The sequence below is a fragment of the Streptomyces sp. NPDC088157 genome (genome assembly GCF_044741545.1).
Classification (GTDB): domain Bacteria; phylum Actinomycetota; class Actinomycetes; order Streptomycetales; family Streptomycetaceae; genus Streptomyces.
Genome location: NZ_JBIUSU010000003.1, coordinates 969,600 through 1,023,342 on the forward strand (window position 1 = coordinate 969,600; position 53,743 = coordinate 1,023,342).

Here is a 53,743-nt window from a genome sequence, read left to right on the forward strand (position 1 = left end):
CACCTCTTCGGCTCACGGCGGTCAGCCGTTTCTCGCGCCCTACGTCGCCGCGAAGGCCGGACTGATCGGCCTCACCCGCAACGCGGCGCACGCGCACCGCTTCGACCGGGTCCGGATCAACGGCCTCAACATCGGCTGGACGGCCACCGAGGGCGAGGACGCGACGCAGAGGGCTTTCCACGGCGCCGGGGACGACTGGCGCGAGCAGGCCGCCGCACGGCTGCCGATGGGCAGGCTGGGCCGGCCGGACGAGATCGCCGACTTCGTGGTGTTCCTGCTGTCCGAGCGGTCGGGCGTGGTCACCGGATCAGTGATCGACTGGGACCAGAACGTCCTGGGCGGCCTGGACTGAACACATCAACCCCACCCAGGCATCCGGAGCCCGCGTTTCGAGCCCGTCCGGCGATCGAGGACGAGCCCGAAGGGCGACGGGGCCCGGGACAGAGCCCCGGCAACAGACAGCAACCAAAAACCACCAGGAAAGCAGCGGAGCGCATGCGCATCGGAATCCTCGGCCTCGGCCGCATCGGCGCCTTCCACGCCGAGACCCTCTCCGGACTCGACGCCGTGGCGTCGCTCGTCGTGGCCGACCCGTTCGCGGAGGCCGCCAAGAACGCCGCCGAGCGGTTCGGCGCCGAGGTCGCCGACTCCCCCGAGGCGGTACTGGCCGCCGGGGTGGACGGCATCGTGATCGCGGCGGCGACGGACGCCCACCCGGGCCTGATCCTGGCCGCTGTAGAGGCGGGCATCCCCGTCTTCTGCGAGAAGCCCGTCGCGAAGACGATGAGCGAGGGCGTCGAGGTGCTCAGGGCGGTCCAGGGCAGTGCCGTGCCGATCCAGATCGGCTACAACCGCCGCTTCGACGCGGGGTTCGTCGCCGCGCGGACGGCCGTGCGGGCGGGCGAGCTGGGCAAGCTGCACACGGTCCGCTCCACGACGCTCGACCCGGCCCCGCCGCCGGCCGCGTACGTCGCCGCCTCCGGGGGCATCTTCCGGGACTGTTCCGTGCACGACTTCGACATCATCCGCTGGGTCACCGGCCGTGAGGTGACGGAGGTGTACGCGGTCGGCGGCAACCGGGGCGCCGACTACATCAAGGAGGCGGGCGACGCCGACACCACCGGCGCGATCCTCACCCTGGACGACGGCACGATCGCGGTAGTCTCCAACTCCCGCCACAACGCCCGGGGTTACGACGTCCGGATGGAGATCCACGGCTTCACGGACTCGATCGCCGTGGGCTTGGAGGACAAGCTGCCGCTGCGGTCGGTGGAGCCCGGGGTCACCTTCCCGGCCGGTACCCCGCACGACTTCTTCATGGACCGCTTCACCGCCGCCTACCGCGCCGAGCTCACCGCGTTCACCGAGGTCGTGGCCGGCGCCCGGACCTCGCCCTGCACGATCGAGGACGCTCTGGAGGCGGGCTGGATCGCGGAGGCGTGCACGCTGTCCCTGCACGAGCACCGGCCGGTGACGATCGCCGAGGTCCGGGCCTCCTGAACCGACGGACCCCTGAGCCCGCGGCCCTGGTGAACCGCGGGCCTGCCGAACCCGGGGGCGAGGGGCGGCCGGGGGGAGTGTTCCCCGGCCGCCCGTGGTCCCCGGCCGCCCCCACCGGTTCACAGACCGTAGCGGACCGCGAACTCGTCGGGGTCGTAGGCGTCCCGCGCCGGGTCCCGGGGGGTGGCCGGCCGCTCCTCCACCATGTCCTGCGGGCGCACCCGCTCGGGCAGGGCGCCGAACCGGGCCCGGCGCCCGGCCTCCGCGGTGCCGGCCTGCTCTTCTTCCTGCATCTCACCCTCCCCGTCCACGACTGCACACACCCTGCATCTGTCTGAACGTCCTCACCTCGCCGCTGGTTCCGCCGGCAGGTCGAAGACGTGGTCCGGGGAGATGATCTTGGTGATGGCGTCGCCCAACAGGGTGCTGGGTTCCTCGTTCCTGTAGTTGATGTCGGTGTTCAGCACGACCACGAGGGTCGCCCGCGCCGACGGCAGGTAGATGGTCAGGGACTCGTAGCCGGGCAGCGAGCCGTTGTGGCCGATCCAGCCCTGCACGTTGAAGATGCCGAGACCGTATCCGGCGCCCGGAATGGGGGTCGCCGGTGTGATCAGGCGCTGCTTCTGGGTGGCGGGGCTGATCATCCGCCCGCCGTCGGGGAGCACCCCCGTGGCCACGGTGCGCGCCCACACCCGCAGGTCCGCCAGCCGGGAGATCATCGCGCCGGCCGCCCAGCCCCAGGACGGGTTCCAGTCGGCGCTGTCCTCGACCTTCCCGGTGGCGGTCTGGTTCGTGTAGCCCTGGGAGTGCGGGGTCGGGAACTCGTTGCCGGTCGGGAACAGGGTGTGTTCCAGACCGGCGGGGTCCAGGATGTGCTCCTGGACGTAGTCGTCGAGATGCCGGCCGCTCAACTGCTCGACGACCAGACCGAGCAGGATCAGGTTGGTGTTGCAGTAGGAGAACTGCTCACCCGGCGGGAACAGCACGGGGTGCTTGAAGGAGTAGTCGAGCAGCTGCTGCGGGGTGAACGGCCGTTGCGGGTCGGAGGTAAGCGCCTTGAAAAAGTCCTCGTCCGCCGAGTAGTTGAACAGTCCGCTGCGCATGCCGGCCAGCTGACGCAGGGTGATCCTGTCGCCGTTCGGCACGCCGTCGATGTACTCGCCGATCGTGTCGTCGAGGCCGATCTTCCCCTCGTCGACCAACTGGAGGACGGCGGTGACGGTGAACGTCTTGGTCTCGCTGCCGATGCGCATGTAGAGGCCGGGGTCCATCCCCCGGCCGGTGCTCTTGTCGGCGACGCCGAAGGACTTCACGTACTCGCCCTTGCCGGGCGTCCAGATGCCGACGCTCACGCCGGGGATGCCCGCCTGCCCCATGACCCGCTGTACGGCCTCGTCGACCTGCTGCCGTACGGCCGGGGTGAGTTCGACGACGCCGTCCCCGGAGGAGGACGGCGAGGGCGGTTCGGTGCCGGTGGTGACCGCGGCTGCCGAGGCCGGCAGGGCCGTCGCCGCCCCGCCCACGGCCGGCACCACCAGGACCCCCACCGTGGCGGCCACCGCCATCCCCCTGCGCAGTCGAAGGTACGGATGTGTCATGGGCTCGCTCCCGTATGAGGAGGTTCCGCCGCAGGCCACAGCCGCACCATGGGGCACGGGCCGCATGCGGCCCATCACCCTCACCATACGAGCGCGGGCGCGCCGTCGCCTGTCGGCGACGGCGCGACGCGCCTGGTGACCCGGTCCCCGGGTCAGGCCCCGCAGGAGCGCGGGAAGTTCCGGGAGCGCACCGCGACGGGCAGCCGCCGGTCCGGCTCGCACGGGTACGTGTCCTGCTCCAGAATCGCGAACGGCTCGACGCCGAGCCGCCGCGCCGCGATCAGGACCGGCTCCGACGCCGGCACTCCGGACGGTGGTTCGCACATCGCCCCGCGCCGCACCGCCGGACCGAACGGCACCTCGATCCCGACCGCGTCGGCCAGGACGGCCGGGTCGACGTCGGAGGCCGAGCCGACGCGGGTGCGGTCGAGGGCCCGCGCCATGTCAGGGTGTCCTCTCGCCCGGGGTCGCCACGGGCGCGGTGAGGTCCTTCTCCTCCGGGAGCTCGTCGACGTCCACGCCCCGCACCTGCGCCAACTCGTGTTTGAGGGCCGCGAGTTCGGTGCCGCCGGCCATGTGGTTGGTGAGTTCTTCGAGGCTGACCTGGTCGCGGGCGGCGGAGAGCTCCATGGTGCCCAGACGCAGGACGCTGAAGTGGTCGCCGACCATGTAGGCGTGGTGGGGGTTGTGGGTGATGAAGATGACGCCGAGGCCGCGGTCGCGGGCGGCGGCGATGTACTTCAGCACGACGCCGGACTGCTTCACGCCGAGGGCGGCGGTGGGCTCGTCCAGGATGAGGACGCGGGCGCCGAAATGGACGGCGCGGGCGATGGCGACGCACTGACGCTGGCCGCCGGAGAGGGTGCCGATGGGCTGTTCGAGGTCGTCGAGGACGATGCCCATGTTGCGCAGTTCCTCGTCGGCGGTCCTCTTCATCTTCTCGATGTCGAGCCGGCGCACGGGCCAGGGGCCCTTGGTCAGCTCGGAGCCGAGGAAGAAGTTGCGCCACACCGGCATCAGGGGCACGGTGGCGAGATCCTGGTAGACCGTCGCGATGCCGCGGTCGAGGGCCTCACGCGGCGTGCTGAAGCGCACGCCCTGGCCGTCGACGAGGAACTCGCCCTCGGTGTGCTGGTGCAGCCCCGAGACGATCTTGATGAGGGTGGACTTGCCGGCGCCGTTGTCGCCGAGGACACAGGTCACCCGGCCGGGCTGGACGATGAGGTCCACCCCGTGCAGGGCACGGATGTTGCCGTAGGACTTGCCCGCGTTGCGCAGTTCGACGAGCGGGCTGTCCCCGCCCTCGGGAACGGTGTCCGCGAGGATGGCGCCGTGCGTGCCGGTTCCGTCGGTGGTCATTGAGGTCACCTCCGGGTGGCCGTGCGCTGGACCCACAGATTGATGAGGACGGCGCCCAGGAGCATGACGCCGAGGAAGGCCTTGAACCAGTCGGGGTTCCAGCCGGCGTAGACGATGCCCTGCTGCACCATGCCGAACATGAACGCGCCGAAGACCGGGCCGATCGCCGAGCCGGCGCCGCCGGTCAGCAGGCAGCCGCCGATGACGGCCGCGGAGATGTAGATCAGCTCCTGGCCCACGCCCTCGCCGGACTGCACGGTGTTGAAGGTGAACAACTGGTGCATCCCGACGAACCAGGCGCCGAAACCGACCAGCATGAACAGCGAGATCTTGGTGAACGTCACGGGCACGCCGACGGCCCGCGCGCTCTCCTTGTTCCCGCCGACCGCGAAGATCCAGTTGCCGTACCGGGTGCGCAGCAGGATCCAGGTGGCGATGGCCGCGAAGACCAGCCAGTACACGATGGTGATCTTCACCTGGACGCCGCCGACGTCGAACGACGAGGCGAAGACCTTCTTCGCCTGGCCGAAGCCGTCCATGTCACTGATGTCGTCCGTGGCCACGTTGGTGGTGACCAGCTTGGTCACCGCGAGGTTGACACCCTGGAGGATCAGGAACGTGCCCAGGGTGATCAGGAAGCTGGGCAGCCCGGTCTTGACGACCATCCAGCCGTTGAGGAAGCCGATCCCCAGCGAGACCAGAAGGGCGACCACCACACCGACCCACACGTTCATGGTGAGTTGGTAGCTGAGCATGCTCGCGGTGAGCGCCGAGGTGATGACGGCGACACCGGCGGAGAGGTCGAACTCGCCGCCGATCATCAGCAGCGCCACCGGCAGCGCCATGATCCCGATCGTCGACGACTGGTACAGGATGTTGGCCATCGAGCTGCCGTCCCGCACCGGCGGGGCGGTGATCAGGAAGAACACGTACACCGCGACCGCGCCGAGGAACACGCCCACTTCGGGGCGGGCCAACAGCCGCAGAGCCAGCGGGCGTTGTTTGGTCCGGCCGTCGCTCTCCTTGCGGCCGGGGGCCGGCGGTGTGGTCACCGCCGGCTCGGCATGGTGGGTCATGCTCATCACCGGGTGCCCTTCGCGGCGAACGAGGCGACCGCGTCGACGTTGGTCTTGTCCACGAAGGCGGGACCGGTCAGCACCGGCTGCTCGCCGCCACCCATGTAGTTGCCGTTGTTCTTGTAGAGCCACAGCGAGTCGATCGCCAAGTAGCCCTGGAGGTAGGGCTGCTGGTCGACGGCGAACTCGATCGTGCCCTTGTCGATGGCGCTCGTCAGGTCCTTGTTGAGGTCGAAGGTCGCGATCTTGGCCTTGCTGCCCGCGTCGGACTTCGACTGCACCGCCGTCAGCGCGAACGGGGCGCCGAGGGTGACGACGTAGTCGATGGCCTTGTCCTGGCTCAGCTTGGCGGTGATCGTCGACTTCACCGACGGCATGTCGGTGCCGTTGACGTACAGGGTCTCGGTCGTGCCCTTGAACGTCTTCTTCACACCGGCACAGCGCTGGGTGAGGCCGATGTTGCCCTGTTCCTGGATGACGCAGACGGCCTTCTTGGCGCCCTCGGAGTTGAGCCGGTTGCCGAGGGCCTCGCCGGCCACGGTCTCGTCCTGGCCGAAGAACTCCATCAGACCGAGGTTCTTCCACTCGCTGACACCGGAGTTGAGGCCGACCACCGGAATCTTCCCGGTCTTCGCCTTGGCTATGACGTCCTTCAGGGCGTCCGGCTTGGCGAGGGTCACCGCGATGCCGTCGACCTTCTGGTCGATGGCGTTCTGGATCAGGGTGGCCTGGTTGCCGGCGTTCGGGTCGGCGGAGTAGACCAGCTTGACGTTGTCCTTGGCGGCGGCCGCCTCGGCGCCCTTGCGGACGATGTCCCAGAAGGTGTCGCCGGGCGACTGGTGGGTCACCAGCGCGACCGTCATCTGCGGGGTACTCGCCTTGCCCGCGGAAGCGCCGTCCGCGCTCTCCTCGGACTTCTTGCCGCCGGAGCTGCTGGAGCAGCCCGCGAGGGTCAGGGCCGCCGCCGCGGCCAGGGCCACGACCGGGGCGATTCTGCGCGAGCGGAAGGGAGAAGAGCTGTCCATCTTTCCTGCACCTCACTGTGCGACGGAGAAAACGACGGGGAATTCGGGAAAAGTGGAGGCGATCGGAGGGTTCCGGGGGCCCGTTTCTACTCAGATTGGGGCCAGGGGGCCGGGTCCGCGACTGTTCAGGTGTCTCGGACCCGGCCGTGCGCTGCTGGGACGGGATCCAATCCCTTGCCGGGCCCACTGTCAATACTTTGTTAAGACATCATTTCACGATCAGGTCCGAATGTAAGTACAAACTCTTGACAGTGCGGGTCCCCGGGACCTACACCTGGGGGACGCCAGGCCCGCCACCACCGTGAGGAGCGTCGCACATGGCCGAGTCGGCCCCGCCACCGGACCTGATCACGACGGGCCCGTCGGAGTCGATCTCTACCCTTTGCGCCCGGACGTACCCCTCGCGCGCGGACGGGGACGTCCGGACACCCCCGCCCGACCCCACCGACCCGAGGAGGTGCCCCGATGGCGAAGACCGGCGACCGTTCCCGTGCCGTGTCCGGCTCCGCGCTCGACCTGCTGCATTTCGCCCTGGACCGCGCCAGCCCGGTGCCCCTCTACTACCAGCTGGCCCAGCAGCTTGAGGCGGCGATCGAACAGGGGGCGCTCGCCCCGGGCAACCTCCTGGGCAACGAGATCGACCTGTCGACCCGCCTCGGCCTGTCCCGCCCGACGGTCCGCCAGGCCATCCAGTCGCTGGTCGACAAGGGACTCCTGGTGCGACGGCGCGGAGTCGGCACGCAGGTCGTGCACAGCCAGGTGAAACGGCCGCTGGAACTGAGCAGCCTCTACGACGATCTTGAGGCGGCCGGACAGGGGCCCACCACGCACGTCGTGCGCAACGAACACGTGCCGGCGACCGCCGACGTGGCCGCCGCGCTCGGCCTCGCCGAGGGCGGCGAAGTCACCCTGCTGGAGCGGCTGCGCGCCACGCACGGGCAGCCGGTGGCCTTCCTGCGCAACTACCTGCCCCCGGCCCTCCTGGACCTCGACACGGAGCGGCTGGAGTCGACCGGCCTGTACCGGCTGCTCCGCTCGGCGGGCATCACCCTGCACAGCGCCCGGCAGACCATCGGCGCCCGCTCCGCCACCGCCGAGGAGGCCGCCCTCCTCACCGAGAAGGAGGGGGCGGCCCTGCTGACCATGCAGCGCACGGCGTACGACGACACCGGCCGACCGGTCGAGTACGGGACGCACATCTACCGCGCGTCCCGGTACGCGTTCGACTTCCAGCTCCTGGTCAGACCCTAGGGACCTACCTCGGGGCCATCCGCAGCGCGCCGTCCATGCGGATGGTCTCGCCGTTGAGGTAGTCGTGCTCGACGATCGCCAGAGCCAGCTGCGCGTACTCCTCGGGCCGGGCCAGGCGGCGCGGGAAGGGCACGCCCTCGGCGAGCGAGGCGCGGAACTCCTCCGACACCGTGGCCAGCATCGGCGTCTCCACGATGCCCGGGGCGATGGTGCACACCCGGATCCCGTACTGCGCGAGGTCCCGGGCGGCGGGCAGGGTCAGGCCGACGACACCGCCCTTGGAGGACGCGTAGGCGGCCTGGCCGACCTGTCCGTCGTACGCGGCGATGGAGGCGGTGTTGACGATGACGCCCCGCTGGCCGTTCTCGTCGGCCTCGGTCCCGGCGATGGCCTCCGAGGCGAGCGCGAGCACGTTGAAGGTGCCGATCAGGTTGATCTGGATCACCTTGGCGTACAGGCCGAGGTCATGGACGCCCTTCTTGCCGAGGATCCGCGCGGACGGGCCGATGCCGGCGCAGTTGACGACCGTGCGCAGCGGGACCCCGGAGCCCGCCGCGGTGGCGACGGCGGCGCCGACCTGCTCGGGGTCGGTGACGTCGGCGGGCACATAGGTCACGCCGGGCACCTCGGGCGCCTTGTCGGTGCCGTCCTTGAGGTCGAGGGCGAAGACCCGGGCGCCACGCTCGGCGAGGGCCTTCGCGGTGGCCGCGCCGAGGCCGGACGCACCGCCGGTGACAAGGGCGGCGGTGTTCTCGAGCTGCATCATCACTCCTTGCCGAGGACGGTGAGCACACCGCCCTCGTCACGGTCCAGCGCACGGGAGATGATCATGCGCTGGATCTGGTTGGTTCCTTCGAAGATCTGCATGACCTTGGCCTCGCGCATATAGCGCTCCACGGGGAAGTCGCGGGTGTATCCGTATCCCCCGAGGACCTGCACGGCGTCCGTGGTCACCTTCATGGCATTGTCCGTGGCCACGAGTTTGGCGATCGACGCCTCCCGTGTGAAGGGCAGGCCGAGATCCTTCAACCGGGCGGCGGACAGCGTGGTGGCCCGCGCCGACTCGATCGCGGCGCCCATGTCGGCGAGCACGAAGGCCAGGCCCTGGTGCTCGATGATCGGCTTGCCGAAGGTCTCCCGCTCGCGCGCGTAGCGCACCGCGTGGTCCAGGGCGCCCTGGGCGAGGCCGGTGGCGACGGCCGCGATGCCCAGCCGGCCGCAGTCCAGGGAGGCGAGCGCGATCTTCAGCCCCTGGCCCTCCTCCCCGATCCGGCGCTCGACGGGCACCCGGACGTCGTCCAGCCGCATGGTCGCGGTCGCCGAGCCCGTCAGGCCCATCTTGCGCTCCGGCGGGTCGGCGCTGAGCCCCGGGGTGTCCGCCGGGATCAGGAAGCAGGAGATGCCGCGCGCGTGGTCGTCGGACGTGCGGGCCATCACCGTGTAGAAGTCGGCGTGACCGCCGTGCGTGGTCCAGGCCTTGGCGCCGTTCAGCACGTAGGTGTCCCCGTCGCGGACCGCGCGGGTGAGCAGGGCCGCCGTGTCGGAACCGGCGTGCGGCTCGGACATGCAGAACGCGCCGAGCAGGTCACCGCCCAGCATGTCCGGCAGCCACTTGCCCCGCTGTTCCTCCGTACCGAAGCGGGCCAGCGGGAAGCAGGACAGGGCGTGCACGGAGATGCCCACGGCCACGCTCGACCAGACGGCGGCGACCTCCTCCAGGACCTGGAGGTAGACCCCGTACGGCTGGTCCGCCCCACCGTCCTCCTCGGCGAAGGGCAGCCCGAGCAGGCCGCTGCGGCCGAGGGTGCGGAAGACGTCCCTGGGGAACGCCCCGTCCGCCTCCGCGTCGACGACCCGGGGTGCGAGTTCCTTGGCGGCGAGGGTGCGTGTGAGCTGAATGAGCTCGACGGCTTCCTCGGTCGGCAGGGCACGAGTGGCAGGCATGGTGACCTCCACGTAGGAGTACAGGTAAGTACTGGAGCGACACTTGAATGATACTGGAGTGTGTACGAACGTATCATTCCCAGTACGGCGCACGGGTATCGCACGGCATCCGAACGCGGTCCGGGATGTGCGCTTCAGGAAGAGACGGCGTGCACGATGAGCGACGCGAGCTGTTCGTACGCCTCCGCGTCGGTCAGCCCGGTCCGCGTCTTCAGTTCGCCCTGCTGGATCTGGCGCATGGTGGCGGCGGCGACCTCGCCGACGAACGCGGTGTGCACCTCGCGGAAGGCGCCGTACGAGACGCCCTCGGCGATCAGCCGGCGCACCCGCTCCGCGGCCATCCGCGTGTTGGCCTCGTAGACCTCGCGGGCGGGCGGGAAGTCCGCCACGTCGTCGAGGAACCGCCGCGAGAGCGGGCGCAGCTGTTCGGCCACGGCGGTCAGGTACACGCGGACGCGGTCCGAGGGGTCGACGGTCTGCGCCACCCGCTTCTCGACGGCCTCCGTCGCCCCGCGGAAGTAGTGCTTGACCGCCTCCACGACCAGCCCCTGCTTGCTACGGGCGAGCTGGTACAGGGTCGTCTTGGAGCAGCGCAGCCGCTCGGCGAGGTCGTCCAGGGTGAGGTCCGAGAACCCCTCCGCCGTCAGCAGCGCGACGAGACGTTCCAGCAGGTCGGCCTGTCGGGCGGTGCGGCGGAGGGACGGCATGATCCCAGCGTAGCCTCCGGGTTACTCCCGGGTCACCCCCGGCCGTCGGCGCACGGCGTCCGGCCGGAGCGCCGGTCCGCGACCGGCTCCCGGCCGACGGCGGCCGGGCTTTTCCGGGCGCGGCACCGACGCCCCGGCCGGCGGTTCCCCGCTCAACTGCCGAGCGGGCACGACCCGGTCGACGCCCGAGCCGGGCGCCAAGACGGCATCGGGCCGGGCCCCGAACGCACCGAAGCCGCCTCCTCGATGACGAGAAAGCGGCTTCCGACCCGCTGTGAAGCTGGTCGGGACGACAGGATTTGAACCTGCGACCCCTTGACCCCCAGTCAAGTGCGCTACCAAGCTGCGCCACGTCCCGGTGCGCTTCGCACGGTGTCCGCCGTGTGATCGCGCGAACAGCACTTTACCCCACACCGGGCGGTGCGCCGAAGGGGGCCCGGACGCGGGACAATCGCCGTATGGACCGTTTGGACAGCACAGGAGGTACCGGCGGCGGCCGGACCGCCGGTCCCCGGGACCGGGACGACGAGGGGCGGGCGCGCAACGCCCGGCCGCGGGACGGGCTCGGCCGGCCCCTGCCGTACGGCGCGACCGGTGTGGAGCGGCAGCCGGAGGGGGTCGTCCGCACACCCGAGGAGACCGTCACCGAGGCGCAGGCCCTGCTGGACGCCGGGAAGCCGTTCCACGCGCACGAGGTCTTCGAGGACGCCTGGAAGTCCGGCCCCGAGTCGGAGCGCACCCTGTGGCGCGGGCTCGCGCAGCTCGCGGTGGGTCTGACGCACTCGGCCCGGGGGAACCTCACGGGCGGGGCGAGGCTGCTGCGGCGCGGCGCCGTGGCGGTGGGCGACTGGGCGGCCGGCGCGGGGGAGGACCGGCCGTACGGGATGGATCTCGCCGCTCTGGCCCGCTGGGCGCGTGACGTGGCGGACACCGTGGAGTCGAGCGGCGCCGCCGTCGACGCGCGGACCCGGGCGCCCCGGCTGCGCTGACCCGGCACGGTCACGGCCGGTGGCGTACGGCAGACTCGTGGCGTGCGAATGATTCATGTCATCGGTATCGGCGCGGGCGACCCCGACCAGCTGACCCTCCAGGCGGTCCGGGCGCTGCGGAGCACGGACGTGTTCTTCGTCCTGGACAAGGGCGAGGTGAAGAGCGACCTGACACGGCTGCGCCACGACATGCTCGACACACACCTGCCGCAGGGGGCGTACCGGGTGGTCGAGGCCCGGGATCCGGAGCGGGACCGCGGGGCCGGCGGCGCGGCCTACTCCCCCGCCGTCGGGGACTGGCGCAGCGCCCGCGCCGAGATCTACGAGCGGCTGATCACCGAGGAACTCGGCGCGGACGAGTCCGGTGCGTTCCTGGTCTGGGGCGACCCGGCGCTGTACGACAGCACGCTGGGCATTCTTCAGGAGGTGCTGGCCAGGGGCGCGGTGACCTTCGAGTACGACGTCGTCCCCGGGATCAGCAGCGTCTCGGCGCTCGTCGCCCGGCACCGCACGGGCCTGAACCGGGTGGCGCGTCCGGTGCAGATCACGACGGGCCGGCGGCTCGCCGAGGGCTTCCCGGAGGGGGTGGACGACGTGGTGGTGATGCTGGACGCCCACCAGACCTTCCGGCAGTACGCCGAGGACGACGTCGACATCTACTGGGGCGCCTACATCGGGACCCCGGACGAGATCCTCGTCTCCGGTCCGATCGCCGAGGCCGGTCCCCGCATCGAGCGACTGCGCGCCGAGGCCCGCGAGCGCAAGGGCTGGATCATGGACACCTACCTGCTGCGCCGCGAACCGGGCCGGGAGTAGTTCCGGCCGCTGCCCGGGCGGCCCCTTCCGCGTGCGCCGAGGGAGTGGCGGTCTGACCGTGATCTCGACGTGGCCGACGCCTGGGCGGCGATGCAGGTCGAACGGTTCACCCGGATGGTCGGCCACACGAACCTGGGACTGGTGGCCGCCCGTCGGCGGCTGCCGCCCGAGCTGCTGCTGCCGGTCTTCGACCGCATGGTGGACGAGGGTTCCCTGACCCGTCACGGTCCCCTGCTGTCCCACACGGAGGCGGGCATGCGCGAGGCCCGGGTGATCACCCACGCCTGGGGGAGTGGCTGGAGGAGCGGGTGGCGCAGGACATCGGCCGCCCGTCGGGCAGCGACTGCGGGCGGCGGCGGACACCATCGCCAAGCGGATCCTGGTCGAGGACCTGAACGACGGCCTGCCGCGACGCCCTCCGGAACCGGAGCCGGCGGCCGTGGCGGCGCCCTGAGCACCGTCCACCCGGGCAGTAGGGCTAGCGCAGCAGCAGTTGCAGGCCGCCCACCACGGTCGCCGCGATCACCAGTCGCTCGAAGAGCCGCTGGTTGATGCGGTGCACCGCCCACTTGCCGAACAGCGCGCCGGGGACGACGAACGCGACGAGTGCGGCGTCCAGGAGCAGCGAGTCGCCGTCGATGAGTCCGAGGCTCGCGCTGAACGGCACCTTCGAGACGTTGACGATCAGGAAGAAGAACGCGGAGGTGCCGAGGAAGCCGAGTTTGCGGAAGCCGGCCGAGAGCAGGTACATCGACATCACCGGGCCGCCGGCGTTGGCGACCATGGTGGTGAAGCCGCCGAGGACGCCGTAGGAGCGGGCCTTGACCCGGCCGGCCCGGGTGACCACGCCGTCGGGTACGTCGTCCGCGTCGGCCGTGCGGCGCCGCCACACCGTGACGCCCGCCATCAGCAGCAGGGTCGCGCCGATCGAGGTGCGGACGATCCCGTCGTCGGCCCACACCAGGAACACCGTCCCGAGGACGACGCCGGCCGCCACCGCCGGGAACAGCCGCCAGAGCGTGGGCCAGTGGGCGTGCCGCCGGTAGGTGAGGACGGCCAGGACGTCGCCGGCGATCAGGATCGGCAGCAGGACGCCCGTGGAGGCACGGGCGGGCAGGATCGCCGCGAAGATCGCGAGGCTGACCGTGTTGGCCCCGCTGACGGCCGTCTTGGAGAAGCCGACGAGCAGGGCCGCGAGAGCGAGCGCCGCGAACTCCCAGCCGGTGATGTGCCACAGGTTCATCGTGTTCATGCGGAGACCGATGCTACGCACAGCTATCCGATGGCCAGAGGGCCGTCTCGCCTGATGGCCGTTCTCGCCCGGCGGCCCTGCCCGAAGCGCCGAGTCAGTGCCTCTCTGTAGACCCCCGTCCGCCCCCCTGGGAAGATCCCCGGAAGCCTTCCCCGACGCGGCTGGAGAAGCGATGCCCGAACACGTCCTCACCGGGACCCGAGGCGCGATCACGCTGCACGAGTGGTCCTGTCCCCGACCCCGCTGCCTGGTCCTCCTGGTGCACGGCTACGGCGAGCACGCCGGCCGCTACACCGCGCTCGCCGACGTGCTGACCGGCCACGGCGCGGCCGTCTTCGCCCCCGACCACATGGGGCACGGACGGTCGGCGGGCGAGCGCGTGGTGATCGAGGACTTCGAGGACGTGGTCACCGATGTGCACGCCGTGGCGCGGCTCGCCCGGGCCGCGCACCCGGACCTCCCGCTGATCGTCGTCGGGCACTCGATGGGCGGCCTGATCGCGGCCCGGTACGCCCAGCGGTACGGCGGCACGCTCGCCGCACTCGTCCTGTCCGGCCCGGTGATCGGCGCCTGGGATCTCCCCGGGCGGCTGCTGGCGCACGAGGAGATCCCCGACGTCCCCGTCTCCCCCGGCGCCCTCTCCCGCGACCCCGCGGTGGGCGCGGCGTACACGGCGGACGAGCTGGTCTGGCACGGGCCGATGAAGCGGCCGACGCTGGAGGCGTTCGTACGGACCCTGGAAACCGTGGCCGAGGAGGGCGGCATCGGCCCGCTGCCCCTGCTGTGGCTGCACGGTGACGACGACCGGCTGGTCCCGCTGTCCGGCAGCCGGACCGGCGTCGAACGGCTCGCCGGGGGCACGCCGACGGAGCGGATCTACCCGGGAGCCCGGCACGAGGTCTTCCACGAGACGAACCGCGCCGAGGTGTTCGCGGACGTGACGCGCTTCCTGGACGGTGTGCTCGCCGCCTGAGACGGATCGCGGGCACGGCTGTTTGCGGTGGTGCGGCCTGGGCACCCGCGCCCTCATGGAGTGGTTGCGCAGTGCCGCCTGCGTGGGCGAGGACCCCGAGCTGTTCTTCCCCGTGGGCACGACAGGACCCGCCCTGCGGGACGTCGCGGCGGCCAAACGCGTCTGCGGCCGCTGCCCGGTGAGCACCGAGTGTCTGTCCTACGCCCTGGCCATCGGACAGACCTCGGGCGTGTGGGGCGGGACCGGCGAGCAGGAGCGCGCGGAACTGCTCCGCGGCGCCGGACGCGATGCGCTGACCACGACGCGCTGAGCACTGCGCGCCGAACGACGCGACGAACACGACGCGATGAGAAGGAGCACCGTATGACTGTCGTGAAGAGTCCCCTGCCCGAACCGGCCCGCCAGGTCACCTTCGAAGCGTTGCAGAGCACCCTCGTGGATCTGCTGGGCCTGTCCCTGATCGGGAAGCAGGCGCACTGGAACATCGTGGGGCCCCGGTTCCGCTCGATCCACCTCCAGCTCGACGAGGTGGTCTCGACGGCCCGTACGTACGCCGACACCGTCGCGGAGCGCGCGGCCGCGCTGGGCCTGCCGCCCGACGGGCGCCCGGAGACCATCGCCTCGGCGTTCACCCTGCCGTCCCCGAAGGACGGCTGGGTACGCGACGAGGACGTCGTCCAGCTGATCGCGGAGACCCTGGGGGCGGCCATCGGACGGCTGCGGGAGCGGATCACGGTGACCGCTGAGGCCGATCCGGTCACCCAGGACCTGCTGATCTCCATCACCGCCGAGCTGGAGAAGCAGCGGTGGATGTTCGAGGCGGAGAACTGGCCGCACGAGAGCTGACCCACGAAGGAAAGCGACCGCACCGAAAGAAAGGAGGACCGCCATGGCCGACGCACTCGAACTCGACGCGCTGTGGGAGGACTTCCACCGCGTGGTGAACATGACCTCGCAGGAACTGGCCGCCTGGCTGCGGGTGCGTGACGCCGACGAGAACGCCGAGCCCCTGCCCGAGGAGGCGGGGACTCCCCTCGGGCAGCATGTGCTGGCGATACTCCAGAAGCGGCGCACCGACCTGACCGACGACGACGTCCGCGTGATGTACCGGGTCGTGGACACGGTCACCGCGCGGGCGGACCTGGAGAACGAGCCCAGGGCCGAGGACACCCGCGAACGCCACCGCCTGATGACGATCGGCCACGATCCGCTCAAGCCGTAGGCCCCGAGCAGTCGGCCCCGCCTCAGCCGGTGAGCCGGGAGAGCGCCGCCGACACCAGCGTGCGCACTCCCGGCATCAGCACGGAGAGGTCCGGCGCGAACAGCGCGCTGTGGTTTCCCGGCACGGCCGCGAACTTCTCCCGCAGCTCCTCCCCCGGCGCCGCCTCCCACACGGGCGCCGGGGTCGAGGTCACGTACCAGTAGTCGTACGGCACGCCCGCCGGGGCGAGCAGGGAGAAGTCCTCACTGCCCATCGCCTGGCCGAAGTCGAACACCGTGTGCTCGCCGAAGAGTTCACGGTGGACGGCGGCGATCTCCCCGTCCAGGAAGGCGTCGTTGACGGTGTTCGGGCAGCCGGGGTGAACCGTGACCTCCGGCGGGACCGGGCAGCCCGCGGCGGCGCACTCCCCCTCGACGACCCGCCGGATCGCGGCGAGGACGCGCTCGCGCACCAGGGCGTCCTGCGTGCGCACGTTCACCCCGAGCCGGGCCTCGGCGGGGATGATGTTGGAGCTCGTGCCCGCGTGGAACCTGCCCACCGTCAGCACCGCCGACTCGCTCGCCGCGACCTCGCGCGCGGCGACGGCCTGCAGCCTGGTCACGATGTACGCGGCCGTCACGACCGGGTCCACCGTCGACTCGGGCCGCGAACCGTGCCCGCCCACGCCGTGCACGACGACGTCGACGTCGTCCGAGGCCGACAGCGTCAGGCCGGGCGTGTGCGGGTAGAACCCGGCGAGCCCGGGCGCCACATGCTGGCCGAACAGCACGTCGGGGCGCGGGAACCGGGCGTGGATCCCGTCCGCGACCATCGCCGCCGCGCCGCCCCCGGCCTCCTCCGCGGGCTGCCCGACCACGACGAGCGTCCCGGACCAGGCCTCACGGGCGCCGGCCAGCGCCTCGGCCGCGCCCGCCAGCCAGGTGACATGCAGATCGTGGCCGCAGGCGTGCATCACACCGTCGACGGTCGAGGCGTACGGCAGACCGCTCGCCTCCCGCACGGGCAGCGCGTCCATGTCGCCGCGCAGCCACACCACGGGCCCGTCGCCGTTGTCGAGCACGCCGACGACGCCGGTGCGGGCCACCCCCTCCGTCACCGCGTACCCGGCCGCGCGCAGCCGCAGGGCCAGCTTCGCGGCGGTGCGGTGTTCCTGGAAGGACAGCTCGGGGTGGCGGTGCAGGTCCTGGTAGAAGCCCTCCAGGTCGCCGGGTCCGAATCCCGAGGTGATCTCCCGGGTCAGGGCGGCGACGACAGCCGGTTCGGTCATACCGCGCAGCCTACGAGAGCGGCCCCGGCGACCGCAGGCGGCGAGGCCGATCGGCCGAACGGTCGAGGAACCGGCGCGTGAACCCTGGCCGTTCGGCCGAGGTGCGCACGGGCCCGAACGCGCGAAGGTGGAGCCACTTCCCCACCGGCCCGGCCCAGCACCAGGAGTTCGCGATGCAGTCCAGGAAGTTTCATCGGCGCGATCGGGGGCGCCGCCGCCGTAGTGGCCCTCGGCGCCCCCGGTACCCGTCTCCTCTCGGCACCGAGTCGACCACCGGGACGGCGAAGACCCACCTCTCGAGCGTCCAGCTCGAGCTGGGCGCCCGCAACCGCGTCGAGATCGCGGCCTGGGCCCGGCAGCACGGTCACGCGCGGCCCCGCCCGTGACCCGTGACCGTCCGGAGAGTCAGAGGTCCAGCAGCCTCGCGACGGTGCGCAGCACCCCGTTGTCGTTGTTGGAGGGCGCGAGGTGGCGGGCCCGGCGGACGACCTCCGGGTGGGCGTTGGCCATGGCGAAGGACCAGTCGGCCGCGTCCAGCATCTCCAGGTCGTTGAGATAGTCGCCGAACACCATGGTCTGCGCGGGCGTGATGCCCAGCTCCCGCTGGAGCACGCGCAGCGCGGCGCCCTTGTTGGCGGTGCGGTTCATGACGTCGACCCAGTGCTCACCGGAGACGACGACCTGGTGGGTCCGCGCGAAGGCCGCGAGCGCCGGGGCGGTGATCTCCTCCACGGACCCGAAGTCGAAGAGGGCGACCTTGACGATGTCGTCGTCGACGGCGGTGACGTCCTCGACGACCCGGTGCCGGAGGTAGTACCTGCCGACCTCGGCCAGGAAGGCCTCGTCGGCCCGCTCGACATAGGCGGACCGCTTGCCGCACACGACGGCGCCCACGTCGACGCCGTCGGAGGCGAGCCCCCGTACGGCCCGGGTCACCTGCGCGACCACGGCGGGCTCCAGCGGGTCGGAGCTCAGCTCCTCGCCGTCGCGGACCACGTAGGTGCCGTTCTCCGCTATGAACACCATCCCGTCGGCGACCTCGGCGAACTCCGCGGCCAGGGTGGCGTACTGGCGTCCGCTCGCCGGGGTGAACAGCACCCCGCGCTCACGCAGCCGCGCCAGCGTCTCCCACAGGTCCGCCGGCACCTTCTTGTCGTCGTCGAGGAGCGTGCCGTCCATGTCGGTGACGATCAGCCGGATGTCGAGGGGGCCTGTCGCGGGGTCGGACGCGGTCGTACGGGGGGCGTGCGAGTAGGGCATGTCCTGCTTCCTGCTACGGGGTCACCGGAATTTCACCCTACCGGGGACAGCGTTGATCATCCGGCGGCACAATGGCGGACGAAGGCCCGGGGACGGGCGGGACACGAGAAGGGGCGGTCACGTGAGCGGGTCCGCACGGCTGAACACCAGCGTGGCGCACAACGCGCGGGTGTGGAACTACTGGATCGGCGGCAAGGACAACTACGAGGTCGACCAGCGCGTCGGCGAGCACGTCGCCGGGATGTTCCCGCTCATCCGGGAGATCGCGCGCGCGGACCGCTGGTTCCTGGGGCAGGCGGTGCGGTTCCTCGCCGAGGAGCGCGGTGTACGGCAGTTCCTCGACATCGGCACCGGACTGCCGACGGCCGACAACACCCACGAGATCGCGCAGCGCGTCGCGCCCGAGTCACGGATCGTGTACGTCGACAACGACCCCATCGTGCTGGCACACGCCCGCACGCTGCTGACCGGCACCGCCGAGGGCGTCACCGACTACATCGACGCGGACGTGCACGACCCGGCCGGGATCCTCGAACGCGCGGCGGGCACCCTGGACTTCACCCGGCCGGTCGCGGTGATGATGCTGGGCATCCTGAACTTCGTCCTGGACTTCGAGGCGGCCCGGGACATCGTCCGCAAGGTCATGGCCGACGTCCCCGCCGGCAGCTTCCTGGTCCTGACACATCCCACCCACGACAGCGAGGTGGGCGGCGAGGGCCAGATCCCGGCGATGAGGTTCTGGAACGAGAACGCCACCCCGCCGATCACCGCGCGCGGGGGCGCGGAGATCACCGCGTTCTTCGACGGCCTGGACCTGCTGGAGCCGGGCCTGGTGTCCTGCTCGCGCTGGCGCGGCGAGGCGGACTCCCTCGCGGTGGTGCCGCAGTACGGCGCGGTGGCCGTGAAACCCTGACCGGCGTACGGCACCGCACCGGACATACCGACCGTGGAGGACGTATGACCACCCTTGCCGATCCCGTCCCCGGCGGGCGTCCCGGAGAGGTCGAGCGGGCCACCGCGCTCGGCGCCGAGCTGTCGCTGGGCGGCGTGCACGGGATCGTCCTGGCCTACGTCGACACGGCGGGCGTCGGCCGGGTGAAGACGATCCCCACGGCCGCCCTGGCCTCGGCGGCGGCCTGGGGCGTCGGAATGTCGCCGGTGTTCGACACGTTCCTGGCGAACGACCACATCGTGGCGACCGAGGTACTCGGCTCCCCGGACGGCGACCTGCGCCTGTACCCGGACCTGGACCGGCTCGTCGCCCTGGCGGGGCAGCCCGGCTGGGCCTGGGCCCCCGTCGACCGCCTCAGCCAGGAGGGCGAACGGCACCCCGGCTGCTCCCGCACCTTTCTGCGCCGTGTCGTCGCGGACGCGGCCCGCGAGCACGGTCTCGCCTTCAAGGCGGGCATCGAGATCGAGTGGTCGGTCGGCCTGGACTCGGCTCCACCGGGTGAGTTCGTGCCGGCGGCCACGGGACCGGCGTACGGCGCGACCCGCCAGGTCGAGTTGAGCGACTACACCGCCGACCTGCTGGCCGCGTGCGCGGCGCAGGGCGTGGACGTCGACCAGGTCCATCCCGAGTACGCGCCCGGCCAGTTCGAGATCTCCGTCGGCGCGCTCGACCCGGTGGCGGCCGCCGACCGCAGCGTCCTCGTCCGCCAGACGATCCGCGCGCTGGCCCGGCGCCACGGCCTGCGGGTGTCCTTCTCTCCCGCCGTCGGCGCGGAAGGGGTCGGCAACGGCGGGCACGTCCACCTCTCCGCCTGGCGGGACGGCACGAACCTGCACGCGGGCGGCGAGCGGCGGTACGGCATGACGGCCGACGCGGAGGCGTTCACGGCCGGTGTGCTGGCCCGTCTCCCCGCCCTGACGGCGGTGACCGCGCCGAGCCCGGCGAGCTATCTGCGCCTCAAGCCGTCCCAGTGGGCCGGGGTGTTCACCGCCTGGGGCCTGGAGACCCGCGAGTGCGCGGTACGCCTGGTGCGCGGTACGGCCGGCCGGCGCGCCGAACAGGCGAATATGGAGGTCAAGCCGGTCGACCTGGCCGCGAACCCGTACCTCGCCCTCGGCTGCCTGATCGCCGCCGGGCTGGACGGGCTCGCGTCGGGCGCCGTCCTGCCCGAGGAGACGGACGGGGATCCGGCGCGGCTCGGTGCCGAGGAGGCCGCCGCCCGGGGCGTGCGCCGGCTGCCGACCTCGCTCGCCGGGGCCCTCTCCGAGTTCCGCGCGGACGCGGTGCTGCGGGCCGCCCTCGGCCCGGTCCTCGCCGACGCGGTGAGCGCCGTACGGCAGGGCGAGATCGACGCCGTCGACGGGCTCGACGACGAGCGGGTGGCCGCGGCCTACCGCTGGAAGTACTGAGATGGCCGGCGGAACGGTTCACGAGGCCCTCGCCGAGCTGGAGTTGGTGGACCACCACTGCCACGGCGTCGCCACCGACCCCTTGGACGGACCGGACTTCGAGGCGCTGCTCACCGAGGGCGACCGGTGGCCCGGCTTCTCCGCCTTCGACACTCCCGCCGGCGTGGCCGTACGCCGCCACTGCGCTCCGCTGCTCGACCTGGAGCGGCACGCTCCGGCCGACGTCTACCTGGCCCGGCGCGCCGAACTGGGCCCGCGGGAGGTGAACCGGCGCTTCCTCGGCGCCGCCCGGACCGGCGTGTTCTGCGTCGACACCGGGTTCGCCCCGCACCGCGTCACCACGCCCGCCGAGCTGGCCGGGGCCGCCGGACCGGCGGTGGCCCACGAGGTCGTCCGGCTGGAGTCCGTCGCGGAGGCCGTGGCCAGGCGGGGTGTCGAGGCCGACGGGTACGCCGACGCGTTCCGGGCGGCCGCCCTGGACGCGGTACGGCGGCCGGGGGTGGTGGCGGTCAAGTCGGTGGCCGCGTACCGGACCGGCTTCGACCTCGATCCGGCCCGCCCCCCGGACGCCGACGTCACCCGGGCCGCCCGGCGCTGGCTGGCGCGCGGCGGACGGCTGGCGGACCCGGTGCTGGTCCGGCACCTGCTGTGGACGGCCGTCGACCTGGGGCTCCCCCTCCAGCTGCACACCGGCTTCGGCGACAACGACATCCGGCTGCACCGGGTGGATCCGAGCCTTCTCACGGACTGGCTGCACCTGACGGCGGGCACGATCCCGGTGCTGCTTCTGCACTGCTGGCCCTACCAGCGGCAGGCCGCCTATCTGGCCGCCGTGTTCGAGGAGGTGTACCTGGACGTGGGGCTCACCCTGCATCACGTGGGTCCCCCGCGAGCGCGGGCGGTCCTGGAGGAAGCGCTGGAGATCACACCGTTCCGCAAACTGCTGTACAGCTCCGACGCCTATGGTGTTGCGGAGTTCTACCGGCTCGGCGCGCTGGCGTTCCGCCGGGGCCTGGGGGATCTGCTCCAGGACCGGGTGGACGCCGACGAACTGAGCCTGCCCGACGCGCTGCGCCTGGCACGCTGGGCCGGAGCGGACAACGCCCGCCGGGTCTACCGGCTTCCCGACGGACACTGAAAGTATGATCAAGCAATGTCTGACTTGACCGAAACCACGCCGGGTTGGCTGAGCTCCGACGAGCTCGAGATGGCCCGCGCCCGTATGCCGATCCTCTACGTCGAGGCGGTGCCCGTGCGCGTCGACGACAGCGGCGAAGTCACCAGCGTCGGCCTCCTGCTGCGGATCGGACCGGACGGCAATGTCAGCCGGAACCTGGTCTCCGGCCGGGTCCTGCACCACGAGCGCGTCCGGGACGCCCTGCTGCGCCACCTGGAGAAGGACCTCGGCCCGGTGGCACTGCCCCGGGTGCCGACCTCGCTCCAGCCGTTCACGGTGGCCGAGTACTTCCCCACGCAGGGCGTCACCCCGTACCACGACCCCCGTCAGCACGCGGTGTCGCTGGCCTACATCGTGCCGGTGACCGGCGACTGCCGTCCCCGGCAGGACGCGCTGGACCTGCTGTGGTTCAGTCCGCAGGAGGCCGCGTCGCTCGCCGTGCAGAGCGAGATGCCGGGCGGGCACGGATTCCTGCTGCGGCAGGCCCTGGCCCACGTCGGCCTCTCGGCCTCCTGAGCGTGATACCCGCGCCGGCCGGCCGTCGCGCCCTGGTCGGCGCCGCTCGCGGCCGTCCCTGCACACTCGTGGTGTGCAGGGGCTGCTGCTGCGGCGACGCCCGCAAGCACCCCGGCTACGACCACGACTGGCAGCTGGAGCGGCTGCGGACGGCCGCCGCCGACTCCGCAGGCGCCTTCGAGGTCCGGACCACGGACTGCCTCGGCCCCTGCGACCAGGCGAACGTGATCGTCGTCCAGCCCTCGGCCGGCGGACGCCGGGCGGGCGGCCGGGCCACCTGGGTCGGCTTCGCCATGGACGACGACTGTACGGACGAGATCCTGGCGTGGGCGGCGGCGGGCGGCCCGGGGGTCGCGGCACCGCCGGTCACCCTGGAGCTTCAGTTCATCAGCCCACCGCGGGCGGGACGGGTGCGCGGCCGCCGGTGACCACCGAGCCAACGGCCGTCACGGGCAAGGTGGTTGGGGCTCGCTGATGGCGTAGGTTGGCCCGATGGGGGCGACAGCACAGCGGCAGGACGCGGAACACAAGGTCGGCAAGGGCGGGGCGGCCCGCTCGTCGGTGCTGATGGCGCTGGGCACGATCGTGTCCCGGGCGACCGGGCTGATCCGCCAGGTACTCCAGGCCGCCGCCCTGGGCACCGGTCTGCTGGCCAGTACGTACAACACCGCGAACACCGTGCCGACCAGCCTCTACACCCTGCTGATCGGCGGCGCGCTGAACGCGGTGCTGGTCCCGCAGCTGGTGCGGGCACGGGCCACGCACCAGGACGGCGGGCGGGCCTACGAGCAGCGGCTCGTCACCCTGGTCGTGTCCGTCCTCGCCGTGGGGACGGCGCTGGCGGTGTGGGCTGCCCCGCAGATCGTCTCGGTGTACCTCCGCGACACCCCGGACAACCACGAGGCGTACCGGCTCACCGTGGTCTTCGCCCGGTTCCTGCTCCCGCAGATCTTCTTCTACGGCCTGTTCAACATCTACGGCCAAGTCCTCAACGCCCGCGAGCGGTTCGGCGCGATGATGTGGACGCCTGTCCTCAACAACATCGTGCTGCTGGGCATGTTCGGCGCCTACCTCGGCCTCATGACCGTGCCCACGCGGGTGGCGGACATCACCGACGCCCAGGTTCGGCTGCTGGGCCTCGGGACGACGGCCGGCATCGCGGTGCAGGCCCTCGCGCTGGTCCCGTTCGCCCGGGCCGCCGGGTTCCGCCTGCGGCCGCGCTTCGACTGGCGTGGTTCGGGCCTGGGTTCCGGTGTGCACGCCGCCAAGTGGACGCTGTTGCTCGTCCTGACGAACCTCGTCTCGCTGACGGTGGTGACCAACTACGCCAACCTGGTGGACCAGAGGCTGCCGAAGGCCGGCGCGGGCTACACGGCGTACATGTACGCGCAGACCATCTGGATGCTGCCGCAGTCGGTGGTCACCGTCTCCCTGGTGACCGCGCTGCTGCCGCGCATGAGCCGCGCCGTGGCCCAGGGGAGGATCGCGGACGTGCGCGCGGACCTGTCGCGCGGGCTGCGGGTGAGCGGGGTGGTCGTCGTCCCGGCCGCGTTCCTGTTCCTGGCCCTCGGTCCGCGGATCGCCACCCTGCTGTTCGCGCACGGCGCGGCCGACGCGGCCTCCGCGCAGCCGCTCGGGCACATGCTCCAGGCGTTCGGTCTCGGCCTGATCCCGTTCTCCGCGCAGTACCTCCTCCTGCGTGGCTTCTACGCCTTCGAGGACACCCGCACGCCGTTCTTCATGGCGGTGTGGATCGCGGCGGTGAACATCGCCCTGGCGACCGCCTGCCATCTGCTGCTGCCCGACCGGTGGGCGGTGACCGGCATGGCCGGGGCCTACGGCCTGTCCTATCTGGCGGGGCTGGCCCTCACCGCCCGGCGGCTGCGCGGCCGGACCGGCGGCCGCCTGGACGACGGCGCGCTGCGGCGCACGTACACGAAACTGCTGGGCGCGGCGGGCCTCGCCGCCGGCGCCGGCTGGGCGGCCGACGCCGGGTGCGCGGCCCGGCTGGGCGGTGGCACGCTGCCGACCGCGACCGCCCTCGCGGCCGGCTCCCTCACCCTCGTCCTGGTCTATCTCGGTCTGGCCCGGCTGACGAAGGTCGATGAACTGCGCGGGCCACGGGGGCTGCGGCGGCCGTAGGGCCGACCGTCTCGGTGAGCCGGCCGGCCAGGGTGGCGCGGGCGCGGGCCACGCGCGAGCGGACGGTGCCGACCGGGCAGTCGCTCACCTCGGCGGCCTCCGCGTAGGGCAGTCCCAGCAACTGGGTCAGCACGAACGCCTCCCGCCGGTCGTCGGGCAGCGCGGCCAGCAGATCCAGCAGGACGACCCCGTCGTCGAAGCCGGGCAGCCCGCGCGGCTGGGCCAGCTCGACGGCCCGCTGCCAGTCGGCCTCGTCCGACAGTCGCGGGCGGACGGCGGCGGACCGGAAGCTGTCCATCACCGCCCGGCGCGCGATGGACAGCAGCCATGTCCGGGCCGAGGAACGCCCCTCGAACAGGTGCAGAGCGCCCAGCGCTCTCAGGAAGGTGTCCTGGGCCAGATCGTCCGCGGCCTGCGGATCGGCGCTCAGGTGGGCCACGTACCGCACCACGTCAGGGTGCAGGGCGCGGACGAACCCCTCGACGGCGGCCACGTCCCCGCCCCGCGCGGCCAGCGCCAGCGCGGTCGTCGACTCGTCGGCCGGTGCCGCCTCGCCGGCGCGTTCGGCGCGCCCCGCGCCGCGTGGGGTGCGGTGCTTGTCGGCCTTGGCGGTCTCATGGAGCCTGCGGTGCTTGTCGGCCTTGCCGTGCCCTGCGGTCATGGCGCCCGATCCTGGCAGCGGGGCCGCGCGCGGTACTCGGAGTTGGGTGAATCCACAGGTTGTCCGGCCGACTCACAGCGGGGAAAGGCCGGCGCACGTCACTGGAAGGCGGCGCGTGGAAACGACGAAGGCCGCTTCCACATCTGCGTGGAAACGACCTTCCGACCTGCGGTGAAGCTGGTCGGGACGACAGGATTTGAACCTGCGACCCCTTGACCCCCAGTCAAGTGCGCTACCAAGCTGCGCCACGTCCCGTTGCCCGTCTGACCTGGGGTTTCCCCTGGCCGAACACGCATGGAAACCATACCGCACTCGGGTCGATGGTCGCGCACCCGTTTCCCGCGCCCCGGCCGCCGGACACCGTCAGTCCCCCTGCGCCGACCCCAGTTCCGGGTACTCCTCCAGCAGTCGCGTCGGGGCGGCCTGGCGCCATGAGTCGGCGAGGATGTCACGTAGCTCGTCCTCGTCCTCCAGGGCGGCGAGGCGGGCCCGCACCCAGGCGAACTGGGCCTCGTGGTCGGCGATCCAGAACTTCCCGGGTTCGGCGAGCACCAGTTCGTCGCGCTCCTCCTTGGGGCAGCGCACGGCGAGGGAGGTCTCCTCCTCGGGCAGGGTGGCGAACATCTTCCCCGCGACCCGGAAGGTGGGCATGTTCCAGGAGATCTTCTCCGTGGTGTCCGGCAGGGACAGGGCGATACGGCGTACGTCTTCGGCGTCCGGCATGTTCCGCACCGTAACCCCTGCCACTGACAGTCACCCGACGGCGATGTGTTTGTAGTACAGGGTGGTCGCACGGAGGATCCCGGCCGGGCTCGCCGCGTAGTCGGGGATCACCCCGGCCCTGGTCCACCCGGCGCCGCGGTAGAGGTGCTCGGCGGGGCTGTCGGTCTCGGTGTCCAGGTGGAGCAGGGTGACGCCGATCGCTGCGGCGGTCTTCTCGGCGGCGGTCAGGAGGGCGCGGCCGAGTCCCTTACCGCGGACGTCCCGGTGGACCATCAGCTTGACGAGCTCGGCGCGATGGCGGCTGTTTGGCTTGTCGGGGAAGGCCAGGCCGACGGTGCCGACGACACGGCCCCCTTCCTGGGCCGCCCAGACCGCGAGCCGCCCGGCGGCCACCCCCGCCGCCCGTTCCCTCCACCAGGCGGCGGCCTGCGTCCGGTCCAGCGGGGCGAGGAAGCCGAGTGAGGCGCCGCCGTCGACGGCGTCGACCAGCAGGTCGGCCAACTCCGCCGCGTGCTCATGCAGTTGGGGGGCGTCGAGTCGGGTCACGGTCACGGCAGCACCACCGCCAGCACGTAGCGCGCCTCCGCGTCGCCCGCGCACCGGAACCGGGTCGGCCCCCACACCCGCAGGCGCAGACAGTCCCCGGCGCCGAGGTGATGCCCGGTGTCGTCGGCCGTCACGTCGAGGGCGCCCTCCAGCACCCAGATGTGCTGTTCCAGGCCCGCCACGGGCGGCCGGTCGTAGGCGATGTCCGCGCCCACGGCGAGTCGCCCCTCGACCAGTTCGCCGCGCAGCGCGGGGTGCGGCGGCGACACGGAGCGTCGGACGAATCCGGCGGCCCGGTCCTCCCAGACGGACTGCTCGTCGGCGCGCACCAGCGGCGCGGGCTCCGCCTCCACCTCGCTGAGCAGCCGGGACATGGTCCGCCCGTAGACGTGGCAGAGCCGGTTGAGCTGCGAGGCGGTCGGACTGACCTCCGCCCGCTCGGCCCGCGACAGGGTGGACCGGCTCACTCCGCTGCGCTCCGCCAACTCGCCGAGCGACCAACCGCGTTCGGCCCGCAACTCGGCCAGTCGCCCGGCGATCCGTACATCGACGGGGTCCGGTGAACCGGCTGTCTCCGCCCCGCCCGCCTCGTGTCTCATATCAGGGAATCTATCCCGGACATGAGACGACAGCGTTTCGGGCGGCTCACACCCTGGCGGCTCACGCCCCCGGACGGCTCACACCCTGGCGGCCTCGCCGAGCGCCTCCAGCACGGGCCGGATCAGCGGATGCTCCTCCGCTCCCCGGCGGACGGCCGCGAAGACCCTTCGGGTCGGCGCCACCCCGTCGACCGGCCGGACCACCACACCCGTGAGATCCATGCCGCGCAGCGCCGAACGCGGGACGAGCGCCACGCCCGCGTCGGCCGAGGCCAGGGCGACGACGGCGCGGAAGTCGTCCGAGGAGTGCTCAAGGCGGGGCTGGAAGCCCGCGCTCTCGCAGGCCAGGACGACCACGTCATGGCAGGGGTTGCCCGGGTAGGGGCCGATCCAGGGGTCCTTGGCCAGCTCGGCGAGCGGTACCTCCGGTGCGTCGGCCAGGCGGTGGGTGACCGGGACGACCGCGTCGAAGGGCTCGGCGTAGAGCGGGACGTGCGCGAGCCTCGGGTCGTCGGCGGCCGGGGCCCCGCGGTACTCGACGGCCACGGCGACATCCACCTGCCGGTCGAGCACCATGGGCAGGCTGGCGTCGCCCTCGGCGTCCTGGACGCGGATCCGGATGCCGGGGGCGGTGCCGGCGAGCCGGGCCACCGCGGGCGCCACGACCAGGGCGATGCCCGTCGCGAAGGCGGCCACCGTGACCGTGCCGGCCGCTCCGGAACTGTAGGCGGCCAGTTCCGCCTCGGCCCGCTCCAGCTGGGCCAGGACGGCGTTGGTGTGGCCGAGCAGGATCTCACCGGCCGGGGTGAGCCGTACGCCCTTGGCGCTCCGTTCCACCAGCCGGTGGCCGGTCTCCTGCTCCAGTGCCGTCAGCTGCTGGGACACGGCGGACGGGGTGAGGTACAGCGCGGCGGCAGCCGCGGTCACCGTGCGGTGGTCGGCCACCGCACGAAGGATGTGGAGCCGCCGCGCTTCGATCATGGATCGATTATCGCAATATGTCCGGGCCGCTCGAACCGTGTCCGGCTCGCACGCCCCGGGCCCGGATCCGGCTCAGACCGCTTCCAGCTCGGCGCGCGCCGCGATGAACGCGTCGACCGCGCGGTCGACGTCGTCCGTGGAGTGCGCGGCGGAGAGCTGGACGCGGATGCGGGCCCGGTCCTGCGGAACGACCGGGTAGGAGAAGCCGATCACGTACACCCCGCGCTCCAGCAGCAGTTCGGCCATCCGGCCCGCCTTCGCCGCGTCGCCGATCATCACCGGCGCGATGGCGTGGTCGCCGGGCAGGACGTCGAAGCCCGCGTCCGTCATCCGGCGGCGGAACAGGGCGGTGTTCTCGGCCAGCCGCACGCGCAGGTCGTCGGCCGACTCCAGCAGGTCGAGGACCTTCAGCGAAGCGGCGGCGATGACCGGGGCGAGGGTGTTGGAGAAGAGGTACGGGCGCGAGCGCTGACGGAGCAGGGCGACGATCTCCGCCCGGGCGGCCACATAGCCGCCGGACGCGCCGCCCAGCGCCTTGCCCAGGGTGCCGGTGATGATGTCGACACGGTCCATCACTCCGTGCAGTTCCGGGGTGCCGCGGCCGCCGGGGCCGACGAAGCCGACCGCGTGCGAGTCGTCGACCATGACCATGGCGTCGTAGCGCTCGGCGAGGTCGCAGATCTCGGCGAGGGGGGCGACATAGCCGTCCATGGAGAAGACGCCGTCGGTGACGACCAGCCGGCGACGCGCGTCGGACGCGTCCTTCAACTGCCGCTCCAGATCCGCCAGATCACGGTTGGCGTAGCGGAACCGGCGCGCCTTGGACAGCCGGATGCCGTCGATGATCGAGGCATGGTTGAGAGCGTCGGAGATCACCGCGTCCTCGGGGCCGAGCAGCGTCTCGAAGACGCCCCCGTTGGCGTCGAAGCAGGAGGAGTACAGGATCGTGTCCTCCTGGCCGAGGAAGGCCGAAAGCCGCGCCTCCAGCTCCTTGTGCACCTCCTGCGTCCCGCAGATGAAGCGCACCGACGCCATGCCGTAACCCCAGCGGTCGAGGGCCTCGTGGGCGGCGGCGACGACCTCGGGGTGGTCGGCGAGACCGAGGTAGTTGTTGGCGCAGAAGTTGAGGACCTCGCCGGGCCGGCCGCCCGCGGTGACGGCGACCCTCGCGGACTGCGGGCTGCCGATGACGCGCTCGGGCTTGTGCAGACCGGCGGCACGGATCTCGTCGAGGGTGTCGCGCAGGTCGTCGCGCACGGAGTCGAACATGGAAAAGCTCCTAGGAAGTGCGGATGGCTTACGCGGTCCAGTCGAGGATGACCTTGCCGCCGCGGCCGCTCGCCGCGTCGGCGAAGGCCGCCTCGAAGTCGCGGTGACCGTATCGGCCGGTGATCACGGGGGCGAGGTCGAGGCCGCCCTCCAGCAGCACCGACATCGCGTACCAGGTCTCGAACATCTCACGGCCGTAGATGCCCTTGATCGTGATCATCGAGGTGACGATCCGGGACCAGTCGACGGGGAACTCCTCGGCGGGCAGCCCCAGCATCGCGATCCGGCCGCCGTGCGTCATGTTGGCGATCATGTCGCGCATCGCCGCGGGCCGGCCGGACATCTCCAGCCCGATGTCGAAGCCCTCACGCAGCCCCAGCTCACGCTGCCCGTCGGCGACGGACGTCCGCGACACGTTCAGCGCGAGGCTCGCGCCGATCTTGCGCGCCAGCTCGAGCCGCTCCTCGCTGACATCGGTGACGACGACGTTGCGGGCACCCGCGTGCCGGGCGACGGCGGCGGCCATCAGCCCGATCGGCCCGGCACCGGTGATCAGGACGTCCTCGCCGACGAGCGGGAAGGACAGCGCGGTGTGGACGGCGTTGCCGAACGGGTCGAAGATCGCCGCCACGTCGAGGTCCACCGGCACCCGGTGCACCCATACGTTGGACGCGGGCAGGGCGACGTACTCCGCGAAGGCGCCGTCCCGGCCGACGCCGAGCCCGACGGTGGCCCGGCACAGATGACGGCGACCGGCGAGACAGTTGCGGCACTTGCCGCAGACGAGGTGCCCCTCGCCGCTGACCCGGTCCCCGATCTGGATGTCGGCGACGTCACGACCGGTCTCGACGACCTCGCCGACGAACTCGTGCCCGAGCACGAGCGGGGTGCTGATCGTCTGCCGCGCCCAGCCGTCCCAGGACCGGATGTGCAGATCGGTGCCGCAGATTCCGGTGCGCAGAACCCTGATCAGCACATCGCCGGGCCCGACGGCCGGCTCGGGGACGTCCGCGAGCCACAGCCCGGGCTCCGCCTTCTCCTTGACCAGCGCCTTCACGCTACGGCTCCTGTGGTGAGGGCCCGGGCGAGCAGCCCGAAGGGCCCCGCGTCCGGGAAGACATGTGGATTCGCCCAGCAATCTGCCGCACTTCGCCCGGCCGGGTCCATCGAGCTTTTCTTAAGCGCCGCCACAGCTCTGCTTCACACGGGTGGCCCCGCCCGTCCGCACCGGCTTCCCGCACCCCACGGTGGGGCGTGTCACCCTGGACCGCAACCCTCGCAAGGCCGGCCGACTGACGTGGAGCCCTTGATGACCACAGCACGAGACCTGATGCTCATCGCGATGGACGTGACGCCGGTGCGCCCCGTCGGGCAGGGCGATCTGTCGCTCGCCCTCGCGGGCGCCGAGGTGATCGATCTCGTCGGGAGCGGGGCGGTCACCCTCGACGGTGAGCGGCTGGTGCCCGGCCCGCCGTCCGCCCCGGGAGATCCCCTTCTGGCCGAGGCCGCGTCGTCGCTCGTGCGGGTGGCGCCGTACGAGTCGGTCGAGGACTGGCTGTGGCGCCGCGGGCAGGGCCTGGCCGCCGCCTACGCCGCCCGGCTGGAGGCGGACGGCCTGGTCGGCCGGCCACGCCACCGCCGGCTGCCCTTCCGGTCCGGTGGGACGGAACCGCTCGACTCACCGGCCCGTCGCCGGGCCACCGAGCGCTGGGAGGCGGACGAGCCGGTCCTCGCCGTACTGGGCGCCGCCGTCGGCCTCCGCGAGGAGCCGGCCGACGGCTTCCCCGATCTCCCCGGCGACGCGGCCGGGACGGCCCTGGCGGCGGTCGGCGACGCGGTGGCGGAACTCGAGGCGGTACGACAGCGGCGGTCCGTCGAGAACGCGGCCTTCGACAACATCTGGCGGGCCCCCTGACGGGCGTGATCCGCACTCAGGGCACGGGGAACCCGTCCGCCTCGCGCCGTTGCAGCCGGTCGGCGAGTTCGGCGGCCGTCGACTTGATCGTCTCCAGGCCGGCCCTGCCCCAGGGCCGGGGCGTGAGGTCGGCGACGCACACCGTGCCCAGCACCATGCCGCTCGTGTCGATGAGCGGGGCGCCCAGGTAGGAGCGGATGCCGTACTCGTCGACGACCGGGTTGCCCGCGAAGCGCGGGTAGTCGCCCACGTCCTCCAGGACCAGCGCCTTGCGCCGTACGACGACGTGCGGGCAGTAGCCGTAGTCGCGGGGCAGTCGGCGGCCGACCTCGGGTTTGCCGCCGCGGGCGGCCCGGCCACCCCGCGGAGTGTGCAGCCCTGCGAAGAACTGCCGTTCCTCGTCGAGGAAGTTGACCATGGCGTACGGCGCTCCGGCCACCTCGGCGAGGCGGTCCGCGAAGGCGTCCAGCGCGGGCTCCGGCTGCTCCCCCAGGCCGAGTCGGCGCAGCCTCCGGGCGCGGGCGGGAGCGTCCCGGTCCTCCGGAGTGAGCAGCAGACGTCCGGCCGGACGCGGCGGGTCGTAGCTCATGGCCGGGCTCCGTCGCTGTGGACGTACGTCATGTGCGGCTCCGGGGCGTTGGGGGCGGGGGTCACATGTGGGCGCCGCGGCTCGGCTGGGGTGCGGCCGGCGCGTGGGCGATGAGGTGTTTGACGAGGGTGAGCAGGGTCTGAACCCCGGAGGCGGAGATACGGGCGTCGCAGCGCACGACGGGGACGTCCGGGGCGAGGTCGATGGCGGCGCGTACCTCCTCGGGGTTGTAGCGGTGGGAGCCGTCGAACTCGTTGACGGCGATGATGAAGGCGAGTCCGCGTTCCTCGAAGAAGTCGACGGCCGCGAAGCACTCCTCGAGGCGTCGGGTGTCGGCGAGGATGACCGCGCCGAGGGCGCCCTCGGAGAGCTCGTCCCACATGAACCAGAACCGCTCCTGGCCCGGCGTGCCGAACAGGTAGAGGACGTGACTCGGGTCGAGGGTGATGCGGCCGAAGTCCATGGCGACGGTCGTCTCGACCTTGTTCTCGATGCCGTCGAGGTTGTCGGTCGCGGCGCTGACCGTGGTGAGCAGCTCCTCCGTGCTCAGCGGCGCGATCTCGCTCACGGCGCCGACGAAGGTCGTCTTGCCGACCCCGAAGCCGCCCGCTACCAGGATCTTCAGAGCTGTGGGAAAGGGATCGGAGCCGCCGCCGTCATGGGCGCCGTGCTCGCCGTGCTCGTCGTACGCGTCGTACTCAGAGCTGTCGTCGTAGTCCATCGAGCACTGCCTCCAGAAGGGCCCGGTCGGTGGGGATGTGGTGGTACTCGGGGGGCTTGGTGGTCAGCGCCCCGCAGTCGAGAAGGTCCGACAGCAGCACCTTGGTGACCGCCGCCGGCAGCTTCAGATGGGCCGCGATCTCGGCCACCGACACGGGTGCGCTGGTCAGGTGGAGCGCGGTCGCGTGTTCGGGGCCGAGGTAACCCAGTGGGGTCGCCCCGGTGGCTCTCACCTGCGACATCAGATCGAGGGCGACGCTGGGCCTGGTCCGGCCGTTGCTGACCGTGAACGGGCGCACCAGCCGCCCGGCCGCGTCGTCGAGCCAGGGCCCGTCGCCGGCCGCCGCCACGCTCAAGGCCCCATCACCGACGGTTCGACGGCGTGCTGCCGGGGCGCGGTCATGAGATACGGCCGGACGCTCTTGACGAGCATCGCCATCTCGTAACCGAGCACGGCCGCGTCGGCCTCACGCCCGGCGAGCACCGCGAGGCACGCGCCCGAGCCTGCGGTGGTGACGAACAGCAGCGTCGAGTCGAGTTCGACGACGACCTGCCGCACGTCCCCGCCGTCGCCGAACCGGACGCCGGCGCTGCGCCCCAGGGAGTACAGCCCGGAGGCGAGGGCGGCCATGTGGTCGGCGCTGTCGGGGTCGAGGCCGTGGACCGACTTCACGAGGCCGTCGCTGGAGAGCAGCACCGCGCTCATGGTGTGCGGTACGCGCTGCACGAGGCCGCTCATCAGCCAGTCGAGATCGGATACATGGACGGTCGGCGCATCGCTCGCCATGGTGGATCGACTCCTTGGGGTACGAAGGTCTGCGGGAGCGCCGGGGGTGGGGGTGGGGGTGGGGGTGGGGGTGCCAGTGCTCATCCGGCTGGTGCGCTCCCGTCGTGCCGGGCGGTGGATCGGTCGGGGCCGGGCGGGTCCAGCGCCTCGCGCGCGCCGTACGCCTCGGGCGGCGTGGCGTTGTGCGCGGGGCGCGCCTGCGGTATGCGGGACGGATGCGACGGTCGTACGTCGGTGGAGAGCGGCCTCGGCGGCAGTGGACGGACCCCTTCCGGCCCCTCGCCGGAGATGTCGCCGACGACGGCACCGTGCCCGTCCGGTCCCTGGTCCTGGTCCTGGTCCGACGCCGGGAGGGCGGCCGGGCCGAGCCGGGCGTCGAGGGGGGCGGCCGACGGCTGCGACGGGGCCTGGTCCAGGCCGTCCGCCTCCAGGCTCTGCTGGGCCTCGGCCAGGCCGATGCCCCGCTGGAAGGCCGCCATCAGACCGGGGTCGTGGCCGACGGGCTGCTCGGTGTCCTGGCGCGGGGCCGGGCCGCCGCGCAACTGGGGCACGATGTGCTCCTGGGCGCGGCGGCGGGGCAGTTGGGGCTTGCCCATGGTGCCGCGCACCGTGCCGACGCGTGGGGTGGGTGCGATGCCCGCGTTCCCGTCGACGACGGACCGGTCGCCACGCCGGATGCCAGGCACGGCCTCGGCCGGATTGGGCCGTTCCGCGCGGGCCCCGCGAACGGGCAGCGGCTCCGGCGCACCCACCCGCGGCACGGCCGCCCCGACGGACCCCGCCGTCCCGGCAACCGCCTCGGACCCGAGGTGCGGAGGTACCGGTACGCCCGGCCGCGGCGAGGCCGGCTCGACGCGTTCCGCCGACCCCGCGGCGGGAGCGGACCCGGGGTGCGGGGATGCGGGGGCGGTCGTCCGCCGCGCCATCGGCTCGACGGGTCCCGCCGGTCCCCCGGCGGCAGCCGACCCGAGGTCCAGGGGCGCCGGTGCGCCCGGCCGCAGCGCTGTCCGCTCGACGGGCCCCGTCGGCGCCGTGGGCCCCGCGACGCGGTCGGAGCCGGGGTGCGGGGGCGCGGCCGGGCGGAAGGCGTCCGAGCTTCCCGGGTCGCCCTGCGGATGCGGGAGGACCCGGGGCATGCCCGAGCCGGGCATGCCCTGCGCCGAAGACGGGGACGGGGACGGGGACTGGGACTGGAACGATGTCCGACCCGCGCCGGAGACGTCCCGCGCTTCGGGCGAGCCGGTCGAGGGACCGGGGCGCGCGGTGCCCCGCATCCGTAGCGGATCGAACGACCGACCCGCGCCGTCGGTGTCCCGCACCCCGCCGAACGACCGACCCGCGCCGTCGGTGTCCCGCGCCGGGGACGGAGCCGGAGGACGGCCCGTACGCGCCGCGTCCAGCGGGTGCGTGGAGCCCGGTGTCCGGCCCGCGTCTGCGGTCCTCAGCGGGTCGGGCGGCTGTGCGGGACCGGGCGCCGGGCCCGCCCCGGGTTGCGCGGCGAGTGGCAGGGGTGGCCGTCCCGGTTGGGCGGGGGCGGGAGGCGTGGCGGGCACGAGGGGCAGGCCGGCGCCGTTCGTCTCCGGTCCCCGCGGCTCCGCTCCGAGGATGCCCGGCGCGGAGCCCAGCAGCGCCTGCGGCACGACGAGGACGGCCTGGACACCGCCGTAGATGTTGCCCTGGAGGCGGACCCGGATGCCGTGCCGTCGGGCGAGCTGGGAGACGACGAACAGCCCGATGCGGCCGTCGGCGAGGAGACGGCCGACGTTGACCTGGTCGGGGTCGGCGAGCAGGGCGTTCATCCTGCTCTGCTCCTCGACGGGCATACCGAGACCACGGTCCTCGACCTCGACGGCGAGCCCGGAGGTGACGAGGTTGGCGCGCAGCAGCACCTGGGTGTGCGGGGCGGAGAACACCGTGGCGTTCTCGACGAGTTCGGCGAGCAGATGGATGACGTCGGCGACCGCGTGCCCGCGCAGTTCGCCGTCGATGGGCGGGACGAGTTTGACCCGCGAGTACTGCTCCACCTCGGCGATCGCGGAGCGCAGCACCTCGGTCATGGAGACCGGGTTGCTCCACTGCCGCCGGGAGACGGCCCCGCCGAGGACGGCGAGGTTCTCGGCGTGGCGGCGGATGCGGGTGGCGAGGTGGTCGACGTGGAAGAGGCCCTTGAGCAGGTCGGGGTCCTCGATCGCGTTCTCGAGCTCGTCGAGGATGGAGATCTCGCGGTGCACCAGGGACTGAAGGCGCCGCGCGAGGTTGACGAAGACCTCCAGTTTCTGTTCGCTGCCCGCCTGGCTGGAGAGCTGAGCGGCCTGCACGACGGCGGTGACGGCCCCGTCGTGGGCCCGCGCCAGGTCGGCGGCGAGCAGCTCGAAGTCGTCGGCGTCGCCGGGCGGGCCGCCGCGCGGCGTGCGCTGGGGCGGGACCTCGCCACGGCGCAGCGCCTCGATGACGGTGCGCAGCTCGGCCTCGCCGCGTGCGCTGCCGCGGCGCAGCGCCGCCACGCGGTCGCCGACGGAGCGGGCGGCGCGGTCCGCGGCCACGGCGGCGATCACGATGCCGAGGCCGGTCACCGCGACGGCGCCGGCGAGGACCGCCCACAGGGTCGCGCCGGGCCGGACGCCGGTGGAGCGCACGGTGAACAGGACGACCGCGCAGGCGCTGAGGGCGACCGCCGTCGGTGGGAGCACGGCGAGCCTCAGCAACTGGGGCCGTATGTGTGTCTCGGCCGACGCCGGTGCGGGGCGGGCTACCGGCCGCCCGTGCCGCCCGCCCTCACGGCGGTCTGCGCGTGCGGCGGGTGCGCGGAGGTGAGACATCGGTGTCCTCGTACTGGTCCGTCGAGTTTGGCTGTCGGTCGGGAGAGCCGAAGAATTCGGCCCGGTGTCGCCCGACGGCCACTCACAGTAGTCGGCAACGCATCAGGTGCGGTGGGCAGTTGACAAAGTCCCCCGGCGTGCGTCCCGCTCTGGTATGACGCTTCGCACGGCAGACCGATATACCCACACCGTCCAGGAGGCAACACAGAAAGTTCTCGATCAGACCTGTTCAGAGGCGCTCCGGAAACGACCGTGCGGGTCGGGGAGTTCTTCGCTCCCCGACCCGCACGGTCGAACATTTCCGCCCCCCGGTCAGCCCGCCGGGATCGCCTCCGGCGCTTCTCCGCCCTCGACGACACCCTTCGCACCGTCACCCTCGGTATCGGCTTTGGCCTTGGTTACCGTCTCGATCAGGGGCCTCCAGCCGGCGGCCGGGGCGAGTGCGACCTCGCGCCACCACGGCTCCCCCGGGAAGGTCTCGGCGGTGGGCTCGAAGGGCTCGCCGGGACGGGGCAGGGCGGCGCGTGCCCCGGCCGCCCGCGCGGCGGCCAGCGTGCCCTCCCCGGGGTCGGTCCACGCGTGCGTGGCGAGGTTGAAGGTGGCCCAGTGGATGGGCAGCATCACTCCGCCCGGGCCGCCCTGGAGATCCAGGTGGGCGCGCATGCCCTCCTCCGGGGTCATGTGGATGTCGGGCCAGAAGTCCGAGTAGGCCCCGATCTGGATCATGGTCGCGTCGAACGGGCCGTGCGCGGCGCCGATGTCCTTGAAACCGTCGAAGTAGCCGGTGTCGCCGCTGTGGTAGATCCGGTGCTCCTCGCCCGCGACCACCCACGAGGCCCACAGGGTGTGCTGGGTGTTGCGCAGGCCGCGGCCGCAGAAGTGGCGGGCCGGGGTCGCGGTCAGGGTGAGTCCGCCGACCTTCGTCGCCTCGTGCCAGTCCAATTCGCGCACCCGGTCGGCGGACACGCCCCAGTGCTCGAGGTGGGCGCCGACGCCGAGCGGCACGGCGAACAGGGTGTCCGTGTCCGCCAGCGCCCTGATCGTGGGCAGGTCCAGGTGGTCGTAGTGGTCGTGGGAGATCACGACCACGTCGACCGGGCCCAGCGTGGCCAGCGGCAGCGGGACCGGGTGCAGCCGCTTGGGTCCCGCGAAGGGGAACGGGGAGCAGCGCTCGCCCCAGACGGGGTCGAACAGGACGCGCTGCCCGTCGATCTCCGCGAGAACGCTGGAGTGCCCCATCCAGGTCAGCCGCAGCCCCGTGGCCGGCGGCTCGGCGAGGTCGGCGAGGGTGGTCGGGTGCACCGGTACCGTGCCCGCGGGAGCGCGGCGGGGACGCTGGTCCTTGTCGAAGAAGACCTTGGCGAACTCGAGCATCGAGCCCGAGGGCCGGGTGCTCGCCAGGCCGCCGGGGTTCTGGAAGACCCCGTCCTTGAAGTGGGGCGATCTGCGGATGCGCGCCAGGCGCTCACCGCTCGGATCCGCGCCGAAGGCCGCGGGCTGTAGAGCGCGGAGCCCGGAGCTCAGGGAACGGAAACCGGACACGGTACCTCCAGGGGAGTCGCTGAGGCGTTCCATTATGGCCGCCCGCTCCGACAACGCCGAGGTCACCCCGGTCATTCCACCGCGGCGTGCTTTGACACGGCGTCCCCGCGTTCCGATACTGACCCACTGTTCAGTACCAGCCGCTTCAGCCGTACCGGCCCGCCGGTCGAGGAGTCCGTATGACCGCCCCCCACCTGTCGCTCACCTGGACCGATCACGTCACCGGGCGCCAGGGCCATCTGGTCGTCGACGGGCTCGTGCGCGGCGTGTGCAGCGGCGGACTGCGGATGCGGGCGGGCTGCACCCTGGAGGAGGTGACCGGGCTCGCCCGCGGCATGAGCCTCAAGGAGGCGCTGCACTACGACCCCGAGGCCCGCTACGTCCCGCTGGGCGGAGCCAAGGGGGGCATCGACTGCGATCCGCGGGACCCGGAGGCGTACGGCGTGCTGGTGCGGTACCTGCGGGCCGTACGGCCGTACGTGGAGAGCTGCTGGACCACCGGCGAGGACCTGGGACTGTCCCAGGACCTGGTGGACCGGGCGGCCGCCGAAGTCGGGCTGGTGTCGTCCGTGCAGGCGGTCTACCCGCTCCTGGAGGACGAGTCCGCCGCCCGCGAGCGGCTCGCGGCCGCCTTCGCCGTCGAGGTGGACGGCATCGGTCTGGACGAGCTGGTCGGCGGCTGCGGGGTCGCCGAGTCCGTGCTGACCGCCCTGGACCGGGCCGGGGTGGCGTACACCGGGACGCGGGTCGCCCTCCAGGGGTTCGGCACCATGGGCGGGGCCACCGCGCGGTTCCTCACGCGCGCGGGGCTGACGGTCGTGGCCGTCGCCGACGTCAAGGGCACGATCGCCTGCCCGGCCGGGCTCGACGTGGAGGCGCTGCTGGCCGCGCGCGACGCCCACGGCACCGTGGACCGCGCGGTACTGCGCCCCGGGGACCTCGAGTTGCCGGGCGACGCCTGGCTGTCGGCGGAGGCGGAGGTGCTGGTGCCTGCCGCCGTGTCGTACGCCGTCGGGGTCGAGGAGCAGGCGAAGATCGGCGCCCGGTGGATCGCCGAGGCGGCCAACATGCCCGTCCTGCCGGAGGCGGAGGAACTGCTGCACGCGCGCGGGGTGAGCGTGCTGCCGGACGTCGTCGTCAACTCCGGGACCAACGCCTGGTGGTGGTGGACCCTGTTCGGCGACATCGGCGCGGACCCGGAGGAGGCCTTCGCGTACACGCGCCGCTCGATGCGCGCTCTGGTGGAACTGGTACTGGCCCGCGCCGAGGCGGACGGGACGACACCGCGGGCCGCCGCGCACACCATCGCCGCGGGACGGCTGCCGGTGATCGCGGAACGCTTCGGCCGCCACCGGCCCGTTCAATGAGCGTCCGCGCCCATGGGCCGGTCCGGCGGCCCTCACGCCGACGGATTAGGGTGACGGCGTGGCGAGGGTCCGGTTGAGTGTGGCCGAGCGGCGCGAGGAACTGCTGCGGGCGGCCATCGAGCAGATCGAGGCGCGGGGCGTGGCGGCGGTCAGGATCGCCGACGTGGCCGCGGCCCTCGGTGTGAGCAACGCGCTGGTGCTCTACCACTTCTCGACGAAGGAGAAGCTCGTCGCCGACGCGTTCGCCTACGCGGCCGAGGGCGACCTGGCACGACTGCGCAAGGTGACCGGCCGCCGTACCACGGCACTGCGCCGGCTGCGGTCGGCGGTGCGCTGGTACGCGCCCACCGGCCAGGCCAAGGGCTGGCGGCTGTGGATCGAGGGCTGGGCGGTGTCCCTGCGCGAGCCCGCGCTGCGGGAGGTCGCGCGCGATCTCGACAAGGAGTGGAAGGCCGCGCTCACCGAGGTCATCGCGGAGGGCGTGGCCGGGGGCGAGTTCTCCTGCCCCGACCCGGCCGGCGCGGCCCTGCGCCTGACGGCCCTGCTCGACGGACTCGCCGTGCAGCTGACGTCCTACGCGGGCACGGTGTCCCGGACCCGGGCCCAGGAGTGGGTCGACGAGGCGCTGGCCCGGGAACTCGGGCTGAGCCCCGAGACGTTGAGCGCCCAGAAGCGCTGAGAGACCGGCCGCCGCGCGAACCCGGAGCAGGCCCAGGGGGCTTGAACGGCATGCGGGGAACGGTCCTCGGAGGTGCCGAGGCGGAGCCAGGCGCGGGTGCGGTCGTCCCGGCCTCCGCGTCCGGCCCCGCCCGGGCGCCCCATGCGATCACCTCACTGGTGGAGCGGCCGGCCGCACCCCGTCCGCGGCCGGCCACCGGTGCACACGGTCGGCGGCTCAGGCCACGGCCGCGATCCGCATCCTGATGTCGTCCGGCGACAGCGTGCCCTTGGCGGTCACGTGGTCGCCGGAGGACTCCCCGCGCAGCCGGCGTCCGATCCACGGCACCAGGTACTCGCGCGCCCAGTGGACGTCGTCGCGCCGCACGTCCAGCGTGCCGCGCGGCGGGAGCGGCGGCCAGGGCTGCTCCGGGTCGGCCGGTACCTCGAGGCCGAGGACCTGTCCGGCGCGCAGTGCCACGCGCGTGTGCCCCTCCGGGGAGAGGTGCAGCCGGTCGCCGTCCCAGGCCCTGCGGTCCTGCACGGACTTCAGGGACCACAGGTCGAGCACCGGGCAGCCGTACCGGTCGGCGACGGCGCGCACGTGTCCGTTGTAGGTGGCGATCTTGCCGCGCAGGTGCTTGAGCACGGGGATGCCACGGGTGTCGAAGCCGGTCGTCACCATGACGGTGCCGGCTACGGCGGTCAGGGCCGAGATCGCGCGCTCGAAACGCTCGGCGACCTCGTCCGGGTCGGTTCCGGGACGGAGGATGTCGTTGCCGCCCGCACAGAAGGAGACCAGGTCCGGGGCGAGTTCGACCGCCCTGGCGAGCTGGTCATCCATGATCTGGTCGAGGAGCTTTCCGCGGACCGCGAGGTTGGTGTAGTTGAAGTCGCCCTCGGGCTGCCGGTCCGCGAGGAGTACCGCGAACCGGTCCGCCCAGCCGACCAACGCCCCATCGGGGCCGGGGTCGCCGACGCCCTCGGTGAAGCTGTCCCCCACCGCCACGTACGACCCGATCACTGATCTGATGTCACTCTTCGAATCGTCTGCCACAGCAGTTCATCATTCACCTTCGAATGTGACCTACGCGATCGTAGGAAGGGGTTGACGGGCGGTGAGATAAGACACCCTTAAAGAATTTGCCAATCAGGGAATAAGGGACCACGCCCGGAAGTCGTTGATCCGGAAATGACTCCAGGTGGTGCGGAAGGCGAAGTGCCCGCCCGTGTAGGGCTCCGGATCGGTGTGGTCGAAGACGAGCCTGCCGTTGTTCCACCAGCGGACGGTGGAACCGTCCGAGACGATACGGACGTGGTTCGGCTGGTTGGCGACCAGCAGCGGCTCGGTGTAGTCGTAGATGAGGGGGCGCACCCCCGCCTCGCCGACGTAGCGGCGCAGCCGGGTCGTGGTGTTGGTGTTGGCGCCGTAGCCGACGTAGTACGTCTTGAGGTAGTCGTACTCGGCGAGGGCGCCGCCGCGCGGGGTGGCGAAGAGGTTCTCCGGGGAGCGGACGTCGACCGCGTTCCAGAAGTTGTTGAGGTCGGAGACGCGGTCGTTCACCCCGCCCGCGGAGACGGGCGTGGCGACGTACTCGAGGACGTACGGTCCGTGCAGCGGCCGCTTGAACCAGATCGTCGCCCCGGCGGGCACGTCGACCTCCAGGGTTCCGCGGGAGGCGGTGACCGTTCCGCCCTTCTCCAGTTCGACGGCCCACTGGCGCAGGCCGTGGCGGAAGTCGTCGTGGGCGAGCGGGCGCCGGTGGCGGGGCCGGGCGCTCGCGGTGGTCGCGGGGGCCAGGGCGGTCAGGGCGGCGCCGGCGGCGAGGGCTCCGAATGCCCTGCGGGTGGTCGTCATGTCGGTCGGCTCCTTCAGTGCGCGGGGGTGGTGAGGGACGGCTTGGGGACACGGCGCGTCTCGGTGCCGAGGTAGTAGTCGGTGTACGTGGACTGGAGGTAGCCGCGTACGGTCCAGCCCAGGCGGTACGCGGGGTTCTGGGCGAGGGTGTAGACGCGGGTGCCGGTCGGCACGGTGGTGGTGTAGAGGCGCAGGGCGGTGTGGTCGGCGGTCTCGGCGAGGATCTCCTCGCGCCAGTCACCGAGGAGGTCGCCGTAGAAGGGGGTGGCGTTGCGGGCTCCGGACACGACGCCGGCCGGGTCGAAGACCGTCGTGCTGGTCTCGGTCGCCGGGTCCCACTTCTCGACCCGGGTGAAGTCCAGCAGTTCCGACGCCTTGTCACCGTCCCACCAGATACGGAAGTTGACGCTGGGGGTGGTGGTGGAGACCTTGCCGTCCTGGACGCTGAAGACGCCCGCGCCGGGCCGGGTGACGTCGGCGGTGGACGTCCAGTACTCGTAGCCGCGGTGATTCGGGTCGATGTCCGCCGCGTTCCCGCGGCCGGTGTCGAGGTCCGCGTCGCTCACGGGGCCGGTCGGATGCGAGCCGGTCACCAGCCGCTCGCCGGTGTCGGCGTCGTAGTAGTACCAGGGGAACGCGGAGACGACGCCCAGCTCGGACTGCTGGATGGCGAAGCCCTCCAGACCGGGCCGGTCGGGGTCGAGGTCGGCGATGTCGAAGCGGTCGCCGTGGATGGCGCCGTCGACGACGTAGCGCAGCGTGCCGTCGCTGTTCACGACGTAGTTGCCGTCGGCGATCTCGTCCCTGCCGTCCCCGTCGACGTCGACGGTGCGGATCTGGTGGAAGCTGGTCGCGCCGGTCGCCGGGTTCACCACGTACTTCCAACGGCGGGTGAGATCGGTGCCGTTGAAGTCCCAGGTCTGGAACAGGACCCGGAACGAGCCGCGCTTGGCTCCGGCCCGGGTGACCAGCTTGGTGACGAGGCTGGGGTGTTCGCCGTCGAGGTAGGCGATGCCGAAGTGACCGCCGGAGGGGCCGTCGGCCACGAAGTCGTCGGGTACGGGCTGCCGGGTCCGCTCGGCTCCGGTCGCTCCGTCGATCACCGACACGAACTGGTTCGCGGGCGAGGCCGCGGTGACCCGGGAGCCGTCGGCGAAGGTGGTCCCGGCGGCGGTGTGCGCCAGCACCTCGGCCCTGCCGTCGCCGTCGAGGTCGTAGACGGTGACGTTGTCGTCGTTGCGGTAGCCGCCGATCGCCGTGGAACCGCTGATCGCGGCGGGCGCCGGGTCGTTGGCGCCGTTCCCCCCGACCTGGGTGTAGGAGCCGGGGCCGAGGTCGACCCGCCACAGCCGCTCGCCGGTGAGCGAGTACGCCTCCAGCAGGTCGGGCCTGTCGCGGGTCCCGGACAGTCTGCTGACGACGAGCTCGTAGCGTCCGTCGCCGTCGAGGTCACCCGGCCAGGCGTGCTGGACGGTGTAGCCGTCGGCGGCGGCGAGGGGGATCTCGGCGTAACCGTCGGCGAAGTACAGGGCGGGCGAACTCGCCTTCAGCTCATGCCCGTTGATGACCGAGCGCACGGTGTACGTGCCCGTGCCCCGGGAGTTGTCCTGGTAGGTCGTGGACTTGCGGACCGGCTCGCGGTTCAGCCGGCGGCCGTTCTTGTACACGTTGAAGGCGATCGTGGTGTGGGGGAGGGCGTACTCGGTGCCCAGCAGGCGCCAGCTGAGGAAGGTGCCTTCGCCCGAGGGTACGGCGACCAGGCCTCGGTCCAGGTTCTCGACTATGCGGCGCGGGGTGTCGGTGGCGTGGCCGGCGGGCGCGGAGCAGAGGCCGGCGAGCAGGGCGGCGGCGACGACGGCGACGGTTCTTCGGCGGCGGTTGGTGTGCACTGATGCTCCTTGCTCAGAAGGCTGATGAGTCGGTCGGCCACCTTGCGGTGACCCTGGGCGCTCGGGTGGACGCTGTCCTGGAAGTCCCCGTCCGCCGCCGAGAGCCAGCCGGTCGTGTCGACGAACTCCGTGTGCTGATCGCCGAGTTCTCCGACGACGGCGGCTATGTCGGCGGAGTGCGACCCGTCGAGGGGGCGCAGCGCGAGGACGCGGGCATGCGGTGCGGCCGACCGCAGGCGTTCGAGGTAGGCCCGGTAGGCGGTGCGGAACTCGGCCGAGCCGTAGGCCGTGTCGTTGGTGCCCTGGTTGACGACGATCACGTCGGCGGTGCGGTCGGAACGCGCCGGTGCGCCCGCGTGGTTCCAGCCGTACGCGTCACCGGCGGCCGGCACTCCCCCGTTGCCGGTCCGGATCACCCCCTGACGGCCGAAACCGACCTGGGTGAGCGAGGCGTGCAGGGCGTCGGCGACGAGGGTGGGGTAGGCGGCCGTACCGTCGGCGCAGTCGGAGGTGTTGACCTCGCACAGGGCCAGGACGCCCTGGGTGACGGAGTCGCCGTAGAACACCAACTCCTGCTTCTTCGAGGCGCGTTGGCTCAGCAAGCGACCCCGGATCCCGGTGAGCGTGACACCCGTCTCCAGCGGCGGGGTCCACCGGTTCACCCGTGAGGAGACGTCCTTCACGGACAGCTCGGCCGTGTGCGGTCCCCGCCCGGACGCCGTGATCGCGAGGTCGGCGCGGTCGACGGCGTACGACTGCTTCGGGCCGCCGTCGACGGACACGTAGATCTGCGCGGGCACGGTGACCGAGGAGACGTCGAACAGGGCGTGGACGGCGCTCCCCGCGAACCGGAACCACAGCCGGGAACCGGAGTTGACGGTGACGGCGGCCTCGGCCGTACGGCTCCAGTGCCCCTCGTAGGCGATGCGCCGGTCGTCGGGGCGCACGGTGCCCGCGCCGGCGGACGCGGCGGCGGGCGCGGTGGCACCGGCGACGAGCCCCAGGAACACCACCGCGCTCAGCGCCCGCCGGGCCGGACGACTGATGACGGTGCGTCGGTCGACGCCGGACACGGGACCTCCGAAGAGCGATAGAAAGCGCTTGCTCGCTGACGGAGATCACTGTGTCCCGACTCTGCCCCGTGTGTCGATGGGACAGAAGGGGCTGCCACAAGAACGCAATAAAACGATCATGAACGAGCAAAGCCGAACTTCGACCTTCAGCCTTCCACCGGCCGGCAACCGGCCGGCGCCATCCCCCCGCCCACCCATCCACCCGTCCACCCGGCCACCCGTCCGCCCGCCCGCCCGGACATGAGACATGCCGAAGGCCGGACCCGGGGATCGGGGTCCGGCCTTCGGCCGCGTGTCAGGCGGGGAGTCGTCCGAGGGGGGGTCGGTCAGCCGACGGAGACTCCGTGCGAACGCAGGTAGGCGATCGGGTCCACGTCGGAGCCGTAGTCCGGCGTGGTGCGGATCTCGAAGTGCAGGTGAGGGCCGGTCACGTTGCCGGTCGCACCGGAGAGGCCGAGCTGCTGACCCGCGGCCACGCTCTGGCCCGCCGAGACGGAGAGCTGGGACAGGTGGGCGTACTGGGCGTAGTAGCCGTCGGCGAGCCTGATGACGACCTGGTTGCCGTACGCGCCGCCCCAGCCCGCGGAGACGACGGTGCCCGCGCCCACGGCCTTGAGGGACGTGCCGGTCGGGACGACGAAGTCGGTGCCCGTGTGGTAGCCGCTGGACCACATGCTGCCGGCCGTGTGGTACGCGGTGCCGACGGTGGCGCCCGCCACCGGCAGGACGTAGCCGCTGGAGTTCCCGGTGCCGCTCTCGGCGGCCTGGGTGACCGCCTTCGAGGCCGAACCGGACGACGAGGAGGAAGAGGACGAAGAGGCCTTGCTTCCGGACGTCTTCGACGAGGAGGACGACGACTTCGAGGCCGAACCGGACGACGATCCGGTGCCGCCGGTCGCGGCCTTCTTGCCGATCGAGAGCTTCAGCCCGGGGTGGATCAGCGACGGGTCGCTGCCGACGGCCTGACGGTTGTCCTGGTACAGCTTCTGCCAGCCACCGCTGACGTTCTGCTCGGCGGCGATCTTCGAGAGATAGTCGCCGGACCGCACCGTGTAGCTCTTGGCGCTCGTGGCGGTGGCCGTCTTCTGCGCCACCGGAACGGACTGCACGGCCTTCTCCGGGACGGACTGGGAAGCCGACTGCACGACGGACTGGGCCGGGGCCGCATGGGCGCCGGCGGCGCCTATGAGCGGAAGGGCGAGCGCGGCGCCGCCGGTTCCGGCGACGGCGATGGAGCGAGTGAAGCGCTGAGTCTTCGGACGGCGGTGCTTACCCTTCGCGGGCATGGCGAATTCCTCTCCGGCGCCTGCGAGGTGAGCTGTCGGGTGCGGACTGGAGATGCCCGGCCGCGCCGAGGCGCGGCTTTACCCCAAAGCCTGTTCCGGAGACCGGAACAGGCGGTTCTACCTGTGGGTCCCCCGCTCCTGCCATGTACGGGTGAGTGTGCGGGATCCGGGCGGTGGCAGGATTCGGCGTCCGTCCGGATTGGTGTGGAACGTAAGCGACCCGGACGCACAGGGACAAGCAGAGGTTGCGCTGTTGACGCCTTTCTCTTGATCCCCTGTGAGAATCACCGATCACACTCCGTGAATCGGACGGGCCGAATACCACCAATCACCCTTGAAAAGCGTGCGAATTACGTGAACATGACGGACGACGTACGGTCACGAATATGACGCTGCTCACGTGACAGCTCTCCAGGTTCCTTTATTCCGGAGCGAGTTGGAACGAAGGAGCCAATTCGGGCAGATGCCTCAGATGCGACGCAGCCGGATAACCGTCGCATCGAGGTCGCCCCGCAGCCCGACATGGAGCCCGTGGTGCCGCAGCACCGCACCCCGGTGAACTTCGCCCGTTTCACGGCATTCGTACGATGCTGTCGGGTCGAGCCCCCGCAGTCTGAGCGCCGGAACGGGTTCACCGAACCGCTGCGCCTGGAGCCAGGCGAGGACGACGGTCTCGTCGCCGCGCACGTACTGGACGGCGCTCAGGCCGCCCGCCGGGGGCCGCAGCCGGTGGAGGTCTCCGTGCTGCACGACGGGCCGGATCTCCTTGTAGAGGTCCACCCACCGGCGCGCCTCGGCGAGCTCCTCCTCGCTCCACTCGGAGAGGTCCCCGCCGACGCCGAGCACCCCGGCCATGGCACTGACGAACCGGAAGCGCAGCGAGCTGACCCGGCCGTTGAGCTGCGTGTTGGGACTGTCGGTGACCCAGGCCGCCATGACCCGGGCGGGGTGGATCTGACTGAAGCCGTGCTGGATGTCGAGCCGGTCGAGCGGGTCGGTGTTGTCGGAGGTCCACACCTGGTCGGTGCGGCTCATGATCCCCAGGTCGATGCGGCCGCCACCGCCCGAGCAGGACTCGAAGGCGACCCCTGGGTGCGCCTCGCGCAGCCGGTCGAGGAGGGCGTACAGGGCGCGCACATGGTCGACCCAGAGGCGCTGCGGGTAGGGGTCGTCCGGCCAGCCGGCGTCGGTGAAGCAGCGGTTGAAGTCCCACTTCACATAGTCGACGGGCGCACTGGAGAGGAGCCCGTGAAGCTGCTCCCAGAGATACTCCTGGACGTCCTCCCGCGCGAGGTTCAGTACAAGTTGATTGCGGAACTCCGTCCGCTTTCGTCCTGATTGGAACTGCACCCAGTCGGGGTGGTCCCGGTACAGCTCACTGTCCGGGTTGACCATCTCCGGCTCGACCCAGATGCCGAACTGCATACCGAGGGCGTGCACCTGGTCGGCGAGGGGCTTCAGCCCGTTCGGGAAGCGGTCGGGGTTGGGCCGCCAGTCTCCGAGCCCGGCATGGTCGCCGGTGCGCGCCCCGAACCAGCCGTCGTCGACGACGAAGAGCTCCACGCCGATCGCGGCCGCCCGTCGGGCGAGCGCGCCCTGCTGCTCCTGGGAGATGTCGAAGTAGGTGGCCTCCCAGGAGTTGAACAGCACCGGCCGGTCCTGCTCGGCGTCCGGGATGATGTGCGCGCGCTGATAGGCGTGCCAGGTGCGGCTCGCGCCGCCGAAGCCGGCGTCGCTCCACAGACCGGCGAAGACGGGCGTGGTGAAGGACTCCCCCGCGGCCAGCCGCAGCAGCCCGGAGTCGTCGTATCCGGCGCCCCCGGTGACCTGCACGCGCGCGTCCGGGAGTTGGGCCACCGCGATCCGCCAGGAGCCCGACCAGCCGAGGGCGCAGCCGTAGACCTCGCCGCGCTCCTCGGTCGCGTCGGTGTCCAGGGCGACCCACGGCAGGTGCTGGTGCCCGGTATGGCCGCGGCGGCTGCCGATGATCTTCTCGCCGTAGGTGAGGGGGGACCGCGTGAGCCGGGACTCCGCGGCCCAGCGGCCGTGCAGCTGCGAGAGCCGCCAGTCGTCGCGCTCGGGCAGGGTCCAGGTGGCGGAGTCGGCGCGCAGCAGCTCCAGCGGCCGCTCTCCCTCGTTGCGCAGGGCCGTCCACCGCTCGACGACATCGCCCCGCATCCGGTAGTGCAGGGTGACGGCCAGCCCGGCGTCCCGGAACCGCAGCCGCAGCTCGTCGCCGTCGGCCTCGAAGTCCTCGTAGGACCATTCGGTGCCGCGCCGCTCGTCGGTGCGCACGGACAGGGCGGGCCGGACGAAGCGGGGGCCGCCCTCGACCGGGTACTCCTCGCGGCCGTCGAGCGGGGACTCGAACGACGCCCCCCGCTCCGACGCGGGGCGGGCGGCGAGCGCCTCGGCGTCCGCGAGCGCGATGCCCGGGCCCCAGTGCAGGTGGACCAGCTCGTCGGCCTCGGTGAGGTGGAGGGCGTAGCTGCTCGTCGGCCCCGAAAGGAGCCAGGTACGGCCATTGTCGGCGATCTCGGGCATCAAACCCCCACTAATTCGAACAGGTGCGATCAAGCACCAACATCATCGAATGCGGTCGGCCCGCCGGGCAACTTTCCGTGGACAACTCTTCACCTGGACGGACGTCGGGAGCACCGGCCTGTGGACAACTCGTTGCCCCAGGAATCCATGTCGTATGGTCGAGGAGTTGTCCCGTCGGCCCACCGAGCCACGCCGACGCAGACCCGACAGGGGGAGCTTCCGTGACGCAGCAGGTCCCGTCGACCGAGCCGGAGCTGGCCGGTGTGCGCAACTTCCGGGATGTGGGCGGTCTGCCGACCGTCGACGGCCGGCGGGTGCGGCACGGCGTGCTGTTCCGCAGCGGCCATCTCGCGCACGCGACCGACGAGGACGCCGCCTTCCTCTCCGGCCTGGGCCTGCACACGATCTTCGACTTCCGCAACACCGCGGACCAGAAGCTGGAGGGCCCGGACGTCGAGCTGCCGGGCGTGCGCAATGTGAACCTGCCTCTGTCGGACCCGGCGGACGGCGCCGAGTTCTGGAAGATGGTGCGGGACGGCGAGATCGACCAGCTGCGCGGGATCCTCGGCGAGGGCAGGGCGGCCGGCCGGATGATCGCCTCCTACCGCTCGATCATCAGGACGCGCACGGCCGAACACGCGCGGGTGCTGCACTCGCTCGCCGAGGACAGCGTCCCGGCCCTGATGCACTGTGCGGCGGGCAAGGACCGCGCGGGCCTGTCCATCGCGGTGACGCTGCTGTCCGTGGGCGTCGAGCGCGAGGCGATTCTCGCCGACTACCTGGAGTCCAACGCCAAGCACCGCCGCTACCGGGTGCGCCGCGGCACGACCTCCGCCGCCGCCTACTCCCCCGAGGTCATGGAGTTGCTCGGCCCCCTCTTCGACGCGCGCGCGGAGTACCTGGCGGCGGCCTTCGAGACCATAGAGCAGACCTGGGGCGGCGTCGACGCCTACCTGGAGGAGGGCCTCGGGCTCACCCCGGAGACCCGTGAGCGGCTGCGGGACCGGCTGCTCGACTGACGATCTCGCCCCCGAGGCTCCCTCGGCCCGCGAGGGGGCGCCGGGGCAACGCTCCACCGGGCTCTACTGGTTGGCGCCCACCTCGAACAGCAGCCACAGGAACGCCGCGAAGACGTGCCCCACCGCGATGTAGATGATCAGCCGGATCCAGAGGGTGCGGGGGAACTTCTCCTCGATGTCCTTCATGGCGTCTCTCCGATGTCCGAAGGGGTGGGGCCCAGGCACAGCGTGGCCGTGGGGCTCTGCAGCAGGGTGTGGACGAAGAGGAGCTCGACCCCGTCGTCGTCCTGGGCGGCGATGCGGTGCGGGGTCAGCGAGTCGAAGTGCGCGCTGTCACCGGGACCGAGGAGGTGCGTGGTGTCCCCGAGGCGCAACCGCAGCCGTCCGCTCAGGACGTGCAGCCACTCCTCCCCGGGGTGCACGCGCACGACGTCTCCCTGGGAGCCGTACGGCACATGGACGCGGAGCGCCTGCATCCCGCGTCCGGGGGCGCCGGCCTGCCAGTACGTCCAGCCGCCCGCGTGGGTCGGCTCCATGTCGGCGGCGCGGACGACGGCGTCCCGTTCGGCGACCGTCTCGCCGAGCAGTTCCGAGACGGTCGTACCGTAGACGCGGGCGAGTGCGAGCAGCATCGGCAGCGAGGGCTGGCGCTGCCCGGTCTCCAGACGGGAGAGATGGGCGGGCGAGAGGCCGGCCGCGCGGGCCGCGGCCTCCAGGGTGAGGGTGGCCCGGCGGCGCAGGGCGCGCAGTTGGGGGGCGACGGTGGGAAGAGCCCCGGCTTGTTCGGCCGAGGCCTCGGACTCGGGCGGGCTCATGCGTCCATTTCACGCCCGAATTGCCTCTGCGGCAAATTTGTTGCCCCAGAGGCAAAATCCGCAGGGTCCCGAGGTCGCCCCACAGGCGGAATCCGGCAGGCCCGGACCGTCACCCGCACAGTGCCGAGCTGATCAGCGGTGGGCCACCGCCTGCTTCACCAGTGTCTTGCTGAAGTCCCACATCAGCCCACCGCCGCTGTGCGCGTCGTCCATCACCTCGGTGAAGGCGTCGACGAACCGGTCCACCTCCCGCTCGCCGATGATCAACGGCGGGATCAGCTTGATCACCTCCAGATGATCACCGGAGACCTGGGTGAGGATCCGGTGCCGCTGCAACAACGGTACGACCACCATCTGCGCGAAAAGCCCCTTGCGTGCCGCCTGGAGCATGGTCCACCGGCTGCGCAGCTTCAGCGACCTGGGCTTTCCGAACTCGATGCCGATCATCAGACCCCGGCCGCGGACGTCGGCCAGCAGCTCGTACCTGTCGACCAGCGCCGCCAGCCGGGACCTGAGCAGGTCGCCGGTGACCCGGGCGTTGGCCACGATCTGTTCGTTCTCCAGCACGGACAGCACCGCGAGCCCGGCCGCCATGGCCTGCGCGTTGGACCCGAAGCTCGCCGAGTGCACGAGCACCCGGTCCATCGACGAGTAGACCTTCTTGAAGATCCAGTCCTTGCCGAGCGTGGCGCCGACCGGCACATACCCCCCGGACAGGGCCTTGGCCACGCACACCAGGTCCGGCTCGACGCCCTCCTCGTGCTGGTAGGCGTAGAAGTCGCCGGTCCGGCCGAGCCCCGTCTGCACCTCGTCCGCGATCAGGAGCGCCTTGTGCCGGTGCAGCAGCTCCTGGGCGGCGCGCAGATAGCCGGGCGGCGCCTCGTGCACCCCCTTGCCCTGGATCGGCTCGACGATCAGGGCCGCGACGTCGCCCTTCCTCAGCTCACCGGCCAGCGCGTCGAGATCGCCGAGCGGGACCGCCGTGTCGGGCAGCAGGGGCGCGAACCCGTCCCGGAATCCCGACTCGCCGTTCACGGACAGCGCGCCCGTGGTGAGGCCGTGGAAGGCGTGGTCGCAGTACAGGACCCTCGGCCGGCCGGTGACGTACCGGGCGAACTTCAGCGCCGTCTCCACCGCCTCGGTGCCGCTGTTGCCGAAGAACACCCGGTCCAGGTGCGGGCTGTGCGCGAGCAGCCTCTCGGCCAGCAGCCCGGGCAGTGGCTGGCAGTCGAAGCGCGTCAGGTCGGCGAGCTGGGCGTCGAGGACGTCATGCAGCGCCTTGCGGACGACGGGGTGGTGCCGGCCGAGACCCATCACCCCGAATCCGGCGAGCATGTCCAGGTAGTCGTTCCCGTCCGCGTCCCAGAAATAGGCGCCCTCACCGCGCTCGTAGACCTTGTCGAAGCCGATGGTGTGCAGCATGCGCGGGAGCTGGTGGTTGAGGTGTCTGCCGTGCAGCTCGTAGCGCTCGGCTCCGCGCTCGGCCAGGAGGGCGCCGAGGTCGAACTCCGTGGTCATTCCGCTTTCTCCTTGACTTCGCCGGCCGCCGGAGCCTCGCCGGACCTGACGTCCCTGACGGTCAGGCTCGCGCTGATCCGGCCGGCCACCTCGACTGGCGTGAGGCCGATGTCGGCGAGCAGCTCGCCGCGCTTGGCGTGCGCGAGGAACTGCTCGGGGATCCCGAACCGCCGTACGGGCACGTCGACTTCGGCGTCGCCCAGGGCGAGCGCCACCGCCGATCCGACGCCGGCGGCACGGCTGTTGTCCTCGACGACGGCCACCAGCCGGTGCTCGGCGGCGAGGCCGGGCAGCGCCGGGTCGACGGGTTTGACCCAACGGGGGTCGACGACCGTGCAGGCCACGCCCCTCGCCTCCAGCAGCTCGGCGGCCTGGAGACAGACCGGCGCCATGACGCCGACGGCCACCAGGAGCACCTGCGCCCGGTCGCTCCGGTGCAGTACGTCCATGCCGCCCACCCGGCCGACGGCGGGCACCTCAGGACCCACCGACTCCTTCGGGAAGCGGACCAGCGTCGGCGCGTCGTCCACCGCGACCGCCTCCCGCAGCTGCGCACGCAGCTGCTCGGCGTCGCGCGGGGCCGCGATGCGCAGACCGGGAACGACCTGGAGCACGGACATGTCCCACATGCCGTTGTGGGAGGCGCCGTCGACGCCGGTGACGCCGGCCCGGTCCAGTACGAAGGTGACGCCGCAGCGGTGCAGGGCCACGTCCATCAGCAGCTGGTCGAAGGCCCGGTTGAGGAACGTGGCGTAGACGGCGACGACGGGGTGCAGGCCCCCGGTCGCCAGGCCGGCCGCGCTCACGGCGGCGTGCTGCTCGGCTATGCCGACGTCCCACACGCGGTCCGGGAAGCGCGCGGCGAACTTGCCCAGCCCCACCGGGTGCAGCATCGCCGCGGTGATCGCCACGACGTCGTCGCGTTCCTCGCCGATCGCAGCGATCTCGTCGCCGAAGACGGACGTCCAGGAGGGCCCGCCGGCGGGCGTGAGCGGCTCGCAGGTGAGGGGGTCCATCGCGCCGACGGTGTGGAAGTGGTCCTCCTCGTGCGCGAGGGCGGGCTCATAGCCGCGCCCCTTCTCGGTCAGGCAGTGCACCAGCACCGGCCCGTGGAAGCGCTTGGCCCGCCGCAACGCGGACTCGACCGCCTTGAGGTCGTGCCCGTCGATCGGACCCACGTACTTCAGGCCGAGGTCCTCGAACATGCCCTGCGGCGCGAACGCGTCCTTGAAGCCCTTCTTCGCTCCGTGCAGCGACTCGTAGACCGTGTGGCCGACGACCGGGGTGCGCAGCAGTACGTCCTTCCCCCAGGCCAGCACCTTCTCGTAGCCGTCGGTCGTGCGCAGCGTCGCCAGGTGGTTGGCCAGTCCGCCGATGGTCGGCGCGTACGAGCGTTCGTTGTCGTTGACGACGATGATCAGCGGCCGGTCCTTGGCCGCCGCGATGTTGTTCAGCGCCTCCCAGGCCATGCCGCCGGTGAGCGCGCCGTCGCCGATGACCGCGACCACATGGCCCTTCTCGCCCTGCACCTGGCGGGCTTTGGCGAGGCCGTCGGCCCAGCCGAGGGCGGTGGAGGCGTGGCTGTTCTCGATGACGTCGTGCTCGGACTCCTCGCGGGAGGGATAGCCGGACAGGCCGCCCTTGCCGCGCAGCTTGGAGAAGTCCTGACGCCCGGTCAGCAGCTTGTGCACATAGCTCTGGTGGCCGGTGTCCCACAGGATGCGGTCGACCGGCGACTCGAAGACCCGGTGGAGTGCGACGGTCAGTTCGACCACGCCCAGGTTGGGCCCCAGGTGTCCGCCGGTCCTGGCGACCGCGTGCACCAGGAACTCCCTGATCTCTTCGGACAGTTCACCGAGTTCCGCCTCGGACAGCGCCTTCAGGTCGCGTGGTTGCCGGATCTTCTCCAGGATCGTCACGTCGGGCCCCCTCTCGGTCCGTGCCTTGCTCAACTCACCGTCACTGCCGGTTTCCCCGTACCGCCGGGGGTGCCGGAAGCGGCGCCGTCCCGCTCCATCCGCTCGGCGATCTTCATCGCCTCCTCGATGAGGGTCTCCACGATCTTCGACTCGGGGACGGTCTTGATGACCTCGCCCTTCACGAAGATCTGGCCCTTGCCGTTGCCGGAGGC

At 72.0% G+C, this 53,743-nt stretch carries 52 protein-coding genes, 2 tRNA genes, 5 pseudogenes and 1 riboswitch (1 of these 60 running past the window's edge); of the genes and pseudogenes, 21 read left to right on the forward strand and 38 right to left on the reverse strand.

Features of this window, described 5'->3' with window-relative positions; translation table 11 throughout:
• Both ACIPFH_RS15560 and ACIPFH_RS15565 read left to right on the forward strand, forming a co-directional pair.
• Nucleotides 1-352: the 3' end of an SDR family oxidoreductase gene (locus ACIPFH_RS15560; RefSeq protein WP_401826718.1), read on the forward strand. It extends 425 nt beyond the left edge of the window; only the last 352 of its 777 coding nucleotides appear in the window; its start codon lies off the left edge, out of view; its stop codon occupies nt 350-352.
• A 143-nt stretch (nt 353-495) separates the two neighbouring features.
• Nucleotides 496-1,500, forward strand: coding sequence for a Gfo/Idh/MocA family oxidoreductase (locus tag ACIPFH_RS15565; protein WP_401826720.1), 1,005 nt, complete (start codon nt 496-498; stop codon nt 1,498-1,500).
• A 119-nt stretch (nt 1,501-1,619) separates the two neighbouring features.
• Here ACIPFH_RS15565 and ACIPFH_RS15570 read toward each other — a convergent pair whose 3' ends face one another.
• From ACIPFH_RS15570 to ACIPFH_RS15595, 6 genes and pseudogenes are all read right to left on the reverse strand, one after another.
• The gene (locus ACIPFH_RS15570) at nt 1,620-1,793 is read right to left on the reverse strand and encodes a hypothetical protein (RefSeq protein WP_356253465.1); all 174 of its coding nucleotides are present in this window, start codon (nt 1,791-1,793) and stop codon (nt 1,620-1,622) included.
• Between the two features lie 51 nt (nt 1,794-1,844).
• Entirely contained in the window at nt 1,845-3,098 is a 1,254-nt protein-coding gene (locus ACIPFH_RS15575) for a serine hydrolase domain-containing protein (RefSeq protein ID WP_401826723.1), read from the reverse strand.
• Between the two features lie 152 nt (nt 3,099-3,250).
• Nucleotides 3,251-3,496, reverse strand: a pseudogene (locus tag ACIPFH_RS15580) (2-keto-myo-inositol dehydratase); the annotation flags it as partial.
• Nucleotides 3,497-3,542: 46 nt separating this feature from the next.
• The gene (locus ACIPFH_RS15585; protein WP_401826726.1) at nt 3,543-4,457 is read right to left on the reverse strand and encodes an ATP-binding cassette domain-containing protein; all 915 of its coding nucleotides are present in this window, start codon (nt 4,455-4,457) and stop codon (nt 3,543-3,545) included.
• Between the two features lie 5 nt (nt 4,458-4,462).
• Nucleotides 4,463-5,539, reverse strand: coding sequence for an ABC transporter permease (locus ACIPFH_RS15590; RefSeq protein WP_359127185.1), 1,077 nt, complete (start codon nt 5,537-5,539; stop codon nt 4,463-4,465).
• Nucleotides 5,539-6,558 carry a sugar ABC transporter substrate-binding protein gene (locus ACIPFH_RS15595; protein WP_401826729.1) on the reverse strand — a complete coding sequence of 340 codons (1,020 nt, stop codon included), beginning with the start codon at nt 6,556-6,558 and terminating at the stop codon, nt 5,539-5,541. Before ACIPFH_RS15595 ends, ACIPFH_RS15590 begins: the two co-directional genes overlap by 1 nt.
• A gap of 465 nt (nt 6,559-7,023) precedes the next feature.
• Between ACIPFH_RS15595 and ACIPFH_RS15600 the strand changes: the two genes are divergently transcribed.
• Nucleotides 7,024-7,809, forward strand: a complete 786-nt coding sequence (locus tag ACIPFH_RS15600; protein ID WP_401826731.1) for a GntR family transcriptional regulator — start codon at nt 7,024-7,026, stop codon at nt 7,807-7,809.
• A 4-nt stretch (nt 7,810-7,813) separates the two neighbouring features.
• Here ACIPFH_RS15600 and ACIPFH_RS15605 read toward each other — a convergent pair whose 3' ends face one another.
• The 4 genes from ACIPFH_RS15605 to ACIPFH_RS15620 all read right to left on the reverse strand — a co-directional run bounded on the left by ACIPFH_RS15605 (nt 7,814) and on the right by ACIPFH_RS15620 (nt 10,818).
• Nucleotides 7,814-8,572 (reverse strand): SDR family NAD(P)-dependent oxidoreductase, encoded by a 759-nt coding sequence (locus tag ACIPFH_RS15605; RefSeq protein WP_401826911.1) that lies wholly within the window; start codon nt 8,570-8,572, stop codon nt 7,814-7,816.
• A 2-nt stretch (nt 8,573-8,574) separates the two neighbouring features.
• Nucleotides 8,575-9,753, reverse strand: a complete 1,179-nt coding sequence (locus ACIPFH_RS15610; RefSeq protein WP_401826732.1) for an acyl-CoA dehydrogenase family protein — start codon at nt 9,751-9,753, stop codon at nt 8,575-8,577.
• A 134-nt stretch (nt 9,754-9,887) separates the two neighbouring features.
• Nucleotides 9,888-10,460, reverse strand: coding sequence for a TetR/AcrR family transcriptional regulator (locus tag ACIPFH_RS15615; protein WP_401826734.1), 573 nt, complete (start codon nt 10,458-10,460; stop codon nt 9,888-9,890).
• Nucleotides 10,461-10,741: 281 nt separating this feature from the next.
• Nucleotides 10,742-10,818 (reverse strand) — tRNA-Pro (locus ACIPFH_RS15620).
• Between the two features lie 100 nt (nt 10,819-10,918).
• Here ACIPFH_RS15620 and ACIPFH_RS15625 point away from each other — a divergent pair.
• The 3 genes and pseudogenes from ACIPFH_RS15625 to ACIPFH_RS15635 all read left to right on the forward strand — a co-directional run.
• Nucleotides 10,919-11,449 carry a DUF309 domain-containing protein gene (locus ACIPFH_RS15625; protein WP_401826735.1) on the forward strand — a complete coding sequence of 177 codons (531 nt, stop codon included), beginning with the start codon at nt 10,919-10,921 and terminating at the stop codon, nt 11,447-11,449.
• A 42-nt stretch (nt 11,450-11,491) separates the two neighbouring features.
• Nucleotides 11,492-12,265, forward strand: coding sequence for a precorrin-6A synthase (deacetylating) (gene cobF / locus ACIPFH_RS15630; RefSeq protein WP_401826737.1), 774 nt, complete (start codon nt 11,492-11,494; stop codon nt 12,263-12,265).
• Between the two features lie 51 nt (nt 12,266-12,316).
• Nucleotides 12,317-12,719, forward strand: a pseudogene (locus ACIPFH_RS15635) (MFS transporter); the annotation flags it as partial.
• Nucleotides 12,720-12,743: 24 nt separating this feature from the next.
• Here ACIPFH_RS15635 and ACIPFH_RS15640 read toward each other — a convergent pair.
• Nucleotides 12,744-13,517 (reverse strand): sulfite exporter TauE/SafE family protein, encoded by a 774-nt coding sequence (locus ACIPFH_RS15640; protein WP_401826740.1) that lies wholly within the window; start codon nt 13,515-13,517, stop codon nt 12,744-12,746.
• 172 nt (nt 13,518-13,689) lie between these two features.
• Between ACIPFH_RS15640 and ACIPFH_RS15645 the strand changes: the two genes are divergently transcribed.
• The 4 genes from ACIPFH_RS15645 to ACIPFH_RS15660 are packed head-to-tail and all read left to right on the forward strand — an operon-like array spanning nt 13,690 to nt 15,712.
• Nucleotides 13,690-14,490, forward strand: a complete 801-nt coding sequence (locus ACIPFH_RS15645) for a lysophospholipase (RefSeq protein ID WP_401826742.1) — start codon at nt 13,690-13,692, stop codon at nt 14,488-14,490.
• 55 nt (nt 14,491-14,545) lie between these two features.
• Nucleotides 14,546-14,800 (forward strand): WhiB family transcriptional regulator, encoded by a 255-nt coding sequence (locus ACIPFH_RS15650; RefSeq protein WP_356253426.1) that lies wholly within the window; start codon nt 14,546-14,548, stop codon nt 14,798-14,800.
• Between the two features lie 53 nt (nt 14,801-14,853).
• Complete coding sequence (locus tag ACIPFH_RS15655; RefSeq protein WP_401826744.1) at nt 14,854-15,336, forward strand: Dps family protein; 483 nt, start codon at nt 14,854-14,856, stop codon at nt 15,334-15,336.
• Nucleotides 15,337-15,379: 43 nt separating this feature from the next.
• Nucleotides 15,380-15,712 (forward strand): DUF3140 domain-containing protein, encoded by a 333-nt coding sequence (locus ACIPFH_RS15660; protein WP_401826747.1) that lies wholly within the window; start codon nt 15,380-15,382, stop codon nt 15,710-15,712.
• 22 nt (nt 15,713-15,734) lie between these two features.
• Here the strand turns inward: ACIPFH_RS15660 and ACIPFH_RS15665 are convergent, their stop codons facing one another.
• Nucleotides 15,735-16,979, reverse strand: a complete 1,245-nt coding sequence (locus ACIPFH_RS15665; protein ID WP_401826749.1) for an amidohydrolase — start codon at nt 16,977-16,979, stop codon at nt 15,735-15,737.
• A gap of 278 nt (nt 16,980-17,257) precedes the next feature.
• On the opposite strand from ACIPFH_RS15665, the pseudogene ACIPFH_RS15670 reads away from it, so the two are divergent.
• Nucleotides 17,258-17,365 (forward strand): annotated as a pseudogene (locus ACIPFH_RS15670) (DNA-binding response regulator); the annotation flags it as partial.
• A 19-nt stretch (nt 17,366-17,384) separates the two neighbouring features.
• On the opposite strand, the gene ACIPFH_RS15675 reads toward ACIPFH_RS15670, so the two are convergent.
• The gene (locus tag ACIPFH_RS15675; protein WP_401826751.1) at nt 17,385-18,239 is read right to left on the reverse strand and encodes a Cof-type HAD-IIB family hydrolase; all 855 of its coding nucleotides are present in this window, start codon (nt 18,237-18,239) and stop codon (nt 17,385-17,387) included.
• Nucleotides 18,240-18,360: 121 nt separating this feature from the next.
• Here ACIPFH_RS15675 and ACIPFH_RS15680 point away from each other — a divergent pair, with 121 nt between their 5' ends.
• The 6 genes from ACIPFH_RS15680 (at nt 18,361) to murJ (ending at nt 24,435) form a co-directional block, all read left to right on the forward strand.
• Entirely contained in the window at nt 18,361-19,152 is a 792-nt protein-coding gene (locus tag ACIPFH_RS15680) for an SAM-dependent methyltransferase (protein WP_356253412.1), read from the forward strand.
• Between the two features lie 44 nt (nt 19,153-19,196).
• Nucleotides 19,197-20,600, forward strand: coding sequence for a glutamine synthetase (locus ACIPFH_RS15685; RefSeq protein WP_401826753.1), 1,404 nt, complete (start codon nt 19,197-19,199; stop codon nt 20,598-20,600).
• Nucleotide 20,601: 1 nt separating this feature from the next.
• Nucleotides 20,602-21,738: an amidohydrolase family protein gene (locus ACIPFH_RS15690; RefSeq protein ID WP_401826756.1), complete on the forward strand. Its 1,137-nt coding sequence runs from the start codon at nt 20,602-20,604 to the stop codon at nt 21,736-21,738.
• A 15-nt stretch (nt 21,739-21,753) separates the two neighbouring features.
• Nucleotides 21,754-22,293, forward strand: coding sequence for an NUDIX hydrolase family protein (locus ACIPFH_RS15695; RefSeq protein WP_355702381.1), 540 nt, complete (start codon nt 21,754-21,756; stop codon nt 22,291-22,293).
• Nucleotides 22,294-22,295: 2 nt separating this feature from the next.
• Entirely contained in the window at nt 22,296-22,721 is a 426-nt protein-coding gene (locus tag ACIPFH_RS15700; RefSeq protein ID WP_359127165.1) for a (2Fe-2S) ferredoxin domain-containing protein, read from the forward strand.
• Between the two features lie 64 nt (nt 22,722-22,785).
• On the forward strand, nt 22,786-24,435 hold the full coding sequence (gene murJ, locus ACIPFH_RS15705; protein WP_401826758.1) for a murein biosynthesis integral membrane protein MurJ: 1,650 nt from the start codon (nt 22,786-22,788) through the stop codon (nt 24,433-24,435).
• Here murJ and ACIPFH_RS15710 read toward each other — a convergent pair.
• From ACIPFH_RS15710 to tdh, 8 genes are all read right to left on the reverse strand, one after another.
• Complete coding sequence (locus ACIPFH_RS15710; RefSeq protein ID WP_401826760.1) at nt 24,350-25,096, reverse strand: sigma-70 family RNA polymerase sigma factor; 747 nt, start codon at nt 25,094-25,096, stop codon at nt 24,350-24,352. The two genes, murJ and ACIPFH_RS15710, sit on opposite strands and share 86 nt — an antisense overlap.
• 178 nt (nt 25,097-25,274) lie before the next feature.
• Nucleotides 25,275-25,351, reverse strand: a tRNA-Pro gene (locus ACIPFH_RS15715).
• Between the two features lie 108 nt (nt 25,352-25,459).
• Nucleotides 25,460-25,819: an MmcQ/YjbR family DNA-binding protein gene (locus tag ACIPFH_RS15720; RefSeq protein WP_401826762.1), complete on the reverse strand. Its 360-nt coding sequence runs from the start codon at nt 25,817-25,819 to the stop codon at nt 25,460-25,462.
• A 30-nt stretch (nt 25,820-25,849) separates the two neighbouring features.
• On the reverse strand, nt 25,850-26,371 hold the full coding sequence (locus ACIPFH_RS15725) for a GNAT family N-acetyltransferase (protein ID WP_401826763.1): 522 nt from the start codon (nt 26,369-26,371) through the stop codon (nt 25,850-25,852).
• Nucleotides 26,368-26,964: a helix-turn-helix domain-containing protein gene (locus tag ACIPFH_RS15730; RefSeq protein WP_401826765.1), complete on the reverse strand. Its 597-nt coding sequence runs from the start codon at nt 26,962-26,964 to the stop codon at nt 26,368-26,370. The genes ACIPFH_RS15725 and ACIPFH_RS15730 overlap by 4 nt, the downstream gene beginning before the upstream one ends.
• 78 nt (nt 26,965-27,042) lie before the next feature.
• Nucleotides 27,043-27,945: a LysR family transcriptional regulator gene (locus tag ACIPFH_RS15735; protein WP_401826767.1), complete on the reverse strand. Its 903-nt coding sequence runs from the start codon at nt 27,943-27,945 to the stop codon at nt 27,043-27,045.
• A 72-nt stretch (nt 27,946-28,017) separates the two neighbouring features.
• A complete protein-coding gene (locus tag ACIPFH_RS15740; RefSeq protein WP_356263290.1) occupies nt 28,018-29,214 on the reverse strand; it encodes a glycine C-acetyltransferase in 1,197 nt (398 codons plus the stop codon).
• A 28-nt stretch (nt 29,215-29,242) separates the two neighbouring features.
• Nucleotides 29,243-30,271 (reverse strand): L-threonine 3-dehydrogenase, encoded by a 1,029-nt coding sequence (tdh, locus tag ACIPFH_RS15745; protein ID WP_401826770.1) that lies wholly within the window; start codon nt 30,269-30,271, stop codon nt 29,243-29,245.
• Between the two features lie 252 nt (nt 30,272-30,523).
• Here tdh and ACIPFH_RS15750 point away from each other — a divergent pair, with 252 nt between their 5' ends.
• Nucleotides 30,524-31,129: a GPP34 family phosphoprotein gene (locus ACIPFH_RS15750; protein ID WP_401826772.1), complete on the forward strand. Its 606-nt coding sequence runs from the start codon at nt 30,524-30,526 to the stop codon at nt 31,127-31,129.
• 16 nt (nt 31,130-31,145) lie between these two features.
• Here ACIPFH_RS15750 and ACIPFH_RS15755 read toward each other — a convergent pair whose 3' ends face one another.
• From ACIPFH_RS15755 to ACIPFH_RS15780, 6 genes and pseudogenes are all read right to left on the reverse strand, one after another.
• Nucleotides 31,146-31,718: a GAF domain-containing protein gene (locus ACIPFH_RS15755; protein WP_401826774.1), complete on the reverse strand. Its 573-nt coding sequence runs from the start codon at nt 31,716-31,718 to the stop codon at nt 31,146-31,148.
• Between the two features lie 61 nt (nt 31,719-31,779).
• On the reverse strand, nt 31,780-32,439 hold the full coding sequence (locus ACIPFH_RS15760) for a GTP-binding protein (RefSeq protein WP_401826776.1): 660 nt from the start codon (nt 32,437-32,439) through the stop codon (nt 31,780-31,782).
• Entirely contained in the window at nt 32,417-32,788 is a 372-nt protein-coding gene (locus ACIPFH_RS15765) for a DUF742 domain-containing protein (protein ID WP_356263308.1), read from the reverse strand. Before ACIPFH_RS15765 ends, ACIPFH_RS15760 begins: the two co-directional genes overlap by 23 nt.
• 2 nt (nt 32,789-32,790) lie before the next feature.
• The gene (locus tag ACIPFH_RS15770; protein WP_356263305.1) at nt 32,791-33,225 is read right to left on the reverse strand and encodes a roadblock/LC7 domain-containing protein; all 435 of its coding nucleotides are present in this window, start codon (nt 33,223-33,225) and stop codon (nt 32,791-32,793) included.
• A gap of 1,370 nt (nt 33,226-34,595) precedes the next feature.
• Nucleotides 34,596-36,044 (reverse strand): annotated as a pseudogene (locus ACIPFH_RS15775) (sensor histidine kinase); the annotation flags it as partial.
• A 312-nt stretch (nt 36,045-36,356) separates the two neighbouring features.
• Nucleotides 36,357-37,586 carry an MBL fold metallo-hydrolase gene (locus ACIPFH_RS15780; RefSeq protein WP_401826778.1) on the reverse strand — a complete coding sequence of 410 codons (1,230 nt, stop codon included), beginning with the start codon at nt 37,584-37,586 and terminating at the stop codon, nt 36,357-36,359.
• Nucleotides 37,587-37,765: 179 nt separating this feature from the next.
• Between ACIPFH_RS15780 and ACIPFH_RS15785 the strand changes: the two genes are divergently transcribed.
• On the forward strand, nt 37,766-38,953 hold the full coding sequence (locus tag ACIPFH_RS15785; protein ID WP_401826780.1) for a Glu/Leu/Phe/Val dehydrogenase dimerization domain-containing protein: 1,188 nt from the start codon (nt 37,766-37,768) through the stop codon (nt 38,951-38,953).
• 58 nt (nt 38,954-39,011) lie between these two features.
• Nucleotides 39,012-39,632, forward strand: a complete 621-nt coding sequence (locus ACIPFH_RS15790; protein WP_359130015.1) for a TetR family transcriptional regulator C-terminal domain-containing protein — start codon at nt 39,012-39,014, stop codon at nt 39,630-39,632.
• 216 nt (nt 39,633-39,848) lie between these two features.
• Here the strand turns inward: ACIPFH_RS15790 and ACIPFH_RS15795 are convergent, their stop codons facing one another.
• From ACIPFH_RS15795 to ACIPFH_RS15820, 6 genes are all read right to left on the reverse strand, one after another.
• Nucleotides 39,849-40,634 (reverse strand): SGNH/GDSL hydrolase family protein, encoded by a 786-nt coding sequence (locus ACIPFH_RS15795; RefSeq protein WP_401826914.1) that lies wholly within the window; start codon nt 40,632-40,634, stop codon nt 39,849-39,851.
• A gap of 126 nt (nt 40,635-40,760) precedes the next feature.
• Nucleotides 40,761-41,468, reverse strand: coding sequence for a DUF6250 domain-containing protein (locus ACIPFH_RS15800; RefSeq protein WP_401826782.1), 708 nt, complete (start codon nt 41,466-41,468; stop codon nt 40,761-40,763).
• Nucleotides 41,469-41,482: 14 nt separating this feature from the next.
• Nucleotides 41,483-43,357 carry a hypothetical protein gene (locus ACIPFH_RS15805; protein WP_401826784.1) on the reverse strand — a complete coding sequence of 625 codons (1,875 nt, stop codon included), beginning with the start codon at nt 43,355-43,357 and terminating at the stop codon, nt 41,483-41,485.
• Nucleotides 43,249-44,430, reverse strand: coding sequence for a GDSL-type esterase/lipase family protein (locus ACIPFH_RS15810; protein WP_401826787.1), 1,182 nt, complete (start codon nt 44,428-44,430; stop codon nt 43,249-43,251). The genes ACIPFH_RS15805 and ACIPFH_RS15810 overlap by 109 nt, the downstream gene beginning before the upstream one ends.
• Before the next feature lie 326 nt (nt 44,431-44,756).
• Nucleotides 44,757-45,716, reverse strand: coding sequence for a peptidoglycan DD-metalloendopeptidase family protein (locus ACIPFH_RS15815; protein ID WP_401826789.1), 960 nt, complete (start codon nt 45,714-45,716; stop codon nt 44,757-44,759).
• A 4-nt stretch (nt 45,717-45,720) separates the two neighbouring features.
• Nucleotides 45,721-45,915: riboswitch (cyclic di-AMP (ydaO/yuaA leader) on the reverse strand.
• Nucleotides 45,916-46,184: 269 nt separating this feature from the next.
• The gene (locus tag ACIPFH_RS15820; RefSeq protein ID WP_401826792.1) at nt 46,185-48,260 is read right to left on the reverse strand and encodes an alpha-galactosidase; all 2,076 of its coding nucleotides are present in this window, start codon (nt 48,258-48,260) and stop codon (nt 46,185-46,187) included.
• Between the two features lie 221 nt (nt 48,261-48,481).
• On the opposite strand from ACIPFH_RS15820, the gene ACIPFH_RS15825 reads away from it, so the two are divergent.
• A complete protein-coding gene (locus tag ACIPFH_RS15825; protein ID WP_401826794.1) occupies nt 48,482-49,279 on the forward strand; it encodes a tyrosine-protein phosphatase in 798 nt (265 codons plus the stop codon).
• Between the two features lie 63 nt (nt 49,280-49,342).
• Here ACIPFH_RS15825 and ACIPFH_RS15830 read toward each other — a convergent pair whose 3' ends face one another.
• The 5 genes and pseudogenes from ACIPFH_RS15830 to ACIPFH_RS15850 all read right to left on the reverse strand — a co-directional run.
• The gene (locus ACIPFH_RS15830) at nt 49,343-49,465 is read right to left on the reverse strand and encodes a DUF6126 family protein (protein ID WP_020129477.1); all 123 of its coding nucleotides are present in this window, start codon (nt 49,463-49,465) and stop codon (nt 49,343-49,345) included.
• Nucleotides 49,462-50,094 (reverse strand): helix-turn-helix domain-containing protein, encoded by a 633-nt coding sequence (locus ACIPFH_RS15835; protein ID WP_401826798.1) that lies wholly within the window; start codon nt 50,092-50,094, stop codon nt 49,462-49,464. Before ACIPFH_RS15835 ends, ACIPFH_RS15830 begins: the two co-directional genes overlap by 4 nt.
• A 132-nt stretch (nt 50,095-50,226) precedes the next feature.
• On the reverse strand, nt 50,227-51,612 hold the full coding sequence (locus tag ACIPFH_RS15840) for an aspartate aminotransferase family protein (RefSeq protein WP_401826800.1): 1,386 nt from the start codon (nt 51,610-51,612) through the stop codon (nt 50,227-50,229).
• The gene (gene dxs / locus ACIPFH_RS15845) at nt 51,609-53,531 is read right to left on the reverse strand and encodes a 1-deoxy-D-xylulose-5-phosphate synthase (protein WP_356261706.1); all 1,923 of its coding nucleotides are present in this window, start codon (nt 53,529-53,531) and stop codon (nt 51,609-51,611) included. The genes ACIPFH_RS15840 and dxs overlap by 4 nt, the downstream gene beginning before the upstream one ends.
• 29 nt (nt 53,532-53,560) lie before the next feature.
• Nucleotides 53,561-53,743: pseudogene (locus ACIPFH_RS15850) on the reverse strand (4-hydroxy-3-methylbut-2-en-1-yl diphosphate synthase); the annotation flags it as partial.

Coding starts and splice junctions, on each gene's coding strand:
- ACIPFH_RS15690 (WP_401826756.1), top strand. CDS start 20,602: ATGGCCGGCGGAACGGTTCACGAGGCCCTCGCCGAGCTGGAGTTGGTG.
- ACIPFH_RS15830 (WP_020129477.1), bottom strand. CDS start 49,465: ATGAAGGACATCGAGGAGAAGTTCCCCCGCACCCTCTGGATCCGGCTG.
- ACIPFH_RS15695 (WP_355702381.1), top strand. CDS start 21,754: ATGTCTGACTTGACCGAAACCACGCCGGGTTGGCTGAGCTCCGACGAG.
- ACIPFH_RS15565 (WP_401826720.1), top strand. CDS start 496: ATGCGCATCGGAATCCTCGGCCTCGGCCGCATCGGCGCCTTCCACGCC.
- ACIPFH_RS15735 (WP_401826767.1), bottom strand. CDS start 27,945: ATGATCGAAGCGCGGCGGCTCCACATCCTTCGTGCGGTGGCCGACCAC.
- ACIPFH_RS15835 (WP_401826798.1), bottom strand. CDS start 50,094: ATGAGCCCGCCCGAGTCCGAGGCCTCGGCCGAACAAGCCGGGGCTCTT.
- ACIPFH_RS15800 (WP_401826782.1), bottom strand. CDS start 41,468: ATGACGACCACCCGCAGGGCATTCGGAGCCCTCGCCGCCGGCGCCGCC.
- ACIPFH_RS15760 (WP_401826776.1), bottom strand. CDS start 32,439: ATGGACTACGACGACAGCTCTGAGTACGACGCGTACGACGAGCACGGC.
- ACIPFH_RS15595 (WP_401826729.1), bottom strand. CDS start 6,558: ATGGACAGCTCTTCTCCCTTCCGCTCGCGCAGAATCGCCCCGGTCGTG.
- ACIPFH_RS15720 (WP_401826762.1), bottom strand. CDS start 25,819: ATGCCGGACGCCGAAGACGTACGCCGTATCGCCCTGTCCCTGCCGGAC.
- ACIPFH_RS15840 (WP_401826800.1), bottom strand. CDS start 51,612: ATGACCACGGAGTTCGACCTCGGCGCCCTCCTGGCCGAGCGCGGAGCC.
- ACIPFH_RS15600 (WP_401826731.1), top strand. CDS start 7,024: ATGGCGAAGACCGGCGACCGTTCCCGTGCCGTGTCCGGCTCCGCGCTC.
- ACIPFH_RS15755 (WP_401826774.1), bottom strand. CDS start 31,718: ATGAGCTACGACCCGCCGCGTCCGGCCGGACGTCTGCTGCTCACTCCG.
- ACIPFH_RS15575 (WP_401826723.1), bottom strand. CDS start 3,098: ATGACACATCCGTACCTTCGACTGCGCAGGGGGATGGCGGTGGCCGCC.
- ACIPFH_RS15785 (WP_401826780.1), top strand. CDS start 37,766: ATGACCGCCCCCCACCTGTCGCTCACCTGGACCGATCACGTCACCGGG.
- ACIPFH_RS15590 (WP_359127185.1), bottom strand. CDS start 5,539: ATGAGCATGACCCACCATGCCGAGCCGGCGGTGACCACACCGCCGGCC.
- ACIPFH_RS15820 (WP_401826792.1), bottom strand. CDS start 48,260: ATGCCCGAGATCGCCGACAATGGCCGTACCTGGCTCCTTTCGGGGCCG.
- ACIPFH_RS15770 (WP_356263305.1), bottom strand. CDS start 33,225: ATGGCGAGCGATGCGCCGACCGTCCATGTATCCGATCTCGACTGGCTG.
- murJ (WP_401826758.1), top strand. CDS start 22,786: ATGGGGGCGACAGCACAGCGGCAGGACGCGGAACACAAGGTCGGCAAG.
- ACIPFH_RS15625 (WP_401826735.1), top strand. CDS start 10,919: ATGGACCGTTTGGACAGCACAGGAGGTACCGGCGGCGGCCGGACCGCC.
- ACIPFH_RS15615 (WP_401826734.1), bottom strand. CDS start 10,460: ATGCCGTCCCTCCGCCGCACCGCCCGACAGGCCGACCTGCTGGAACGT.
- ACIPFH_RS15640 (WP_401826740.1), bottom strand. CDS start 13,517: ATGAACACGATGAACCTGTGGCACATCACCGGCTGGGAGTTCGCGGCG.
- ACIPFH_RS15685 (WP_401826753.1), top strand. CDS start 19,197: ATGACCACCCTTGCCGATCCCGTCCCCGGCGGGCGTCCCGGAGAGGTC.
- ACIPFH_RS15740 (WP_356263290.1), bottom strand. CDS start 29,214: ATGTTCGACTCCGTGCGCGACGACCTGCGCGACACCCTCGACGAGATC.
- ACIPFH_RS15570 (WP_356253465.1), bottom strand. CDS start 1,793: ATGCAGGAAGAAGAGCAGGCCGGCACCGCGGAGGCCGGGCGCCGGGCC.
- ACIPFH_RS15815 (WP_401826789.1), bottom strand. CDS start 45,716: ATGCCCGCGAAGGGTAAGCACCGCCGTCCGAAGACTCAGCGCTTCACT.
- ACIPFH_RS15645 (WP_401826742.1), top strand. CDS start 13,690: ATGCCCGAACACGTCCTCACCGGGACCCGAGGCGCGATCACGCTGCAC.
- ACIPFH_RS15655 (WP_401826744.1), top strand. CDS start 14,854: ATGACTGTCGTGAAGAGTCCCCTGCCCGAACCGGCCCGCCAGGTCACC.
- ACIPFH_RS15675 (WP_401826751.1), bottom strand. CDS start 18,239: ATGCCCTACTCGCACGCCCCCCGTACGACCGCGTCCGACCCCGCGACA.
- ACIPFH_RS15605 (WP_401826911.1), bottom strand. CDS start 8,572: ATGCAGCTCGAGAACACCGCCGCCCTTGTCACCGGCGGTGCGTCCGGC.
- ACIPFH_RS15750 (WP_401826772.1), top strand. CDS start 30,524: ATGACCACAGCACGAGACCTGATGCTCATCGCGATGGACGTGACGCCG.
- ACIPFH_RS15650 (WP_356253426.1), top strand. CDS start 14,546: ATGGAGTGGTTGCGCAGTGCCGCCTGCGTGGGCGAGGACCCCGAGCTG.
- ACIPFH_RS15710 (WP_401826760.1), bottom strand. CDS start 25,096: ATGACCGCAGGGCACGGCAAGGCCGACAAGCACCGCAGGCTCCATGAG.
- ACIPFH_RS15665 (WP_401826749.1), bottom strand. CDS start 16,979: ATGACCGAACCGGCTGTCGTCGCCGCCCTGACCCGGGAGATCACCTCG.
- ACIPFH_RS15610 (WP_401826732.1), bottom strand. CDS start 9,753: ATGCCTGCCACTCGTGCCCTGCCGACCGAGGAAGCCGTCGAGCTCATT.
- ACIPFH_RS15730 (WP_401826765.1), bottom strand. CDS start 26,964: ATGAGACACGAGGCGGGCGGGGCGGAGACAGCCGGTTCACCGGACCCC.
- ACIPFH_RS15660 (WP_401826747.1), top strand. CDS start 15,380: ATGGCCGACGCACTCGAACTCGACGCGCTGTGGGAGGACTTCCACCGC.
- ACIPFH_RS15585 (WP_401826726.1), bottom strand. CDS start 4,457: ATGACCACCGACGGAACCGGCACGCACGGCGCCATCCTCGCGGACACC.